Source organism: Pseudomonas sp. MF6776 (genome assembly GCF_016613125.1).
In the GTDB taxonomy this organism is placed as follows: Bacteria; Pseudomonadota; Gammaproteobacteria; order Pseudomonadales; family Pseudomonadaceae; genus Aquipseudomonas; species Aquipseudomonas iridis.
Window position 1 is genome coordinate 1 of sequence record NZ_JAENSQ010000018.1, and the last position, 56,497, is coordinate 56,497.

Sequence of the window (56,497 nt, forward strand, 5' to 3'; positions counted from 1 at the left end):
TAAGCGCTTCGACTTCAAGTGTCCGATCGAGGTTATGGACGAGGTGATGCAGGAAGCTATGGCTATGCGGCATGATGCTCCAGCTTCAATTCAATAACCGTGTTGCACTCAGCTCCTGTAACCGCCGAGTCATTACTGACTTTCCCGGAAACGGCATTGTTTGCCAAAGCTATATACCTGGCCTTGAACGCTTTAACATTATAAGAAATGGATGCCTGGTAGCACCACAAACCATCTTGCGTCAATTACCCGCAAAATAATGTTAGCGCTACACCACAGAAGACATTCAATGCAGACGCTCATCAGAACCGCTTGCAAAAAACACGCATGGCTATTGATCTCAACCATCACCACAGTAATAGCGCTGAAAGTCCTTGCACTAGCACCGCCACTGCTCCTAGGCAAAGTAATTGACGCACTAAACAGTCAAACCCCAACAGCGCTCAACCCACTGTTGTTATTGACGGTGGCGATAACCCTAGCCGGATGCATTCAAGCTGCAATCAATCCGTTGCAAATCTATTTCCTTTCCAAGTTGGTGCAACAGGTAGTGATGGATGCCTCAATCGACTGGATGGCACAGTTGATGCGCAAAGAGTTCCAGCAATTCAACACTTGGCGTATTGGCCATTTCATTAAGTCAGTAGAGCGTGGAATTACCGCTCATGAGCAATTGCTGACGTTTTTCATCACCACCGGTTTGCCGCTGTGTCTGGAGTTCATCATCGTCGGGCTGGCTTTTTATTACATGGGTGGGGCAGGTATTTTTCTGTCAATGACTGGCATGGCGATCCTTTACTTGCTTGCCGCCCACCGAATCATCAAATGGCGCAGAAAGCACATTGATGCAGTTAATGAGCAGGAGGACGAACTAAGTGCGCTGCTTTTCAGCACCCTGAATACCGGCAAATCGATAAAGCTGGAAAGCGCCGAACACACGGCAACTCAACCCTTGAACCATGCCTTCCGGCAGTACGCCAAAGCGGCAGTGACGGTGGCCAGTTCCGGAGGGTTCTTGAGTGGAGCGAAAACCCTCTTTGTCAGCTTGTCTACTGGAGGGTTGCTGGGTTGGGGAGTCATTGACCAGTTGTCAGGTGAGCCAAGTATTAGCGTTGGCCAACTGGTAGCCGTATTCGCCATTGCCGGAAGCTTTTTGCTCAACATCTCAGCGCTGACTGAAGGTTATCGAGTGCTCGATCAGTTTCTGGCGGATCAGCGAAGACTACGCAACCTGCTGTCACTGCCAGACTTTGATGATGACAGTCGACAAGCCGATATCACGTCGCAGAATGAGTCGACGCTCGTCCTTCAGCCCTGCACCGTCAGCGTTAACAACGCTGTTCAGTTGACCATCAGCCAAACCATGACGTTTTACCAAGGGCAGTCGGTTGCGATTACTGGCCCCAGTGGGGCCGGCAAATCCACCTTGCTCGAAACGCTGGCCGGGCTCAACGCCTCAGTGAGAGCTCACGTGAGTATCGATGAGGTGCAACTCTGCGATCTGAACGCCCAGACACATCTGCAGGTGTTGAGGTATTGCCCTCAGTCGCCGCAGTTTCTAGAGGGCAGTTTTGCCAAGTCAGTTCTGTTTGGCATGGATCGATCGCCAGACCTGCACCTGGCGATTAAACGTTTAAATCTTGAGGACATTGTTTCGCAACGCAAACTCACCGAGAACGCCTCAAATATTTCCGGTGGGGAGGCGAAACGCCTGTCTTTGCTTCGCCTGATAAACAGGCCGGGGCGGTTCAATCTGTTCGACGAACCCAGCGCCTCCATTGAACCGAAGTTGGCCGCACCGGTTTGGGATCTTTTGTTCGATACGTTTGCGACTCGCGGATTGATCTGTGTCACCCATGATGTCGACCACCTGTACCGCTTTGATCGGGTCATCGTCATGCAGAACGGCGCGATTGTTGAAGATGGCCCCTGGCAGGAACTGGTCGATACAGTCGCAATTAAACTTCTGTTAACTGATCTTCAGATGGTTGAGGAGTAAAAAGGTCAAAAGATCGCAGCCTTCGGCAGCTCCTACACGGGATCGCATTCCAATGCAGGAGCCGCCGCAGGCTGCGATCTTTTGCTCTTTTCTACAAAATGCCGTTAGTCGCCACCCCCCGCGATGGATTAAAGTAACGCCCCCAGCCCCGGCGTTATCCTTGCGCCTGTGGCCACCCCTTTCCAGGAACAGTCACCGATGGAACATCGTGAAGCGCTGCTGGCGCTGCGAACCTTTCTTTCAACGCAGATTCTCGGCCAGGAAAAACTCATCGAGCGTTTGCTCATCGCCCTGCTCGCTGACGGCCACATGCTGGTCGAGGGCGCTCCGGGTCTGGCCAAGACCAAAGCGATCAAAGAACTCGCCGAGGGCATCGAAGCCCAGTTCCATCGCATCCAGTTCACCCCCGACCTGTTGCCTGCCGACATCACCGGCACCGAGATCTATCGTCCGGAAACCGGCAGTTTCGTGTTTCAGCAGGGGCCGATCTTCCACAACCTGGTGCTGGCGGACGAAATCAACCGGGCCCCGGCCAAGGTGCAATCGGCGCTGCTTGAAGCGATGGCCGAGCGCCAGGTCAGCGTCGGGCGCAGCACCTATGAGCTATCGCCGCTGTTTCTGGTGATGGCGACGCAGAACCCGATCGAGCAGGAAGGCACCTATCCATTGCCCGAAGCGCAACTAGACCGCTTCCTGATGCATGTCAAAATCGGCTTCCCCGACGCCGCCGTCGAACGGCGCATCCTCCAGCAAGCCCGTGGCGAAGCGCTGAACGGCGAGACCAAACCCGAGCGCCGGGTCAGCCAGCAGGCGATCTTCGCCGCCCGTAAGGAAATCCTTGGCCTGTACATGGCTGACGCCGTGGAGGAATACCTCGTGCAACTGGTCATGGCCACGCGCACACCGGCCAAGTTCGACCCGGAAATGGCCGAGTGGATCGCCTATGGCGCCAGCCCGCGGGGTTCGATCGCCCTCGACCGCTGCGCCCGGGCCCACGCTTGGCTGGCCGGACGCGACTTCGTCAGCCCCGAAGACATTCAAGCCGTACTGTTCGACGTGTTGCGTCATCGCATCATTCTGTCGTTTGAGGCCGAAGCCGCCGGCATCGATCAGGATCGGGTGGTGCAGCGGATTCTCGACGTCGTAGCCGTCGCTTGACCCCCATGAACGCCCCTCTGCCGTCCGAACCGGGCATCCGCGTCAGCCTCGCCGAGCTGATCGAGATGCGCCACCGTGTGCGCGAAGTGCAGCTGTTTTCCACGCCGAGCCAGCGCAGCCCGCTGATCGGCTTGCATCACTCGAAATTCCGCGGGCGTGGCGTCGACTTCGATCAAGTGCGGGTTTATCAGGCCGGCGACGACGTGCGCACCATCGACTGGCGCGTTACAGCTCGCACCCAGGAGCCGCACACCAAGCTGTTCCATGAAGAACGCGAACGGCCGATCTTCATCATGGTCGAGCAAAGCACGCGGCTGTTTTTCGGCTCGGGGCTGATGTTCAAGTCGGTGCTGGCGGCGCAAGTGGCGGCGTTGATCGGCTGGGCCGCGCTGGGCCATAACGACCGGGTCGGCGGCCTGGTGTTCGGCGACAACGAGCACTACGAAATCAAGCCACGGCGCAGCAAACAGAGCCTGCTGCAATTGCTCAACCGTCTGGTGAAGGTCAACCAGTCGCTGCACACCGAGCGCGAACCGGATCGCGACACGCTCGGCGTGGCCCTGCGCCGCGCCCGTGAGGTATTGCGCCCGGGCAGTCTGGTGATCGTGATTTGCGATGAGCGTGCGCTCTCCGACAGCGCCGAGCAGCAACTGAGTCTGCTCTCGCGGCATTGCGACCTGCTGATGCTGCCGCTGTCCGACCCGCTCGATCACGCCCTGCCCGCCGCCGGACTTTTGCGCTTCGCCGAACGAGGCGCGCAACTGGAACTCGACACGCTCAATTTTGACTTGCGCCAGACCTATCGCGCCCAGGCCGAAGCACGCATCGCCCGTTGGGAATTGCTCGCGCAAAAGCTGCGGGTGTTGCTGATGCCGCTGAGCACCCAAAGCGAGATGGTCGAGCAGATGCGCGAGTTCCTCAATCCGCAGCGACCGGGGAAAGGTCGATGAACGGCCTCGAACAACTGCAACCGCTGATCTCCCCGCCCCCGATTGCCTTCTGGCCGCCGGCGCCGGGCTGGTGGTTGCTGCTTTTGTTGTTGCCGCTGCTCGGTTTTGCCGTGTGGCGTCTGCGCCGTTTCATCCCGATGAAAAAACGTCCGGTCGTGCGCGCCGAACAGCCGCTCGACCCGGTGCGCATCGCCGCCCTCGCCGAACTGGCACAAATGCCCAAGCCCTACGACGGCGCCCCGGCCGGGGCCTGGCTGCAACAGCTCAACGGCCTGCTCAAACGCCTGTGTCGCAACCATTACCCTTATAGCCAGAGCCACACGCTCAATGGCCGCAAATGGCTGGCCTTTCTCGACAACCGTTGCCCGGCCGCCGGGCTGACGCGCTGGATGGTGCTGGTTGAAGGTGCCTACAAACCGGAATGCAAACTCGACGACAAAGCCATCGCCGGACTGACCCAAGCGGTCGACACCTGGATTCGCAAGCATGTTTGAATTCGCCTGGCCGTGGATCTTCGTCCTGTTGCCGCTGCCTTGGCTGATGCGTCTTGTGCTGCCGGTGGCCGACAGTGGCGAGCCGGCGTTGAAAGTCAGCTTCCTCTCCGACCTTGAAGGCCTTGCGCGTCGTCGCGCTCGGGCCAATCTGCCAGCGTGGCGCCAACAGGCACCGTTCATTTTGCTGTGGCTGCTGCTGTTGAGCGCCGCTGCACGCCCGCAATGGCTTGGCGAACCACTCCCGATTGCTGCCAGCGGTCGTGATCTGCTGGTCGCGGTGGACGTGTCCGGATCAATGGACTTCCCCGACATGCAATGGCAGGACGAGGACGTCAGCCGCCTGACTCTGGTGCAACACTTGCTGGGTGACTTCCTCGAAAGCCGCGACGGCGATCGCGTTGGCCTGATCCTGTTCGGCAGCCAGGCCTATCTGCAAGCACCGCTGACCTTCGATCGCCACACCGTGCGTGTCTGGCTCGACGAAGCGCGGATCGGCATCGCTGGCAAGAACACCGCCATCGGCGACGCCATCGGTCTGGCCTTGAAACGCCTGCGCCTGCGTCCGGCGCAAAGTCGCGTGCTGATTCTGGTCACGGACGGCGCCAACAATGGCGGCGAAATCGACCCGCTGACCGCGGCGAAACTGGCGGCCAGCGAAGGCGTGAAGATCTACCCGATCGGCATCGGCGCCAATCCGGAAGACAGCGGATCCACCGCGTTGCTCGGGGTCAATCCGAGCCTGGACCTTGATGAGCCGGCGCTCAAAGCCATCGCTGAAGTCACCGGCGGCCAGTATTTCCGCGCCCACGACGGCAAAGAACTGCAAGCAATCAAGGACACCCTCGACCAACTCGAGCCGGTGACCCAGCAACCGACCCAGGCACGACCGGCGCAAGCCTTGTATCACTGGCCTCTGGCATTGACCTTGTGGCTGAGCCTGCTGTTAGTCGCGCGTGAATTGTGGCCGGACAACCCGCTGCAACGCCTGTTCAACAAGGAACTGTATCTGCAAAGCCCCCTGCCTGACTGGCGCGAACGGCTCAAGCGCCTGCGTTTGCGGAGGCGCCGATGATCGCCCTCTGGCCGCACTGGTTCCGTCCGTGGTGGTTGCTGTTGCTGCCGCTGTTGGGCTGGCTGATCTGGCAACTCTGGCATCGGCAAAAACGCGCTGGCCGCTGGCAGATGATTTTGCCGCCGGCATTCCACGCCACCCTGCTCAGCGGCGGTAGTGGTCGCGACAGCAAACTGCCGTGGGTCGCCCTGGGCGTGGCATGGCTGCTGACGATTTTGGCGCTGCTCGGGCCGAGTTGGGAGCGCGTCGAACAGACCAGTCAGAAACCTGCCGATCCATTGGTGGTGGTGCTGGAACTGACCCCAGAAATGCTCGCCACCGAATCGCCGCCGACGCGACTGGAACAGGCGCGACGCAAACTCTTCGATCTGTTGCAGGCACGCAGCGATGCGCAGACCGCCATCGTCGTCTACGCCGGCAGTGCCCACACGCTGGTGCCGCTGTCGGATGATTTGGCCACCAGTCGTAACCTGCTCGACGCCCTCAAGCCTTCGCTGATGCCGCAAAGCGGTCATCGCGCAGACCTTGCGGTGAGCAAGGCGCTGGCATTGCTCAAACAAGGCGCGCTTGGCCAAGGCCGGATTCTGTTGATCGGCTCATCCCTGAATGAAGAAGAGCGCCAAGGCATTCGCCGTGCCCTGAGCGGTGAGTCGGCGCAACTGTTGATGCTCGGCGTCGGCACCGCAGAAGGCGCACCGATTGCCCAAGAGGACGGCAGTTTCCTCAAGGACGAACAAGGCGCGATCCGCGTGCCGCAACTCGACAGTCCGGGCCTCAGCGCTTTCCTCAACAGCGTCGGCGGCGACTATCACGTCGCACGGCTGGACGAAGGCGATCTGGGCGCCCTCGGTTTGCTCAATGGCCCGCGCAGTTTGCGCGACGACGGCCAGACCGTGCGCCTCGACACCTGGGCTGATCAGGGTTACTGGTTGCTGTTGCCGCTGTTATTGCTGGCGGCGTGTGCCGGGCGTCGCGGCTGGTTGTTCTGTCTGCCGCTGCTGTTCTGCCTGCCGCAGCCCAGCTACGCTTTTGACTTCGAAGACCTGTGGCTGCGCCCCGATCAGCGCGGACTGCACTTGCTCAAGCAGAAACGCCCCGCCGAAGCGGCGCAACATTTTGCCGATCATCAGTGGCAAGGGGTGGCGTTGTACGAGGCCGGCGACTACAGTGGCGCCGCCCAGCGTTTCGCCGAAGGCAGCGATGCCCGCGCCCACTACAATCGAGGCAACGCGCTGGCGAAAAGCGGTGAGCTGGACGCCGCCATCGATGCCTATGAACAGGCCCTGGAGTTGCAACCGGACTTGCGCCCGGCGCAGACCAACAAGGCGCTGGTGGAAAATCTGCTGAAGCTGCAAAAAACACCACCGCCCGCTGAACCGGAGCCCAAACCGACGGAGCAAAACCTGCCCGGCGATGAACCGCCGCCAGCGACCGCGCCGCCACCTGCGGTACAAAGTGAAACTCGCAGCGAGGCTCAACCCGCCGAGTCGGCCAGCGAACCACCACCGACCGCCCCGCCGCTGCCAGGGCCTGACGAATTGCCCGGCAGTGACGAGGAAGAAGAAACGAACACCGTGCCGACGCTGCGTCCCAGCGAGGACAACCTCGAAGGCGAGCAACGTCAGGCACTGGAACAATGGCTGGGCAAGATCCCGGATGACCCCGGCGAATTGCTGCGACGCAAATTCTGGTACGAACAGCAACAACATCAGGATCAGGAAAACATTCGATGACCCGCTTCACCGTTCTCTTGCTGCCCCTGCTGATCTGCACGGCCACCGCGCACGCGGCCGAGTTGATCGCCAGCGTGGATCGCAGTCGCCTGAATTCCGGCGAGACGGTCGAACTCACCCTCGAAACCAACGACGTCACCCAGTTCGGCAAACCCGACCTGACACCGCTGGAACCGCTGTTCGAAGTACGCGGCACGCGGCAGGTCAACCAGTTGAACACACTCAATGGCGACAACCGCGCCACCACGCGCTGGATCATCACCCTGTTGCCAAAGGAAAACGGCAGCGTGCTGATTCCGCCGCTGCAAGTGGGCGATGTCCAGAGCCAGCCGATCACCGTGCAAGTGGTCGAAAGTGATGTCCGCGAGGACAAGAACAGCCTCGATCCGGTGTTCATCGAGGCCAGTCTCGATCAGTCCAGCGTCTATGTGCAGGCCCAGGCGATCCTGACCCTGCGCATCTACCATTCGGTGTCGCTGTACGACGACAGCAGCCTGACCCCGCTGCAAATCGCCGACGCGCGCGTCGAGCAACTGGGTGACACGCGCACCTACGAGAAAGACATCAACGGCGTGCGCCATGGCGTGATCGAAATGCGCTATGCGATCTACCCGCAGCACAGCGGCTTGTTGACCATTGCGCCGCAGACGTTCAGCGCAACGCTGGTTGAGACTCAGCCTGCCCAGGACTCGACCGCACAAGGGCCGAAACCCGGCAAACTGATGCGAGTCAGCTCCGCGCAAATCCCCCTCACGGTCAAACCCAAGCCGCTGACCTACCCGATCGATGCGCCATGGCTGCCGGCCCGCAGCTTGAGCCTGAGCGAAAGCTGGAACCCTGAGCCAGAACACACTCAGGTCGGCGACTCGCTGACACGCAGCCTGACCCTGAAGGTCGAAGGCCTGGCCAGCTCTCAATTGCCCGCCATGCCTGCCACCGAAGTCAACGGCCTGCGGCGCTACCCGGATCAACCGGTGCTGAGCAACCAGAGCAGCGACCGTGGCCTGATCGGTAGCCGTGAAGAACGCGAAGCGCTGGTCCCGAGCCGCAGCGGTTTAATCGACCTGCCAACGGTGGACGTGGTGTGGTGGAACACCTTCGAGGATCACCTGGAACACACAAGCCTGCCGGCGCGCACCCTGCAAGTGGCCAACAACCCGAGCCTGCAAGTCGACACCCCGACCGGCGGCCTGCAACCGAGCGCGGTCGACAATGATGTGTTGTGGTGGTGGAAACTCAGCACCCTCATTCTGGCCTGCACCACCCTCCTCGGCTTCGGCCTGTGGTGGCGCGCACGCTGGCAACCGGCAATCCTGCGCGCCGCCCAAACCGGCCCGAGCCCGCGCACATTGATGGACGACATCAAGCGTGCGAGCCAGGCCAACGATCCGCACGCAACCCGCCAGGCACTGGATGCCTGGGCGCGTCAGCAACCAGAGACGCTGGCGGATATGGCGGCGCGGTTTGTGCCGCTGTCGGATGCGCTGGATGGACTCAACGGTGCGCTGTACAGCGAGACGGGGCAGTACTGGCAGGGTGAGGATTTGTGGCGGGCGATTCGTACTATTCCTGCGGCGGAACGGGTGCAGGATCCGGTGGGTGATAGTGGGTTGCCGCCGCTTTATCCAAAGTAGGCTTGATTTCGTTCTCCGCTCTACAATGAAACGGGGCGCCTCGAGGGTGCCCGCTACATTTTCAATAGTTAAAATCTGTAGAAACCTTGAGGTTGCTGTCGAACTTCAAAACAAAAGATCGCCATCTGCCTCCCGTATACGCAAACATGACCTCATTTAATTTCGATACCAGCTCCGACGCTTCTGATTCACAAGCGTCAGTCAAAAAAACGGAATGCCGCTCACCATCTTTATGGTAGAAAAAGCTTGATTCAACCCAGCCTTCATCGGGATCAGTTTTGGCTTTATAGACTATCTCGTCACAAGAACCCGGGGCTTGCTCGTAAATCAGCGAAGCCAACGTGTTTAGAATATCCAGCTGTTCTTTCATAACGCTACCAATCGTGCTTGTTATGGAAACGGAGGGCGGTAGCCGTCCGTTGCTCCAGACATTAAGTGATGCGCCAATAACTCCATAATCAATAGCTGAACTTCATCTTCACTTCCCCACCCTCTCGGTAGGACATGACAAACGATTTCCATGGTTCACCGCGCTGCACGGCATTAGCCTTTAATTCTTTTGCCAAAAAATACACGTCGGAGATATCAAAATCGATTTCGGCATCAGTTACCTCAACACCGTTTTTTTCAACGGTCAATTCGGCTTCCATAAACCCCTGACTTACCTCTATTTCGTATCGAAAGGCGTCGTACCCGTGAACAATACCCCCTTCGACCATGTGAAAAATTTTTTTGACGATTTCTAGATCTTCTGTGATCACTCGATTATCTCCGGTATTTTTCGGGCTTCGTTTTCGAACACTACGGACTTGGTTTTACCGTCAATCGTGTAAAACACTTGCGGTGATGCCGTCGGCCTGAGCCCACATCGGTTGCCAGAACATGACGTTCGCCAGCAGAAACGCCAACCCGCGCTTGGGCATGCCCAGAAACGATTCACGGGGTTTCACGGCAGCAGCAGGCTGACGAGCGAGCAAGGCGAAGTGGCGAACGTCCATGTTTAAAATCTCATTACAGCAGGCAGGAATACGGGATTGACGACAAGCACAGTTGCTCCAACAGGCCCGCACTTGGGCGCCGATGAGAGCAAACAAGGGTAAAGCGAGACTACTAGCGCTTTGATGTCAATTTAGCGGCGCGATATTAGATGGCCACTATTTTGGCGTCAATTAATGAATGCCTCCCCGATGGGCTGCCAAGCGCCCCAAAACCCGCAATCTGCATATTTCTGAAACACCGCGCAGGCTGAGTTTGCGGCTGCTGCGCAGTCGATCGGGGATTAATCCCCTCGCCACAAGCGTCCGCGCCGAGACTGCCATGCGCAATAATCTGTAAACTCTCCCCACTTCCGCCGCCCATTCATTACCCCGCGGCCATCACCTCTTTATCTGTTGCGGAGTCCACCTTGCGTCTGTTTCACACCTCCGACTGGCACCTTGGGCAAAACCTGCACGGCCAGGAGCGCGATTTCGAGCATGCGTGCTTCCTCGAATGGCTGCTGCTCCAACTGAAACTGGCGCAGCCGGATGTGCTGTTGATTGCCGGTGACATCTTCGACACGGTCAATCCACCGGTCAAAGCCCAGGAACGCCTCTACGATTTCATCGTCAGCGCCCACGAGCAGCAACCGTTGCTGACCATCGTGATGATCGCCGGCAACCACGATTCCGGCTCACGAATCGAACTGCCCGCGCCGTTGATGCGCCGTTTGCGCACCCACGCGTTAGGGCGGGTATTGTGGCTGGATGATGGGCAACTGGATGCCGAACGCCTGCTGCTGCCGTTGCCGGATAAAACCGGCGAAGTCGCCGCGTGGTGCCTGGCGCTGCCGTTCCTGCGCCCGGCGGAGGTGACCGGCGCGCATCTGGGTGACAACTATTTGCGTGGCATCGGCCAAGTGCATGAATGGCTGATCGAGGCGGCGAATGCCAAGCGCAAGCCGGGGCAGGCGCTGATCGCCATCAGTCATGCGCACATGGCCGGCGGTTCGGTGTCGGAGGATTCCGAGCGCAGTCTGATCATCGGCAATGCCGAAGCGCTGCCCGCCAGTCTGTTCGGGCCGAGCATCAGCTACGTCGCCCTCGGTCACTTGCACAAACCGCAGAAGGTCAACGGTGAAGAGCGCATTCGCTACAGCGGCTCGCCGATTCCGTTGTCGTTCTCGGAGATTGGTTATCAGCACCAGATTCTCGATATCACGCTGGATGGCGAAACGCTGGTCAGCGTCGAACCGAAACTGATCCCCCGCGCTGTCAACTTGCAGCGCATCGGTCCGGCGCCGTTGGCGGAAATCCTCGTGCAACTGGCGGACTTGCCAAACGTCGATCTTCTCGCTGAAACCCAGCGCCAACCGTGGCTGGAAGTGCGCGTGCGCCTCGACGAGCCGCAACCGGATCTGCGCCATCAGGTAGAAACCGCCCTGCAAGGCAAAGCCGTGCGTCTGGTGCGCATCGCCGCCGAATACGCTGGCAACCGGGGTGCCGATGGCGTGGAGGACGGCACCGCGTTGATCGAACTTGACCAACTCACGCCCCAGGAATTGTTCAGCCGCGCGTGGCTCGACAACTATGGCAACGAGGTCGATGAACAAACTCTCAAGGACTTCGCCGAACTGTTGCAAGACGTGCAAATGGAGGGCGAGCAGCCATGAAGATTCTCGCCATTCGTTTGAAGAACCTGGCCTCGCTCGCTGGACCGTTTGAAATCGACTTCACCGCCGAGCCGCTGGCCAGCGCGGGTCTGTTTGCGATCACTGGCCCGACTGGCGCCGGTAAAAGCACCCTGCTCGACGCCTTGTGCCTGGCGCTGTTCGGCGCCGTGCCGCGTTTGAACAACACCGGCCGTGACGCCAAAGTCCCGGACGCCGACGGCGAAATCGCCACCGGCGACCCGCGTACGTTGCTGCGTCGCGGCACCGGTGAAGGCTACGCCGAGGTGGATTTTGTCGGTATCGATGGCCGTCGCTACCGTGCGCGCTGGGAAGCCAATCGTGCACGGGAAAAGGCTGGCGGCAAGTTACAGGCCAGCCGCCAGAGCCTGCGCGACATCGATCAGGATCAACTGCTCGCCAGCCAGAAAGGCGAATACAAGACTCAACTGGAAGCCGCGCTGGGCCTGAACTTCGAACAGTTCACCCGCGCCGTGCTGCTAGCCCAGAGCGAATTCAGTGCCTTCCTCAAGGCTGACGACAACGATCGCAGCGAACTGCTGGAAAAACTAACCGACACCGCGCTGTACACCCAGCTCGGGCGCCGCGCCTTCGACAAGACCAAAGAGGCCCGCGAGGCGCACAAGCTGTTGCAGGATCAGGCCACCGGCGTCACCCCGCTTGCGCCCGAAGCGCGGGCGGAACTGGATGAGCGTTTCAATGCCGCACAGCAACAACTGAAAGTGCAGCAGACGCAGCTCAAGCAGCTTGAACAGCAGCACGGCTGGCTCAAGGAGTTGCGCCTGTTGCAGGAATCGCAGCAGGCCGCCACCGAGCAACTGCACAGCGCGCAACAACAATGGGAAAGTCTGGCCGGCGAGCGCGTGAAATTGACGCGCCTGGAGCAGCTCGGCCCGCAACGTCACCAGTTCGCGCGTAAAACCGAACTGGATGCGCTGCTGACACCGCTGGCTGGACAGATTGCCGCGCATACGCAGCAACACGCAAAACTGAGCAAGCAGCAGACGCTGCTGGAGCAAAATCTGGCGGCGGCGAAAGTCGCCCTGAGCGAGGCGCAACAGCGCCAAAGCGAGAACGCCCCGCTGTTGCGTCAGGCGTTTGAAGAGCAAAGCACCCTCACCCGTCTGGCCAAAGAAGCAGCCAGCAGCGCCGATGCCAAACAGCGTGCACAGCACGCCTGCACACAAGGCCAGAGTGACATACAAGCCTTGTTGGAAAAGCAGGGCCAGGTCACTGAACGCCTGCAACACATCGCCGCCGGGCTTGAGAAAAGCGCGCATCTGGCGCCATTGAGCGATGCGTGGAATGCCTACCGCGATCGCCTGCAACAACTGATGCTGATCGGCAACCGCTTGAACAAAGGTCAGGCCGAACTGGCCTCGCTCGAAGAGAGCGCCACGCGCAACGCTGAAGCATTTGCCGCACAAAAGCAGCAACTCGAAGTGCTGTTCAAGGAGGCCGGCGCCGAACCCGATGCCGTCGCCGAGCAGATCGGCATCCTCGGCAATCTGTTGCAGGACAATCGCAAGCAACTGCGCGCCTTTGAAGACCTGTCGCGCCTGTGGGCCAGCCAACAGGAGCTGCACAAGCGCAGCGGCGAGCTGCAACAACGCCAGCTCAGCGCCCAGCAGGAACGTGAGCGGCTGACCCAGGACGGCGTAAAAACCAAGGCTGAACTGACCGTCGCCGAACAAACCCTCAACGTCACCCGCGAACTGCTGGAGCGTCAGCGTCTGGCCCGCAGTGCCAGTGTCGAAGAGCTGCGCGCGCAGTTGCAGGACGATCAGCCCTGCCCGGTCTGCGGCAGCAACGAGCACCCGTATCATCAGCCCGAAGCGCTGCTGCAAAGCCTTGGTCGCCACGATGAAAGCGAACAGGCCAACGCCCAGCAAGTGGTCGATCAGCTCAAGGAAAAACTGGTTGAACTGCGCGCCGAAGTCGGTGGTGTCATTGCTCAGCAAAAAGAGCTGCTGCAACAACAGGAACAATTGGCCGCTCAGCAACAGGCGCTGGCGCCGAGCCTCGACGCTCATCCGCTGTCCGCGCAGTTGCATAATCAGGACGCCGAGAAACGCGACGCCTGGCTCACCCGCCAAAACGAGCAATTGAATCAGAGCATCGCTCAGGACGAACAACGCCAAGGCGCCCTGCTCACCCTGCAACAGGACGCCGCGCGCCTGACCCAGCAACTGCGTCAGGCCGAAACTGCGCATCAGCAAGCGGCGCAGCACTTGAGTAACCAGCAGCGCGAGTTGAGCAGCGATCGCCAGCGCCTTGATGAAGAACTCACCGCGTTTGGCAGCCTGCTGCCGGCGGACACTCTCGAAGCCTTGCGCCTGGAACCGGCCGCGACGTTCATGCAGCTCGACCAGCAGATTGCCGAGCGCCTGGCGCAAGTCGAGCAGCAGAAGGAAGAACTGGCCGAGCAGCAACAACGTCAGCAAACGCTGGAGAAAGAACAGGATCGCCAGCAGACCCGCCTGCAGCAATCGCAAGCCGCCGAACAGCAATTCAATGCGCTGGCCGAGCAACAACAGGCTTGCCAGCAAAAACTCACGCAACTGCTCGGTGAGCACAGCAGCGCCGAGCACTGGCAGCAGCAACTCGAACACGCCGTTGAACAGGCGCGCAACGCCGAAACCGGCACGGCTCAAGAACTGCAAAATATCAGCACGCAACTCGTGCAGATCGCCGCCGAACTCAAGGCCCAGCGTGAACGTTTGCAAGCGCTGGAAAGTGAAGACAAGGATCTCGCCGGCAAGATTGCCGACTGGCGCGCCCGCCATCCCGAGCTGGACGATGGCGGTCTCGAAGATCTACTGCGGGTCGATGACACGCAACTGGCTGAATTGCGCCAACACTTGCAGCGCAACGAAAAAGCCATCGAACAGGCCAAAGTGCTGTTGCAGGAACGCGATCAGCGTTTGCTCGATCATCAGGCGCAGCACAACGGCAATCTCGATGCCGAACAACTCGCCAGCGCCCTCGTTGACCTGCAGAACCAGTTCAACGTCAGCGAGCAGCAATGCGCCGAATTGCGCGCCGAACAGGCTGAAGACCAGCGCCGGCAGAACGCCAATCAGGCACTGGCGCAGCAAATCGCCGACGCCTACGCCGAGTACCAGCGCTGGGCACGTCTGAGTGCGCTGATCGGTTCGGCGACGGGCGACACTTTCCGCAAGATCGCCCAAGCCTACAACCTCGATTTGCTCGTGCACCACGCCAACGTGCAGTTGCGCCAACTGGTCAAACGCTATCGCCTGAAACGCGGCGGCAGCATGCTCGGCCTTCTGGTGATGGACACGGAGATGGGCGACGAATTGCGCTCGGTGCATTCGTTGTCCGGCGGCGAGACTTTCCTGGTCTCGCTGGCCCTTGCGCTGGGCCTGGCATCAATGGCGTCGAGTACGCTGAAAATCGAATCGCTGTTTATCGACGAAGGCTTTGGCAGTCTTGATCCGGAATCCCTGCAACTGGCGATGGATGCCCTCGACGGCTTGCAGGCGCAGGGCCGCAAGGTCGCGGTGATTTCCCACGTGCAGGAGATGCACGAGCGGATCCCGGTGCAGATTCAAGTCCTGCGTCAGGGCAACGGTTTGAGCACGCTGGAGGTGAAATGAATACGCTGTATTCATTCCGCCGCTGCCCCTACGCCATGCGCGCGCGGATGGCCCTGCGTTATTGCGGCGTGCCGGTGGAGATTATCGAGGTCAGCCTCAAGGCGAAACCCGCCGAGATGCTCGCGATCTCGCCAAAAGGCACGGTGCCGGTGCTGGATGCGGACGGTCGGGTGATCGATGAAAGCCTGGAAATCATGCGCTGGGCGCTGGCACAGAATGATCCGCAGGATTGGTTGCTCAGCGGTGATGCTCGGGTTGCCGAGTTGATCGAAGCCAATGATCAGGTGTTCAAGGTCCATTTGAATCGCTACAAATATGCCGAGCGCTATCCCGAGCAGCCGATGGAAGTTTATCGGGCCGAGGGTGAGATGTTTTTGCGCAGGCTCGAAGAGTTGCTTGAAGGGCGCGATTACTTGCTGACGGATCATCCGAGCCTGGCGGATGTGGCGTTAATGCCGTTCGTACGCCAGTTCGCTCATGTCGATCGCGAGTGGTTCGCGCAGACGCCATACGTTCGTTTGCAGGCGTGGCTTCAGCGATTCCTCGAATCCGAGCTCTTTACCTCGATCATGAAGAAATAACCACGGGGTCAGGCCAAAACCTGGCACATGCCGAGGGCCGAGCAATCCACTTCGAACGGCCCGAGGAAATTCGCCGCGGCCTTGCTCGGCGGATTGCCGGCCAGCAGCCCCAGCGTATTCGCCCGCTCAATGTCGTGGGCGATGTTGTGATTGGCCTCGATGGCCCGCGCCAGCGCTCCCACCGAGCCTTGACCAATACCCAGCAACGATGCGCCGTTAGTCATCAATGCGAGACTGGCGATAACCCAAAGCCTGTAGCCTTTCATGCGCCGCCGACTCCTGCGAGTTCCGCCGGGTCGACCACCACGCTTTGCGAGCGGTGTTCGAACTGAATACCGGGACTTGCGACCTGAATCGGTGCGTCGAAGCTGTGTTCCATCTGCGATGAGATGCTGACGATCAGCACCAGCGCCAGGTAAAGGCCGATGGCCAGGTAGGCGCCGAATTTGGCAGAAGAGATGATTGTGCTGGCCATGGTGTTCTCCCGTGGGCATGTTTCGATGCCCACAGAATCGATCAAAAAAGCTGTGGCAACCACTCAGGGTTTCCCATAGTGAACATCAGCTTCGTTGATCATTAAGCCAGTCTATTTCGGTGTTGAATAAAACCTATTACACGAGGATTTTTCGCACCCACAAACGTGCAGGAGCTGCCGAAGGCTGCGATCTTTTGACGTTGAGGATCAAAAGATCGCAGCCTTCGGCAGCTCCTACAAGAGATCGTATATCTCTCGGGAACGGGGAATTTCAATGCTGGGCTTTGTGATCCAGCGCGGCGTAGAAGTTGGCGCTCTGTTGCAGATATTTCTGGGTGTAGCTCTGGGCGTGGGATTTTTTGCCGTTGATCTCGACGTTGGCACTGGCTGGCAGAACCACGGTGGCGGAGATGGCGGAAGCGGCGATGACGGAGAAGAGATTGAAGTTCATGGTGGTAACCCTCGTGTTCGGTTGGCTTGCTTGCCCGGTTGGGCTGTGGAGCCAACTTAACGCTCGAGGGTTGATCGCTTGAAATGCTTTGTAACAGTAGCAGTTATCAGCGCGATTAATACATAGAGACAGGCCCCGTGAATCGGGGCCTGTGGCTTATTGTCGCACTACAAACTTGAGATCGCTGGGCGCATCCATCGGCAGTTTCTGCACGGTTTTACCGAGCAGGCCGGTCTTGCCATCGCGTTCAACGACGACGATCTCGTTGCTCTTCTGGTTGGCAATCAGCAGGAATTTGCCACTCGGGTCGAGACTGAATTCGCGCGGGTGATCACCGTCCACCGAGCGTTTTTGCAGTTCCTTGAGCTGGCCGGTGGCCGGATCAATGCTGAACACGACCAACTGATTGGCGGTGCCACGGTTGCTGACGTAGAGGAATTTACCGTCAGCGCTGGCATGCAAAGCAGCGGCAGCCTTGTCCGAGGTCGGCTGGCCAGCCGCCAGATCAACCAATTGCGTCTGGGTCAGCACGCCATCGTTGTAATCGAATACGGCGACTTGAGCGCTCATTTCCATGGTCAGCCAGGCGTGTTTGCCATCGGCGCTGAACAGCAGGTGACGCGGACCACTGCCCGCTGGCATAGGCACGGCAGCGGTTTTCGCCGGTGTCAGCGGCAGCTCCGCGTTGGCCTTCGGATCGAACTGGTAGATGAAGACTTTGTCCGCGCCCAGATCATTGGAGAACACGTAACGGCCGTCCGGCGAAGAGACCGTCGAGTGCACATGGTTCGACGCTTGACGCTCGGGATTGACCCGGCTCGCCGGGTGCGCGCTCATCTGCACCACCGGTTTGAGTTTGCCGTCTGCGCCTACCGGCAACACCGCCAGGGTGCCGCCCGGGTCTTCCATCACCGAATAGTTGCTGACGAACAAATGGCTGGCGTCATGGCTGAGGCTTGAATGGGTCGGCTCGTTGCCCAGGCTTTGGACTTGATTGATCAGGCTAAGCGCATGGGTTTTCGGATCAATCGCATAACTGCTGACGCGACCGACCGGATCAGTCTGGCCTGGACCATTTTCGTTGACCACGAACAAGCGTTTCTGGTCTTTGGAAAGAGTGAGCCACGACGGGTTTTCGCTTTTCACCACTTGCAGTGGTTTGGCTTCGATCTGACCGGTGGCGCTATCGAAGCTCATCCGATAGATGCCTTGGCTGGCGCCGGCAGTGTAAGAGCCGACCAGCAGCTGGAAGCTTTCAGCGGATGCGCTGGAAAGGCCCATTGCACCGACGCTGCCGGCCATCAGCAACGGCCAGAATTTACGCATTTTCATCAGTTTCATCCTCGTCGTCGCTGCTGCTGACGACGTCGCCGTGGCAGACCAGGCGGTGTTCGCCGATAGCTTTGGTCTCATTGAAATAACCGACGATCAACCAGCTCTGCAGAGAATCATCGAAGGTGGCTGCAGCGACCTGCGCCGGCGTGAATTCCCAATGCTTGGCCGCTCGGCCATCAATGCATTCGATGTGCAGATTGTCGTCTTCATCGAGGGCGAATTCGAAAGCGTGCAGGCCGTCGATTTCGACCATACCGCAGTGTTCGAGGGCGTTGAGAAGGGTTTGGGCAGTCATGGTGAACAGTCTTTCTAGGGGGGAAAGAGCGAATGATAGCTTATTGTCGATGCAGATCCCTGTGGGAGCTGGCTTGCCAGCGATAGCAATCTGTCTGACACATCAATGTTGGATGTGCCGCAGTCATCGCTGGCAAGCCAGCTCCCACAGGTTATGCGTGTTGCCTTACAACGCTTCGCGCGAAGGCTTGCCATCCACCAGGCGCTGGATACGCAACGGGTTGGAGTTTTTCAGCGGTTCCGGCAGCAAGCTGTCCGGGTAATTCTGGAAACACACCGGACGCAGGAAGCGATCAATGGCCAGTGTGCCGACCGAAGTGCCACGGGCATCGGACGTCGCAGGGTACGGGCCGCCATGGACCATCGAATCACACACCTCGACACCGGTCGGATAGCCGTTGAGCAGGATGCGCCCGACCTTCTGTTCCAGCAGCGGCGTCAACTCCGCGAACGCTTGGAAGTCCGCCGGCTCGCCGATGATCGTCGCCGTGAGCTGCCCGTGCAAACCGTTCAATGCGGCACTGAGTTGCGCCTGATCGGCCACCTCGACAATCACCGTGGTTGGGCCGAAGACTTCTTCCTGCAGCACTTCATCGCCGTTGATCAACAGGCTGACATCCGCTTTGAACAGCTGCGGCTGCGCTTGATTACCCTGCTGCGGGTTGCCGGCCAGATGTTCGATGCCCTGGTGCGCGAGCAGCTTCTGCAAGCCGTTGCCGTAACTGCCAAGGGTGCCGGCATTGAGCATGGTTTGCGCCGGTTGGTCGCCGATCAAACCTGCAACCTGCTGCACGAATGCGCTGAACTCAGGCGAGCGAATACCGATGACCAAACCCGGATTGGTGCAGAACTGACCGCAGCCCTGCACGACCGACGCGGTGAGGTCGCGAGCGACGCTTTCCGAGCGAGCGGCCAGCGCCTGCGGCAAGACGATGACCGGGTTGATGCTCGACATCTCGGCAAACACCGGGATTGGTTGCGGGCGTGCCGCAGCCATGTCGCACAACGCACGTCCGCCCTTGAGCGAACCGGTGAAACCGACAGCCTGAATCGCCGGATGCTTGACCAGCCACTCGCCGACGCCACCGCCATAGATCATGTTGAAAACACCCGCTGGCATCTCGGTTTTTTCCGCCGCGCGAATCAGTGCATCAGCCACCAGTTCGGCCGTGGCCATGTGACCGCTGTGCGCCTTGAACACCACCGGGCAACCGGCAGCGAGTGCCGATGCGGTGTCGCCACCAGCAGTCGAAAATGCCAGTGGAAAATTGCTCGCGCCGAACACGGCGACTGGACCGAGGCCGATGCGGTACTGACGCAGATCCGGACGTGGCAATGGCTGGCGATCCGGCAACGGCAGGTCGATCCGCGCGCCATAGAAATCGCCACGGCGCAGCACTTTGGCGAACAAACGCATCTGGCCGCTGGTGCGACCGCGTTCGCCCTGAATGCGCCCAGCCGGCAACGCGGTTTCACTGCAGACCACGGCGACGAAATCATCACCGAGCGCATCCAGTTCATCGGCAATCGCGTCGAGAAACTGCGCACGACGCTCAGCGCTGAGGCTGCGATAGGCCGGGTAGGCGGCAGCGGCGGCTTTGGCGGCGGCGTCAACTTCTTCGGCCGTGGCCTGGATGAAGTCGTGAGGCAGTTGTTCGCCCGTCGTCGCGTCAACGCTTTGCAGTTTGACGTTGCCGGCAGCGCTACGCTGACCGCCGATGTAGTTGTGACCGAGAATCTGAGTCATGGGATCTCCTTAAAGGGTGCCGATGCTGTCCGGTTCGAAAACGGCCTGAACCGGGGCGATGCCATTGATCAGCGGTGCGCCGAATTCGGCCTGGCTGATTTCGAAAACGTCACCCGGTTGGGTGCGAATGCCATCGGCGAACGACAAGGTCGCGGTGCCGAAAAAGTGAATGTGCACGTCGCCCGGGCGCAGAAACTGGCTGTACTTGAAGTGGTGGTATTCGAGGTTCGCCAGGCTGTGGCACATGTTGGCCTCGCCACTGAGGAACTCGTTCTGCCACAGCACTTCACCGTCACGCAGGATGCGGCTGGTGCCCGCAAGGTGTTGGGGTAGCTCACCGACGCGAAGTTCCGGACCATAACTGCAACTGCGCAATTTCGAGTGGGCCAGGTACAGGTAGTTCTTGCGCTCCATGACGTGATCGGAGAACTCGTTGCCTACGGCGAACCCCAGGCGATACGGCTTGCCGTCGTGGCCGATGATGTACAGGCCGGCCATTTCCGGCTCTTCACCAGCGTCTTCGGCAAACGGCGGCAACGGGAACGCTTCGCCGGGACGCACGACGATGCTGCCGTCGCCCTTGTAGAACCACTCCGGCTGAACACCGGCCTGCCCCGCCGCCGGCTTACCGCCCTCGACACCCCATTTGAAGATTTTCATGGTGTCGGTCATCGCGGTTTCGTCACCGGCCTGCTGGTGCATCTTGTCGCGGGCCGAGGCGCTGCCCAGATGCGTCAGACCGGTGCCGCTGACCAGCATGTGCGCCGGGTCCGGGTGATCGAGCGGCGGCAGAATGCGCAGGTCTTTGAGCAATTGCGCATAGTCGTGGCTGCTGCCCAGGCCGAGGGTTTTGACTTGCTGCTCCAGAGTGCCGCCGGCTTCGATGGCGGCCAGGGCCAGATCACGCACGCTGCGGGCGGCCTGCACTTCGCGCACCACAGCGCCTTCGACCACGCCGACGCGGCGTTCGCCGTTACTCAATTCGAATTGAACCAGATGCATGTTTTTCTCCTATTCCTTCAAAAACACCGCAGATCCCTGTGGGAGCTGGCTTGCCAGCGATAGCAATCTGTCAGACACATCAATGTTGGATGTGCCGCCGCCATCGCTGGCAAGCCAGCTCCCACAGGGACGTGTCAGGTGCGCGTAGCCCCGCGGGCGCTCGCGGCAAACTGGTCAGCCGGCAACACGTGTTTACGCTCCAGCACGCGATACACCACACCAGTCAAAATCAAACCAAACACCATTACCCCCGACAGGAAGTACAACCCCGAAGCCAGAGTGCCCGTGTGTTCCTTCAGCGCCCCGATCACGAACGGCCCGATGTAGCCGCCGAGGTTGCCCACCGAGTTGATCAGCGCGATCCCCGCCGCCGCACTTGCGCCAGCAAAGAACCGCCCCGGCAAGGTCCAGAACACCGCCGTGCAGGAAAACAGCGCAAACGCCACCAGGCAAAGCGCCGCCAGTTGCGCCACCGGCAACGAGAGCCAGGCACTGAGGAACAAGCCAATCGCGCCCAGCACATACAACACCGCCAAATGTCCGTAGCGGTCGTTCATGCGATCGGAACTGCGCGGGATGATAAGCAGGCCGATGATCCCGAAGATGTACGGCACCGACGATACGAATCCGGTCACCAGATCACTGCCACCGAACTGTTTGATCAACGTCGGCAGCCACAAACCGAGGCCGTAGATGCTCAGGGTCACCGGCAGATAGAACAGCGCCAGCAGCAACACGCGTTTGTCTTTCAGCGCATGCAAAGGATTGCCGTGACGGGTCTGGCCGTACGCTTGCAGATCCTTTTTCAGCTCACCGGTCAGCCAGTCTTTCTCGGCCTGATCCATCCACTTCACCTGTTGCGGACCGTCAGGCAACCAGCGCAGCACCGGCCAGGTCAACAGGATCGCCGGGGTGCCGATGACGATGAATAGCCACTGCCAGCCGTGCAGGCCGAGAATGCCGTCCATGCCCAGTAAACCGCCGGACACGGGACCGGTGATCATCATGGCGATCGGTTGCGAAAGAATGAACAGCCCGAGGATCTTGCCGCGATGGCGCACCGGGAACCATTGGGTGATGTAGTAGAGAACCCCGGGGAAGAACCCCGCCTCTGCCGCGCCGAGCAAAAAGCGCATGACATAGAAGCTGTGCGGGCCCTGGACGAAAGCCATGCCGATGGTGATCGCGCCCCAGGTGATCATGATCCGCGCGAACCAGCGCCGTGCGCCGAAGCGTTCGAGCATCAGGTTGCTGGGAATTTCGAACAGGAAATAACCAATGAAGAACAGCCCGGCACCGAGGCCATAGGCTGCATCGCCGATGCCGATGTCGGCGCCCATGTGCAGCTTGGCGAAGCCGACGGCGGAGCGATCCACATAGGCGATCAGGTACAGCAGGATCAGGAAGGGAATCAGTTTCAGTGTGATGCGCCGTATCAGGCGCAATTCCTGGCTCATGAGATCGGTCTCCGATTGTTGTTTTTATAGAACCTCGGGGGACGCCTCTCGCGGAAAACCGCCAGGGCCATCCCTCCGTCGAAAACGACTATATAGTATTACTAATTACCCAACAACACTTCCAAACCGCCGAATTTGAGCTTATGTTAGGCCATCGCTGGAACACTATAGTCATACAATAAGAGAATCGATCATGTCTGATAAGAAACCCACCCTGCGCTCCGCCCAATGGTTTGGCACGGCCGACAAGAACGGCTTCATGTACCGCAGCTGGATGAAGAATCAGGGCATCGCCGACCACCAGTTTCATGGCAAGCCGATCATCGGCATCTGCAACACCTGGTCGGAATTGACCCCGTGCAACGCGCATTTCCGCCAGATCGCGGAGCACGTCAAACGCGGGGTGATCGAGGCCGGTGGCTTCCCGGTGGAATTCCCGGTGTTCTCCAACGGCGAATCCAACCTGCGCCCGACCGCCATGCTCACCCGCAACCTGGCGAGCATGGACGTTGAGGAAGCGATCCGCGGTAACCCGATTGACGGCGTGGTGCTGCTGACCGGTTGCGACAAAACCACTCCGGCGCTGCTCATGGGTGCAGCGAGTTGCGACGTGCCGGCCATCGTCGTCACTGGCGGGCCGATGCTCAACGGCAAGCACAAGGGCAAGGACATTGGCTCCGGCACCGTCGTCTGGCAACTCAGCGAACAGGTCAAGGCTGGCACCATCACCATTGACGACTTCCTCGCGGCCGAGGGCGGAATGTCGCGTTCGGCGGGCACCTGCAACACCATGGGCACGGCGTCGACCATGGCGTGCATGGCCGAAGCACTGGGCACTTCGCTGCCGCACAACGCAGCAATTCCAGCGGTGGATGCGCGGCGTTATGTGCTGGCGCACATGTCCGGCATGCGGGCGGTGGAGATGGTTCGGGAGGATTTGAAACTGTCGAAGATCCTGACCAAGGAAGCCTTCGAAAACGCGATTCGCGTCAACGCTGCCATCGGTGGTTCGACCAACGCTGTGATTCACTTGAAAGCCATCGCCGGGCGCATTGGCGTCGAGCTGGATCTGGATGACTGGACGCGCATCGGCCGCGGCATGCCGACCATCGTCGATCTGCAACCGTCCGGGCGTTTCCTGATGGAAGAGTTTTACTACGCCGGTGGCTTGCCAGCCGTACTGCGTCGCCTGGGTGAAGCCAACCTGATTCCGCATCCGAATGCCCTGACCGTCAACGGCAAGTCCATCGGCGAGAACACCAAGGACGCGCCGATCTATGGCGAAGACGAAGTGATCCGCACGCTCGACAATCCGATTCGTGCCGACGGCGGTATCTGCGTGCTGCGCGGTAATCTCGCGCCACTGGGCGCGGTGCTCAAGCCGTCCGCCGCCAGCGCCGAACTGATGCAGCATCGTGGTCGTGCAGTGGTGTTCGAGAACTTCGACATGTACAAAGCGCGAATCAATGATCCGGAACTGGATGTTGATGCCAACTCGATTCTGGTGATGAAGAACTGCGGGCCGAAGGGTTATCCGGGCATGGCCGAAGTCGGCAACATGGGCCTACCGGCCAAGCTGCTGGCACAAGGCGTGACCGACATGGTGCGCATTTCCGATGCGCGGATGAGCGGCACGGCGTACGGCACGGTGGTTTTGCACGTGGCGCCGGAAGCGGCAGCCGGTGGGCCGTTGGCCACGGTGAAGGAAGGCGACTGGATCGAGCTCGATTGCGCCACTGGCCGTTTGCACCTGGACATTCCAGATGCCGAACTGGCGGCGCGCATGGCCGATCTGCAACCACCGCAACAATTGCTGGTGGGCGGTTATCGTCAGCTGTACATCGACCATGTGCTGCAGGCGGATCAGGGCTGTGACTTTGACTTCCTGGTCGGTTGCCGTGGGGCGGAAGTACCCCGCCACTCTCACTAACACCGCCGTCCCCTGTGGGAGCCAGCCTGCTCGCGAAGAGGGAGTGTCAGTCGACATCTATTTGACTGATATGCCGCCTTCGCGAGCAGGCTCGCTCCCACATTTGGTTTCTGTGTCTGCCTCAAGATTGTGCCGTGCCTGCTATGATGCGCGGCATCTCCATCGCTCAGGATCGCGCCGCCCCCCATGGATTACCGTAAACCTTCCGACCGCAAAAGCATGCACTCGCGCATTGTCCAGGAATTGGGCAAGCAGATCGTCTCCGGACGCTTTTTGCCCGATGACAAACTGCCCGCCGAAGCCTTGTTGTGCGAGGAGTACGCGGTCAGCCGGCCGGTGTTGCGCGAAGCCACGCGGGTGTTGGTGGCCAAGGGTCTGGTGTATTCGAAGCCGCGCGTCGGCACGGTGGTCAAGGCGCGCCGCGAATGGCACATGCTCGACCCGGACGTGCTGCACTGGCTGATGCAAAGCAGCCCGCAGAATGAGTTTTTCAACGTGCTGACCAGCGTGCGCAGCATCATCGAACCTGCCGCCGCCGCCCTCGCCGCCCAGCATGCGACCGATGCCGACATTGCCGCAATCGGCGAAGCCTACCAACGCATGGAAGCGGCGCCGACGCCGGAAGCACTGCTGCAACCGGACCTGGACTTTCACAGCCGGATTGCCGATGCGACGCACAATGATTTGTTGGCAAACCTTTGCAACATGCTGTCGGTGGCGATTGCCGAGGCGCTGAAGCATTCGAATCAGCGGCCGAACCTGCATGAATTCGCGTTGCCGCGGCACAAGGCGATTTTGACGGCCATTGAAAATCGCGATGCGCTGGGTGCTCGGCATGCAACGTTGGTGCAGCTGGATGATGCGCGCAGTGCGTTGAGTGTTGTGTTGGGGGCTGAGCTTTCTTGAAGCAAAGTCAAAAGATCCTGATCCACAAAAAAAGCCGCAACCCTAAGGTTGCGGCTTTTTCATTTCAGCCCTTCAGATCAATGCGCAAACAGCGAGTTGCCCTTCTGCCCCGCCAGTTTCTCTGGCTTGATCAGGAACTTCGCCAGTGCCGGCAGCAGCCACAGCGCACCGAACATGTTCCACAGCAGCATGAAGGTCAGCATCAGGCCCATGTCGGCCTGGAACTTGATCGCCGAGAAGATCCAGGTGCACACGCCGATGGCCAGGCACAGACCGGTGAACAGCACCGCTTTACCGGTGGATTTCAGGGTCTGGTAATAGGCTTCCTGCAACGGCAGACCGGCACGCAGGAAACTTTCCAGACGACTGTAGATGTAGATCCCGTAGTCGACGCCGATACCCACGCCCAGCGCCACCACCGGCAACGTCGCCACTTTCACACCGATGCCCATGAACGCCATCAGCGCGTTGCCGAGTACCGAAGTCAGCACCAGCGGCAGCACGATGCACAAGGTCGCCGCCCATGAACGGAAGGTGATCATGCACATCACCGCCACACAGATGTACACCAGGATCAGGATGGTCAACTCGGCCTGTTTGATCACTTCGTTGGTGGCCGCTTCGATGCCGGCGTTACCCGCAGCAAGGATGAATTCCAGGCCGTCCTTGTTGTTGTCCTTGGCGAATTCCTGCACCGCATGTACCGCACGATCAAGGGTTTCCGCCTTGTGGTCGTTGAGGAACACCAGCACCGGCGCAAGCGAGCAACTGTTGTTGTACAAACCATCAGCACGGGCAATCGAGTTGTTCAGCACGTCCGGGTTGCGCGACAGGGTTTCCCATTTCAGGTTGCCCTCGTTCATGCCTTTGATCATCTGCTTGGACACAGTCACCAACGAGATCGCCGACTGCACGCCCTCGGTGTTCTGCATCTTCCACATCAACTCATCTATCGGCGCCATGGCTTCAATGCGTGAGCAGCCTTCAGCCTTGGTCTTGACCATCACCACCAGCACGTCGGAACTGGTCGAATAGTTGCTGATGATGAAGTTGTTGTCCTTGTTGTAGCGCGAATCAGGACGCAACTCCGGCGCGCCTTGGTCGAGGTCGCCGATTTTCAGGTTCTGGCTGTACCAGAGGCCACCACCGAAGGCGACCAGCGCCAGGGCTACGGAGATCGGTGCAACTTTCGGGCTGGCAAAGTTCGACAGCAGGCGCCAGAACGGATGTTCGCGGTTCGCGTCCTTTTTGCTCTTGGCGATAGCGCGTTTGCTGATGCCGACATAGGAGATGGCGACCGGCAACAGGATCAGGTTGGTAAACACGATCACCGCCACACCGATGGACGCACCGATGGCCAGTTCACGGATAACACCGATGTCGATGATCAGCAGCGTGATGAAGCCCACCGCATCCGCGAGAATCGCGATCATCCCCGGCAGGAACAGTTGCCGGAAGGTGCGTCGTGCAGCCGTAAGCGCGTTGTCCGCCTCACTGGATTGCAGAGCGATACCGTTGATCTTCTGCACGCCATGAGAGATGCCGATGGCGAAAATCAGGAACGGCACCAGCATCGAATACGGATCGAGTCCGAAGCCGAAGAAGTGCATCAAGCCGAGTTGCCAGACCACCGCCACCAGCGTCGTGCTCAATACGGCGATGGTGCTGCGCACGCAGTTGGTGAACCACAGCAGCAGAATCAGGGTGATCACGAAGGCGATGCCGAAGAACAGCACCACCATCACCAGACCGTCAATCAGGTCGCCGACCTTCTTGGCGAAACCGACGATGTGGATCTTGATGTTCGGGTTCTGTGCTTCGAACTTGTTGCGGATCTTGTCTTCGAGCTCATGGGAGAACTTGCGGTAATCCAGCGCCAGCAACTTGCCCTGATCCTGTGGGTCCGGGTAGGACTCCAGCAGCGGGATGTCGACGATGCTCGACTTGAAGTCGTTGGCCACCAGACGGCCGACCTGACCGGACTTGAGCACGTTGTTGCGCAGCAGATCGAGGCTGTCCTGCGAGCCGTTGTAGCTCTGCGGAATCACCTCACCGCCGGCGAAACCCTCCTCGGTCACTTCGGTCCAGCGCACGCTGGGGCTCCACAGCGACTTCAGCCCAGAGCGGTCAACGCCCGAGATGTAAAACACCTCGTCGTTGATCTGGCGCAGGGTCTCCATGTACTCCTTGGAGAAGATGTCGCCATCGGTGGCTTCCACCGAAATCCGCACGGTGTTGCCCAGGTTCGCCAGATCGTTGCGGTGCTCCATCATCTTCTCGATGAACGGATGCTGCAGCGGGATCATTTTTTCGAAACTGGTGGACGGCCGGATCAACGTGGCCTGCCAGAACAGGAAAATGCTCACCACCAGGCAGATAAGGATCACAGCCGGGCGGTTGTTGAAAATCAGGCGTTCGAGGACCGTCGCCTTTTCCTGGTTTTGTGTGTTCAAGGAAGTCATAGCCCCGCCTTCTTATTATTGATCTCGGCGCCGTTCGGCAGCGTGGTGTGGACGCCACCCTGCCCGGTCAGAATCAGGTTGCCATTGCCGGCGGCGGTGACCGACGACAGGGATATGCGATCCGGGCGGTTGAACACGCTGAAGGTTTCGCCGTTATCGCTGCTGCTGATCACCGAACCGCCGTTGCCGACGATGACAATGGAGCCGTCGTCGAGCAAGGCAGCGCCGGAAAGGCCGAATTCCAGTGTTCCGCGCGCGGCTTTGAGCTCGATCTGTTCCCAGTTGCTGCCGAAATCGCTCGAGCGGTAGAGGTTGCCGCGCAAGCCGTAAGCCAGCAGCGTCTGCGGTTGAGCAGTGCCGATCACGCCGAAGAGCGAGCCTTCGTATGGGCCTTCGAGTTTTTCCCAGGTCTGGCCCTCGTCGGCGGAGCGAAACATGCTGCCCGACTCGCCGACGATAAACAGCCCGGCGTCTTTCACTGCAGCGATAGCGTTGAGGTGAAACTGGTCTTCGTTGTCGAGGCGGTCACTGACGTCTTCCCAGTTTTTGCCGCCATCGGTGGTTTCCAGCAGCGCGCCGTAAGCGCCCACGGCAAAGCCGCTGTTGGCGTCCTTGAACCAGACGTCGAGCAGCGGCGATTCGCGTTTGAGGTCTTCGAATTGTTTGGTCCAGGTCAGGCCGCCGTCCTCGCTGGCGAGAATCTGCGCGTCATGGCCGACCGCCCAGCCGTGCTTGTCGTCGACAAAATACACGGCCGTCAGCAACTGCCGGCTCGGCACCTTGGCCTGCGTCCAGGTCTTGCCCTGGTCATCGGAATACAGAATGTGCCCGCGATCCCCGACGGCGACCAAACGGGCGCCAGCGTGGACGACGTCAAGAATGAGGCTTTTCGCGGCTTTGGCTGATTCGGTGGCATAAACCACATCGGCTGGAGCCTGGGCGGCAATCACAGGTGCCGACAATATGGCAAAGCCCAGCATCGAGAGTGCTGTGGCCAGCAACGCGGTGTTGCGTAACGCCGGCGGGCGGCAACGACTCATAGACCTTCCCCTATTTATTATTGTTAGGCCATTTGGCCTTAAAGGGCGCCGCAAGGGTGTTCGAGCGAGCGCTGGTCAGAAGCATAGTCCTGAAACCCGCAATCCAGAGCCCCTTCGGAAGCTGGCTCATCCTATCGGGCTTTGGAAACGTCTGACAATCGGCGCCACGTTATCTTTTGTTAACCGCACACAGGCTTCTGCTGCCAGTGATTTCCATTGTGGGAGCGAGCCTGCTCGCGAATGCGGGGTGACAGGCACCCTCTTTATTGGCTGACCCACCGCTTTCGCGAGCAGGCTCGCTCCCACAGGGGCCTGAGGAGAATTGGGGATGTGGGGCGGCGGCTGAATGCACCGCCATTCGCCGGATAGATGATTCAAAACTCGCAAGGAGGACTTGCACGACAGATATTATGGTATACCATCAGACGGGAAGACACTCTCAATCCCCCACCGGAGCAGCTCATGAGTTTCGAAATTCGCAAGATCGTCAGCTATGTCGAAGAAACCTTCATCGAAGGCGGCAAAGCCACCGACAAGCCAGTGACCATGGTTGGCCTCGCCGTGGTGATGAAAAACCCTTGGGTGGGCAACGGCTTTGTGGAAGACCTCAAGCCGCAGATCCGCGCCAACTGCTCCGATCTCGGCGCGTTGATGGTCGAGCGTCTGGTCGGGATCATTGGCGGCGCAGAAAAAATCGAGGCCTACGGCAAAGCCGCTGTGGTCGGCGCTGATGGCGAGATCGAGCACGCCTCCGCCGTGATCCACACCCTGCGCTTCGGCAACCACTACCGCGAAGCGGTCAAGGCCAAGAGCTACCTGAGCTTCACCAACAAGCGCGGCGGCCCGGGTACCTCGATTCAGATCCCGATGATGCACAAGGACGACGAAGGCCTGCGTTCGCACTACATCACCCTGGAAATGCAGATCGAAGACGCGCCGCGTGCCGATGAAATCGTCGTCGTGCTGGGTTGCGCCGACGGTGGTCGTCTGCACCCGCGCATCGGTAACCGTTACATCGATCTGGAAGAACTGGCCGCCGAAAAAGCCCAGTAATCACAATAAAAAAGGCAAGCAGGAGCGCTCCATGATTCGGCTCACCGCTGAACTCACCCCGGCTGGCACCAGTTACCTGGCGACCGGCCAAGGCCAGCCCGTGGTTTTGATCCACGGCGTGGGCCTGAACAAAGAAATGTGGGGCGGCCAGATTGTCGGCCTCGCCAGCCAATATCAGGTGATCGCCTACGACATGCTTGGCCATGGCGCGAGTCCGCGACCGGCCAGCGGCACCAACCTGCTCGGTTATGCCGACCAGTTGCTGGAGCTGCTCGATCACCTGAACTTGCCTGAGGCGGCGGTGATCGGTTTTTCCATGGGCGGACTGGTGGCGCGGGCATTTGCCCTGCATTACCCACAGCGCCTGCAAAGCCTGGTGGTGCTCAACAGCGTGTTCAACCGCAGCGAAGAGCAGCGCGCCGGCGTCATCGCTCGCACTGCGCAAGCCGCCGAACACGGGCCCGACGCGAATGCCGAAGCGGCGCTTTCACGCTGGTTCAGCCGTGAATATCAGGCGGCGAATCCGGCGCAGATCGCCGCGTTGCGGCAAACCCTGGCCAACAATGATCCGCAGGGTTACCTGACCACTTACGAGCTGTTCGCCACGCAAGACATGTATCGCGCCGACGACCTGGGCAGCATTCAGGCGCCGACGCTGATTGCCACCGGTGAGCTCGATCCGGGCTCGACCCCGGAGATGGCCGAACAACTGGCCCTGCGCATCCCCGGTGCCAAGGTTGCCGTGCTGCCCGAGCAACGGCATATGATGCCCGTAGAGTCGCCGCGTCTGGTCAACCAGACATTGCTGGAATTTCTCGAATTCGCGCACTCCCGACAAAATCAAATAAAGGGGATCGTTGCATGACGCTCGCACGCTTCCAGATGTGCATCGGCGGAGAATGGGTCGATGCCCTCTCCGGCAAGACTTTCGAAAGCCTCAACCCGGCCACGGCCCAAGCCTGGGCCGAGCTGCCCGACGCCGATGAAGCGGATGTCGAGCGCGCCGTGCAATCGGCGCAAACCGCTTTCGACAGCCCGGCATGGCGTGGCCTGACCGCCACGGCGCGCGGCAAATTGCTGCGTCGTCTCGGTGACTTGATCGCTGAGAACAAGGAGCACCTGGCGCAACTGGAAAGCCGCGACAACGGCAAACTGATCCGCGAAACCCGTGGTCAGGTCAGCTATCTGCCAGAATTTTTCCATTACACCGCAGGGCTTGCCGACAAGCTCGAAGGCGGCACCTTGCCGCTGGATAAGCCGGAACTGTTCGCCTACACGGTTCACGAAGCCATGGGTGTGGTCGCCGCGATCATTCCCTGGAACAGCCCGCTTTATCTGACTGCGATCAAACTCGCCCCGGCCCTCGCCGCCGGCAACACGATTGTGATCAAGCCGTCCGAACATGCTTCGGCGACCATCCTTGAGTTGGCGCGCCTGGCCCTCGAAGCCGGGATCCCGCCGGGCGTGGTCAACGTCGTCACCGGTTACGGCCCGAGCACCGGCGCCGCCCTCACCCGTCATCCGCTGATCCGCAAGATCGCCTTCACCGGCGGCGCGGCCACGGCACGACATGTGGTGCGCAGCAGTGCCGAGAACTTCGCCAAGCTGTCGCTGGAACTGGGCGGCAAATCGCCGAACATCATCTTCGCCGACGCCGATCTCGACAGCGCGATCAACGGGGCGATTGCCGGGATTTACGCGGCATCCGGTCAGAGTTGTGTGTCCGGCTCGCGACTGTTGGTGCAGGACGAAATCTACGACGAGTTCGTCAGTCGACTGGTGGAGCGCGCCCAGCGCATTCGCATTGGCAATCCGCAGGAAGACTGCAGTGAAATGGGCCCGATGGCCACCGCGCAGCAGCTCGCGGTGGTTGAAGGTCTGGTCGCCGATGCCCTCGCCGAAGGTGCGATTTTGCGTACCGGTGGCAAGCGCCCAACAGGGCTCGGTGACGGCTGGTTCTATGAGCCGACACTATTCGAGTGCGACAGCAATTCGATGAAGATCATGCAGGAAGAAGTCTTCGGCCCTGTCGCATCGGTCATTCGCTTTAAAGATGAAGCCCAAGCGCTGGCGATTGCCAACGACTCACAGTTCGGTCTCGCCGCCGGCATCTGGACCCGTGACCTGGGCCGTGCCCATCGTCTGGCCCGGGATGTGCGATCGGGGATCATCTGGGTCAACACCTACCGTGCGGTGTCGGCGATGGCACCGATCGGCGGCTTCAAGAACAGTGGCTATGGACGCGAAAGCGGTATCGATTCGGTGCTGGCCTACACCGAACTGAAAACGGTGTGGATCAACCTTTCTCAGGCGCCAATGCCTGATCCGTTTGTGATGCGCTAGGAGACCTGCGACATGATCGAACCCGGCATATATAAAGACGTGATGAGCTCGTTTCCGTCCGGCGTCACGGTGGTCACCGCCCTCGACCCGAATGGCGGCATCGTCGGCATCACCGCGAGCGCCTTCAGCGCCCTGTCGATTGATCCGGCGTTGGTGCTGTTCTGCCCCAACTACGCCTCCGACACCTACCCGATCTTGCGCGACAGCAAGCGCTTCGCCATTCACCTGCTCTCAGCCGAGCAGACTGCCGAGGCCTACGCCTTTGCCGGTAAAGGCAAGGACAAGGCCAAAGACATCGAGTGGCATTTGAGCGAACTGGGCAACCCGATTCTGGCCAAGGCTACGGCGATCATCGAGTGCGAGTTGTGGCGCGAATACGATGGTGGCGATCACGCGATCATCGTTGGCGCGGTGAAGAATCTGATTCTGCCGGCACAACCGGTGACGCCGATGATTTATCACAAGGGCAAGCTGGGTCCCCTACCAACCTTGGCCTGACGGATTCACACAATCCCCTGTAGGAGCTGCCGAAGGCTGCGATCTTTTGACTTTGATTTTTAAGAGCAAGATCAAAAGATCGCAGCCTTCGGCAGCTCCTACACAAGGGATCTGTGGTGATTGGAGGATTTATGAGTAACGAAAAATATGAAAAAGGCCTGAAGATCCGCACTCAGGTATTGGGCGAAGCCTATGTGCAACGCTCAATAGAGAACGCCGACGACTTCACCCGCCCCTTGCAGGAAATGGTCACCGAATACTGCTGGGGCCATGTCTGGGGTCGCGAGGGTTTGTCGCTCAAGGAACGCAGCATGATCAACCTGGCGATGATCTCGGCGCTCAACCGCCCGCACGAACTCAAGCTGCATGTGCGTGGCGCCTTGCGTAACGGCCTGAGTCGTGAGCAAATACGCGAAATTCTGCTTCAAGTCGGCATTTATTGCGGCGTCCCGGCGGCCGTGGACAGTTTCCGGCTGGCCCGCGAAGCCTTTGCCGACGCCGACGCCGAGGCCTCCAGTTAACCCCTCGGCTGTTTTGATGCCCGTCTGGCATGGACAGCCATAGTAAAGAGCGGACCCCATGAAACGCCTGCCACTCGACGACAGCTTCAAGGTCAATCGCAACCCCGTTACCCTGCGCGAAATCGTGCTGGATAAACTGCGAAGCGCCATCATGAACTTCCAGCTTCTGCCGGGCGACCGCCTGGTCGAACGCGATCTGTGCGATCGCCTGGGCGTCAGCCGCACGTCGGTACGCGAGGCCTTGCGTCACCTCGAATCCGAAGGCCTGGTGGAGTTCGCCGATGCCAAGGGCCCACGCGTCGCCATCATCACCCTCGCCGATGCCGTCGATATCTACGAACTGCGTTGCGTGCTGGAAGGCCTGATCGTGCAGCTGTTCACCTTGCGCGCCAAAGCCAAGGACATCAAAGCGCTGGAGAAAGCCCTCGATGAGAACCGCAAGGCGCTCAAGGACGGCGAATTGCAGCAAGTGATCGACTCGGTACAAGGTTTCTACGATGTGCTGCTGGAAGGTTCAGGCAACCACGTCGCGGCCACACAATTGCGTCAGTTGCAGGCACGCATCAGTTACCTGCGCGCGACCTCGGTGTCTCAGGAAAACCGTCGCGGCGCGAGTAACCAGGAAATGGAAAAAATGGTCGAGGCGATCAAGAGCGGCGATCCGCTGCTGGCGCATCAGGCTTGCGTGGACCACGTTCGCGCTGCCGCTGCCGTTGCGCTCGACTACCTCAAGCGCAAGCAGGAAGAAACCGGCATCGCTGTCAAAGGCACGCCACCGATCACCCTGCCCATCCCGCTCAAAGAACCCCGTATAGGTCACTGACATGTTCAGCCCGAGCTTTTGCCCAAAGTGCGGTGGACCTGATCTCGGTCAGCAGGTACCGCCGGGCGATACGCACGAGCGCCTGATGTGCCGCGGTTGCGGCTTCATCCACTACGTCAATCCGAAGATCATTGCCGGCTGCATCATTGAGCAAGACGGCAAATACCTCTTGTGCCAACGGGCAATTCCCCCGCGCCCGGGCACCTGGACGCTGCCCGCAGGCTTCATGGAAAGCGGCGAAACCACCGAGCAGGCCGCGCTGCGTGAAGTCTGGGAAGAAAGCGGCGTGCGCGCGGAAATCCTCTCGCCCTACTCGATTTTCAGCGTGCCGAAGATCAGCGAGGTGTACATCATTTTCCGCGCCATCGCGCTGGAGATCACCGGCGAGTTCGGGCCGGAAACCCTCGACTATAAATTCTTCGCCCCCGAGGACATCCCGTGGGAGCAGATCTATTACCCGGCGATCCGGCAGATCCTCGAACGCTATATCGAGGAACGCCAGGCCGGGGTTTACGGGATCTATGTGGGCAATGATGACAGCGGCAAGATCCATTTCATCCGCTAATCCCCAGACAACGTAGTCCCTGTAGGAGCTGCCGAAGGCTGCGATCTTTTGATCTTTTTTTGAAAAACAACATCAAAAGATCGCAGCCTTCGGCAGCTCCTACATAGTTGTGTGGTGTGATTTAGATTGGGGCAACGCCTTCGACAATGATGATTTCCGCCCTCGCCCATTCCTCGCGGTAACTTTTCGCTTCCTGATACGCCGCTGAGTGGTAGCACGCCACAGCCTTCTCAAAGCTATCGAACTCGATCACCACGCTGCGCTGCGGTGCCTTGCGTCCTTCCATCGCCTCGCTGCGACCACCTCTGGCCAGGAACCGCCCGCCAAACTCGGCGAATGCCTTCGGCGCGCGCTGGGTGTATTGGCTGTAGTGGTCGGGATCGGCAATGTCTACGTGAGCAATCCAGTACGCCTTCATAGTGACCTCTTTGTCGATTATGTATTATGGTATACCAATAATATTTCCAACAAACACTGAGAGTCCAGCATGGCCTTCAACAGCATCGAAGAAATCATCGCAGATTATCGCCTCGGCAAAATGGTCTTGCTGGTCGATGACGAAGATCGGGAAAACGAAGGCGACCTGTTGCTGGCCGCCGACTGTTGCACGCCCGAGGCGATCAGCTTCATGGCCCGTGAAGCACGCGGTCTGATCTGCCTGACGTTGACCGACGAACATTGCCAGCGGCTAGGGCTTGAACAAATGGTGCCGAGCAATGGCAGCGTGTTCAGCACCGCGTTTACCGTGTCGATTGAAGCGGCGGTGGGCGTGACCACCGGTATTTCCGCCGCTGACCGCGCCTGCACGGTTGCCGCTGCCGTGGCCAAGGACGCCCGCGCCGAAGACCTGGTGCAGCCCGGCCACATCTTTCCACTGCGCGCCAAGGAAGGTGGCGTGCTGACCCGTGCAGGCCATACAGAGGCGGGGTGCGATCTGGCCAGACTGGCCGGTTTTACTCCGGCCTCGGTCATTGTCGAAGTGATGAACGACGACGGCACCATGGCACGTCGCCCGGATCTGGAGGTGTTTGCGCGCCAGCACGGGATCAAGATCGGCACCATTGCCGACCTGATCCACCATCGTTTGAGCACCGAGCACACCATCGAACGTATTGGCGAACGCGATTTACCGACGGTGCATGGCACGTTCCGCCTGATCACGTTTGAGGACCGCATCGAGGGCGGCGTGCATATGGCGATGGTCATGGGGGATTTGCGCCGGGAAGAACCGACGCTGGTGCGCGTGCATGTGATCGATCCGCTGCGCGATCTGGTCGGCGCCGACTACAGCGGGCCAAGCAACTGGACGCTGTGGGCGGCGCTGCAACGGGTCGCGGCAGAGGGGCATGGTGTTGTGGTGGTGCTGGCCAATCATGAGTCTTCGCAGGCGTTGCTGGAGCGGGTTCCACAACTGACTCAACCGCCACGACAGTTCAGCCGCTCGCAATCGCGGATCTATTCTGAAGTGGGAACCGGAGCGCAGATTTTGCAGAACCTTGGGGTTGGCAAACTGCGGCATCTGGGGCCGCCACTGAAATACGCCGGCCTGACCGGCTATGACCTCGAAGTGGTAGAGAGCATCCCCTTCACCGAATAACCTGAAACCACTACAAACCCAATGTGGGAGCGAGCCTGCTCGCGAAGGCGTCTTGTCGGTGAACTAAAATGTTGAATGGTTGACCGCTTTCGCGAGCAGGCTCGCTCCCACAAGGATTTTGCATTTCAAATCCATTCCCCCTGAACTCAACAAAAACGGATTCGCAAGATAACCGGTCAGGCAAAGTGCTTGCACAAAACTTGGAATACCATAATATGATATTCCATAGACCGGACACTTCCACGAACGTCCATCTACTGCTCCCGACAGGCGGGCAACAACGCAAGCCCGCTCAAAAACACAACAATGAGGGCGTGAAAATGGTGTTGAACAAAGCTGCAACCGCGATCTTTTTTGCGGGACTGCTCAGCGTTACCGGCCAGGCCGCGATGGCCGCCGAGAGCGTGAATTTTGTCAGTTGGGGCGGAAGCACCCAGGATGCGCAAAAACAGGCCTGGGCTGATCCGTTCAGCAAAGCCAGCGGCATCACCGTCGTACAGGATGGCCCGACCGACTACGGCAAACTCAAAGCCATGGTTGAAAGCGGCAACGTGCAATGGGACGTGGTCGATGTTGAAGCCGATTTCGCCCTGCGCGCCGCAGCTGAAGGCCTGCTCGAACCCCTCGATTTCAACGTTATCCAGCGCGACAAAATCGACCCGCGTTTCGTCAGCGATCACGGCGTGGGCTCGTTCTTCTTCTCCTTCGTTCTCGGCTACAACGAGAGCAAACTCGGCGCCAACAAGCCGCAGGACTGGAGCGCCCTGTTCGACACCAAGACCTACCCCGGCAAACGCGCCCTGTACAAATGGCCAAGCCCCGGCGTACTCGAACTGGCGCTGCTGGCCGATGGCGTAGCTGCCGACAAGCTCTATCCGCTGGATCTGGATCGCGCCTTCAAAAAACTCGACACCATCAAGAAAAACATCGTCTGGTGGGGCGGCGGCGCGCAGTCGCAGCAACTGCTGGCGTCCGGTGAAGCGAGCATGGGCCAGTTCTGGAACGGCCGCGTTCATGCTCTGCAAGAGGACGGCGCCCCGGTTGGCGTGAGCTGGAAACAGAACCTGGTCATGGCCGACATTCTGGTCATTCCCAAAGGCTCGAAAAACAAAGACGCGGCGATGAAGTTTCTGGCCAACGCCAGCAGCGCCAAGGGCCAGGCCGACTTCTCCAACCTGACTGCCTACGCCCCGGTCAACCTCGACAGTGTGGAGCGTCTGGATTCGACGCTGGCCCCCAACCTGCCGACTGCCTACGCTAAGGATCAGATCACTCTTGATTTCGCGTACTGGGCCAAGAACGGTCCGGCCATCGCGACACGGTGGAACGAATGGCTGGTCAAATGAAAATGGCGGCCACTGCGTCCCGTCCCTCCACTGCCACCGGGAGCGCCGCCCGCGCTGCCGGCTCGGCCGAAGGCAAAAAGGCGATTGCGATGCCGCAAGCCGAGTCCCTCAAACAACGCTGGCGCGGTGCCGGCAACCTACTCCCGGCGCTGCTGTTCCTCGGCCTGTTCTTTCTTGCGCCGCTGATTGGCCTGCTGTTGCGCGGCGTTCTGGAACCTGTGCCTGGCCTGGGCAACTATGAACAACTGTTCGCCAACTCGGCGTACGCCCGCGTGCTGCTCAACACCTTTTCGGTGGCCGGGCTGGTAACGGTGTTCAGTCTGCTGCTGGGCTTCCCGCTGGCCTGGGCGATCACGTTGGTGCCGCGCGGCTGGGGGCGCTGGATTCTCAACATCGTGCTGCTCTCGATGTGGACCAGCCTCCTCGCTCGCACCTATTCATGGCTGGTGCTGCTGCAAGCTTCGGGGGTGATCAACAAAGCCTTGATGGCGATGGGCATCATCGATCAGCCGCTGGAAATGGTGCATAACCTCACCGGCGTAGTGATCGGCATGAGCTACATCATGATCCCGTTCATCGTGCTGCCGTTGCAGGCGACCATGCAGGCCATTGATCCGATGATCCTGCAGGCCGGCTCGATCTGCGGCGCCAGTCCCTGGACCAACTTCTTCCGGGTATTCCTGCCCCTGTGCCGGCCAGGTCTGGCGTCCGGCGGCTTGATGGTGTTTGTGATGTCGCTCGGTTACTACGTCACCCCGGCGCTGCTCGGCGGGGCGCAAAACATGATGCTGCCGGAGTTCATCATTCAGCAGGTGCAATCGTTCCTCAATTGGGGCCTGGCCAGTGCCGGCGCCGCGTTGCTGATCGCGATCACGCTGGTGCTGTTCTACTTCTACCTGAAGCTTCAGCCGGAATCCCCGGTTGGCGCCAGTAACGCGAGGTAAGCCGACATGCTCCTGACTCCCAACGCAATGAGCCGGCGCATGCGTTTCGGCCTCTACGCCACCACCGGGCTGATCGGTTTGTTTCTGCTGTTGCCGATCGTCTTTATCGTGCTGCTGTCGTTCGGTTCATCGCAGTGGCTGGTGTTCCCGCCACCGGGCTGGACGCTGAAATGGTACGGCCAGTTCTTTTCCAACCCCGACTGGATGAACGCCGCAGCGGCCAGCCTCAAGGTCGCGGTACTGACGACGATCTGCGCCGTGGCCCTAGGTTTGCCAACGGCGTTTGCCTTGGTGCGCGGGCGCTTCCCCGGCCGCGAGATGCTCTATGGCCTGTTCACCCTGCCGATGATCGTACCGTTGGTGATTATCGCTGTGGCGGTGTACGCGCTGTTTCTCAAGCTCGGTTACACCGGGACGATGTTCGCCTTCGTCGTCAGCCATGTGATCGTCGCGCTGCCGTTCACCATCATCTCGATCATCAACTCGTTGAAGCTGTTCGATCAGTCGATTGAAGACGCAGCGGTGATCTGTGGGGCCTCGCGCCTGCAAGCGGTGTTCAAGGTGACGTTCCCGGCGATTCGTCCGGGCATGGTCGCCGGCGCCCTCTTCGCCTTCCTGGTTTCGTGGGACGAAGTGGTGCTCAGCGTGATGATGGCCAGCCCGACGCTGCAAACCCTTCCCGTAAAAATGTGGACCACCCTGCGTCAAGACCTGACACCGGTGATCGCCGTCGCTTCGACGCTGCTGATCGGCCTGTCGGTATTGGTCATGGTGATCGCCGCCGCCCTGCGCCGGCGCAATCAAATCAGCGCCTGAGCGCCCAGGAGTACGACATGAGTGCCGTGATCAAAGACGCATCCCAGCAGAACGACAAACCCCTGGTCAGCCTGCGCAACCTGAACAAGCACTACGGCGACTTTGCTGCCGTGGACAACATCTCGCTGGACATCAAGGACGGTGAATTCCTCACCTTCCTCGGCTCCAGCGGCTCTGGCAAAAGCACCACGCTGTCGATGCTCGCGGGCTTCGAAACGCCGAGCAGCGGCGAGATCCTCGTCAACGGTCAGTCGCTGGTCAACGTGCCGCCGCACAAGCGCGACATCGGCATGGTGTTCCAGCGTTATTCGCTGTTCCCGCATCTGTCGGTGCGCGACAACATTGCGTTCCCGTTAGCGATTCGCAAACTCGCGACTGCCGAACGCGAACGGCGTGTCGATGCGATGTTGAAACTGGTGCAGCTCGAACAGTTCGCCCATCGCCGCCCTTCGCAACTGTCCGGTGGCCAGCAGCAAAGGGTCGCGATTGCTCGTGCACTGGTTTACGAGCCGCGCATTCTGCTGATGGACGAACCGCTGGGTGCGCTGGACAAAAAACTGCGTGAAGACTTGCAGGATGAACTGCGCCAGTTGCATCGGCGTCTGGGCATCACCATCGTCTACGTGACCCACGATCAGGAAGAGGCGATGCGTTTGTCGCAGCGCATCGCGATTTTCAGTCACGGCAAGATTGTCGGTTTGGGCAGCGGGTATGACCTCTACCAGAATCCGCCGAATGCGTTTGTTGCGTCGTTTCTTGGCAACTCGAACTTCCTCAAGCTCAAGGCGCAGGGCAATGCGGCGGCGAGTTTTGAGGGGCAATCGTTGTCGATTCGGCTGACGGCCGGTTTGCACACCGATCAGGATGTGTTGCTGATGGTGCGCCCGGAAAAAGCGCTGGCGCTGAGCGTGCAGCAGGCGAGCGATGAACCGTTGGCGGCGGGATGGAATGAAGTTTCAGCGAAGGTGGTGGAAGTGCTGTTCCTGGGCGAGAGCCAGACTTGCAGCGTGGTCACTTCGGGTGGCACATCGATGACGGTGAAGGCGTTGTCGGCGGCGGGTATGCCGCTCAAGGCCGGCGATGCGGTGCGGGTGCGTTGGGCCACCGCCGACGCCTGCGTCTACACCGAGTGGACCGAAGGCGACCTCAACAAAGCCGCCGGGGCCCACTGAGCCCCCCCACCTGCAGGAGCAGCCTCGTTTCACTCGACAGCTCCTACAAGAATGTATTGCGAATGTGGGAGCGAGCCTGCTCGCGAATGCGGTGTGTCATTCAATGTTGATGTTGACTGATACGGCCTCTTCGCGAGCAGGCTCGCTCCCAAAGTGATTTTGCGGTGCTCAGACGATCGGGGTAAAACCCTCAATCTGATCCGGCCACGCCGTCAGCACTTCAAACCCCGTTTCCGTCACCGCCACCATGTGTTCCCACTGTGCCGACAACGAGCCATCCTTGGTCAGCACGGTCCAGCCATCGGGCATGTTCTTCACATGGCGTTTACCGGCATTGAGCATCGGCTCAACCGTAAAAATCATCCCGGCCTTGAGCTTCATGCCCTGATTCGGGAAGCCGTAATGCAGGATCTGCGGCTCATCGTGATAAACCTTGCCAATGCCGTGGCCGCAATACTCACGCACCACACTGAAGCCTTCTTTCTCCGCCAGGCTCTGGATCGCATGGCCGATATCGCCCAAAGTCGCGCCCGGTTTTACAACGCGAATACCTGCGCACATGGCGTCGTACGTCGTTTTGATCAGGTGCTGCGCCTCAGGCGTCGCCTCCCCGACCACATACATGCGGCTGGTATCGCCAAACCAGCCATCCTTGATCACGGCGATGTCGAGGTTGACGATGTCGCCATCCTTGAGCGGCGTGCCCGACGGGATACCGTGGCACACCACATCGTTGACCGAGGCGCACACGGTTTTCGGGAAACCGTGATAGCCGACATTGGCGGGAATGGCTTTTTGCACATTGACGATGTAGTCGTTGCACAACCGATCCAGTTCATCGGTGGTGACGCCTGCCTTGACGTGCGGCACCAGCATCGCCAGCACTTGCGCGGCGAGTTTGCCGGCGGCGCGCGATTGAGCGATGTCGGTCGGGGTGTTGATCTTGATCTGGTTTCTCATGCCGTGACGTCTTCCTGAGTCAGTTGTTGCAGGTCCAGCCCGCCGTTTTGTTCAGCACGAATCAGCAAACGGCAGATCGCGCTGTGGTCGAGGTTGGGATGCAGTTCGGCGAGCATGCCGATGCGCATCCAGTGCTCGGCTTGCGCGTTGATCGAGCGGCTGAGTGCGTTACTGGAAATGCGCAGGTTCTCGTGCATGTCCTCTGAAATCTTTACGATGCCCATAGCGAAATCCGATACGAAGTGTATATGTTTCGTATATTAGCTAAGCATCAGCAAGAATTGCAAATCAAGCCAGCGCCGCGTCGAAAAACGAAGAGATCAGCCGACTCGAACGCCGCTCGGCCAGGCAATACAGATAGGTCTCGGTGTAGAGCGCCGCGCCTTCGATGCGAATCACGCGGATGTTCGGGTCGGCAATGAACTCCGCCTCCGACACCACCCCCAGGCCCAGGCCGCGTACCACGGCTTCACGCAGTGCTTCACGGCTGCCGATTTCCATGGCGATACGCGGTTTGACCTGCGCCGCGTGCAATGCCTGCTCCAGCACCAAACGGGTGGTCGAGCCCGGTTCGCGTTGCAGCAAGCGCTGACCTTCGAGCTCCTCCAGGCGCACGCTGCCACGGTTGGCCAACGGATGTTCGTGGTGCGCGAACAGAATGATCGCGTGCCGCGCGTAGTGCACCGCACACAACCCCGGGTCATCCTGACGCCCGGCCAACACCGCGATGTCGGTCACGTAGTTTTCCAGATCGGACAACACCTGCGCCGAGTTGCCCACGCGGATCGACACGTCGATGTTCGGGTGCTGTTGCAGGTAGGTGTCGACCATCTCGATCACATGAAACGGCCCCACTGCCCCCAGCTTGAGCTGGCCGCTGTCGAGCCGCCCCGAGTCGCGCATCAGGTTGTGCGCCTCCAGTTCCAGCAAGGCGATGCGCTGGGCAATCGGCAGCAATTGCCGGCCGACATCCGACAGCTCGATCCGCCGTCCGCGTCGATGAAAAAGCTCGACATTGTGCTGACGCTCCAGGCTTTGCACCTGAGTGGTCAAGGTCGGCTGAGTCAGCCCGCAAGCCCGCGCCCCGGCACTAAAACTGCCGTGACGGGCGACGGCCAGAAAAGCCCGCAGTTTGGCGCTCGACATCCATAGACTCCATCAATAGTTAGCTGCTGTTTCCCATATTGAATTGATTGAATGACTGTCACGTGACAGACCTAGCCTGTGGCAACTCCCAACCACACCGTGGAATGCCATGAAAACAATTAACCAGTTTCTGCGTGTCGTCAGCCTTACCGTACTCGCCCTGAGCGCCAGCCAGGTCTGGGCCAAGGACAAACTGACCATTGGCCTGATCCCGTCTGAAGATTCCCAGGCGATGATCGAGGCGAGCAAACAAGTGCTCGACGATCTGCAAAGCAAAATCGGCATGCCGGTGGTGCCGTTCGTAGCCACCGACTACAACGGCATCATCGAAGCGCTGCGCTCGGGCAAACTCGACGTTGCCTATCTCGGCCCGTTCTCGTATGTGCTGGCGACCTCGGTCGCGGATGTCGAAGCGTTCTCCGTGGCGGTCACCAAGAAGACCGGTCAGAGCGCTTACAAAAGCGTGATTCTGGCGCGCAAGGACAGCGGAATTCACTCGCTGGCTGATCTGCAAGGCCATACCTTCGCTTTCGTAGATCCAAGCTCCGCCTCTGGGCATCTGTTCCCCAAGGCCGGACTTGAGCAAGCCGGTTTTGTTCCGGACACCTTGTTCAAGCGAGTAATTTTCTCCGGCTCCCACGACGCCAGCATCCTCGCCGTCGAGAACAAAAAGGTGGATGCCGCCGCCGTCGCCGACCGCATCTTCGCCAGCGCTGTAGCCAAGGGTGTGGTGAAGCAGGATGACTTCGAAGTGGTCTGGAGTTCCAAGCCGATCCCGGAATCGCCGATGGTCTGGCGTAAGGCGCTCGACCCGCAATTGAAGAAGAAAATCGCCGACGCATTGGCATCGATCAAAGACGTACCGTGGGGTGATCAGGGCGTACTTAATGGCTTTCAGCCAACAACTGACGCGGCTTACGACGTGGTGCGCGACACCGCCAAGGTGCTCGATCTCGATTTGCGGAGCATGAAATGATCAGCATCCGCCAACTGACCAAACACTACGGCAGCAACCCGGTTTTGCGCGGAATTGATCTTGAGGTCGCTGCTGGTGAATTCGTCGTGGTACTCGGCCAGTCCGGTGCCGGGAAATCGACCTTGCTGCGATGCATCAACCGCTTGGCGCAGGCCGATAGCGGGACGCTGAGCGTGGCCGGTATCGACGCCCTCGGCTGCCCCGACACCAGCGTTTTGCGCCGAGAAGTGGCAATGATTTTCCAGCACCACAATGTCGTGCCGCGCCTGAGTGTCTTGAAGAACGTGCTGACCGGTCGCCTCGGATCGATCGGTACCCTTGCCTCGATTTTTCAGCTGTTTCGGCGTGACGACGTGGCGTTAGCCATGCAATGCCTGGAGCGCGTCGAACTGGCGCACAAGGCTGGCGAGCGCACCGATTCGCTGTCCGGCGGGCAGAAGCAACGAGTGGGGATTGCTCGTGCCCTGGCGCAACGACCGCAAGTGATCCTGGCCGATGAACCGATTGCCAGCCTCGACCCGAAAACTGCGCGACTGGTGCTGCAGTACCTGCGCGATGCCACTCGCGAGCTGGGCATCACCGTGCTGTGCAATCTGCATCAGATCGAATATGCCCGCGAATTCGGCGACCGCGTGGTCGGCCTCGCTCACGGCAATCTGGTGTTCGATGGCAAGGCTTCGAGCATGACCGATGCCGATCTGGCGCGGATCTGCCCGCAGCCATCCACGCAATTGTCCGCAGACACTGCGACCCCGAACCTGACCTACTGCGCCGCATCGAGGGCCTGAACATGCAATCGAACAACTATCAGTGGGTGGGCGACCGGCCCCGCAGTACACGCAGTTGGCTGACCGTCGGCGCCGTCGTCCTGATCGTGCTGTGGACCCTGAACTGGAGCGCCCAAGGCGCCCAACTCAGCCTGGGCGAACTGGCTGCGGGACTGCCGCAGATCGGCGACTTCCTCTCGCGAACCTTCCCGCCAGACCTGAGTATCCTGCCGCGCTTGTTGGCACCCGCTGTGGAAACCCTGCAGATCGCCATCTGGGGCACGTTGCTCGGTGTGCTGCTGGCGATTCCGCTGTCGTTTCTCGCAGCGCGCAACCTGAGCCGTAATCGGCTGGTGTTTCACGCCACCCGCCAAGCACTCAATTTTACCCGCAGCATCAACGAGTTGATCCTCGCCCTGATCTTCGTCTCGGCAGTGGGCCTTGGCCCGTTCCCGGGTGTGCTGGCGCTGGCGTTGCACGGTGTGGGCATGCTCGGCAAGTTCTTTGCCGAGAGCATCGAAGAGATCGATCAAGGCCCGATTGAAGCGTTGCAGGCAACCGGCGCCCGACCCTTGCAAGTGATCGTGTTTAGCGTCTTGCCGCAAGTCATTACCGCATGGATCGCGGTGATTCTCTACCGTTTCGAAGTCAACCTGCGCTCGGCCACGGTGCTCGGCATGGTCGGCGCCGGCGGCCTCGGATTCGAACTGGTGAGCAGCCTCAAGCTGTTCAAATATCAGGAAACCGCCACCTGCATCATCGTCATCACCTTCATGGTGATCGTCGCCGATGCGGTATCCAGTCGGCTGCGCGCCGCAATCCAGGGCGGTTCTAATCACTAGAGCCTGGCAACCATGAACGGTTGCGGACGCTGTTATCGCCTCAGCCGATTCAAACCTGCGAATTATCGATTTGAGCCGTTGCCGACGGGCGCTGAGTATGGCGCCACTACCGACAACAACAAGAAGGATTCACCATGACTGCCCGCTTCCAGAACCCAGTTGATACCCGTTTCGGCTGGGGCAGCCTGCAAGAACTTGACGCCCTCACCGAACAACAGACCGTCGCCCTCGTCACCTTCCCCGAAGCACGTGGACTGGGACTGGTCGATCGTCTGCAAAAGTTGCTCGGTGATCGTCTGGTCTACGTCTTCGAAGACGTGCAGCCCAACCCGGATGTCGCGCACCTGCGCAGCACTTACGAAGATTTTTGGCAGCGTGCCGACACCTGCGACGTAGTGCTGGCGGTTGGCGGCGGCAGTGCCATCGACACGGCCAAAGCGTTGATTGTCGGTACCGCCTCGGGACGTTTTGATGAATTACTGGCGCTGCTGGCGACCGGCAAACCATTCACCCCGCCGCGCTGCAAACAGTTGATCGCCGCACCAACCACAGCCGGTACCGGCAGTGAAGTCACGCCATGGGCGACGATTTGGGACAGCGCCAGCCAGAAAAAATATTCGTTGCACCTGGAATGCACCTGGCCGCGCGTGGCAATCATCGACCCGCAACTGATGCTCACCGTGCCGGCCGGCGTCACCGTTTCCACCGGGCTCGACGCACTGTCGCATGCGCTGGAATCAATCTGGAATGTCAACGCCAACCCGGTGTCCGACACCTTCGCAATCTCGGCCATTGAAGACATTCTCGAATGCCTGCCGCGCCTGCATAAGGACTTGTCCAGCCAGGAGCTGCGCACGCGCATGGCGCTGGCGGCGCTCAAGGCTGGCCTGGCGTTTTCCAACACCAAAACCGCGCTGGCGCATTCGATCTCCTACGAAATGACCCTGCGCCACGGCCTGCCCCACGGCATCGCCTGCTCCTTCACTCTGCCGCTGGTGCTGGGTTTGGCCTGGGGCCATGACGCTACCCGTGACCGCACCTTGCAACGCATCTTCGGCGAAGACCTGGCCAAAGCCCAACAGCAGTTGCGCGAGTTCCTGCACAGCCTCGGCGTGAAGACCGAGTTCGCCGATTATGGCGTCTCGGCCAAGGACGCCGAAGACATCATCCATCTCGCGATGCAGGGCGCGCGCGGCAAGAACTTCATCGGTTCACAGGCCGCCTGACGCGTCGCCCCGCCTAAATAACCCAAGCACAGCCAGCAGCCAAAAGCTGCGGTGATTTCCTGTCGCACCAAAAAAGAGTGCACCCGCTGCCGACATTCGGCGGGAACCCACAACAATAAGGAAAAGATCATGAATCGTGCCCAAACCCTGCCTGGTCTCGCCGTACGTTCTGCCTCGTTCAGGGTCGCCCAATGGCGCATGTTGCTGGCGGCGATGTTCTGTTACCTGTTTTTCTACACCGGTCGACAAACCTTCGGTTTCGCTATCCCGGGTATCCAGGCCGAATTCGGCTTGACCAAGGAAACCCTCGGCTGGGCATCCGCCGCGATGCTCTGGGCCTATGCCATCGGCCAGGCAATCAACGGCAACCTCGCCGACAAATTCGGTGGTCGGCGCATCATGACCCTCGGCGCAGTGCTGTCGTGCGGGGCGAATTGGGTGACCAGTTTTGCCGCTGGACTCACCAGCCTGATCCTGCCGTGGGGCGTTAACGGTTACTTTCAGGCGCTCGGCTGGGCGCCGGGAAGCCGTCTGCTTTCCAATTGGTGGGCGGCCGGCGAGCGCGGCAAGGTTTATGGCTTCTACACCTTCGCCGCAGGTTGCGCGTCGATTCTGTCGTACGTCACCTCCATCGTCATTCTGGAAGTGTTGCAACTGGAATGGCGCTGGATCTTCCGTTTGCCGGTGTTGTTGATGCTGGCCGGCGGGATCATTTTCTATCTGGTCGCTCGCGAACGGCCTCAGGATCTCGGCTTCGAGCCGCTGACTGATACTGGCGTCGCCAACACCGACGACAAACATCAGGAAGCAGCCCACGGCGAGGTCGAGTCCTCGGCGCAGCGCTACAAGGCTGTACTAAAGAATCCACGCTTGCTTATCGCCGCGCTGGCATTGGGTTTCCAGAACGCCGCGCGCTACGGATTGATCGTCTGGGTGCCGGTGCACTTCCTCGGCGCCAACTGGAAAAGCGGCGACAGCATGGTCGATCCGAAGTGGATCACCGTCGCCCTCCCCGTCGGCATGGCGGTCGGCGCCCTTAGCAACGGCTGGGTGTCGGACAAGCTGTTCGGCTCCAGGCGCTATCTTGCGATCATGCTTTATATGGTCCTCGGCGCTGCGACCAGTCTGTGGATGTGGAGCCTGCCGCCGCACAGTCTGGTCGGTCTGGTGGCGTTGTTCCTTTGCGGCTTCTTCGTCTATGGCCCGGCGTCGAGTTTCTGGGCACTGTGTCCTGACCTGGTCGGCGCCAAGCGTGCGGGCACGGCGACCGGGGTGATGAACTTCTCGTCCTATCTGTTCGCCGGACTGGCCGAACCGCTGATCGGCCGTTTGCTTGACTCCACGGCAAATACGTCTCTTATCTTCATCGTGGTCACCAGCGCCTGCCTTTGCAGCGCGGCGGTGGCAATGTTCATCCGACGCTGACGGGGCCTGCATGTACCAGTACCACAAGTGGTTGCGTTCATTTCATGCCGTGGCCAAGACCGGCAGTTTCACCCTCGCCGCCGAGTTTCTGTGCATCGGTCAGCCGACCGTCAGCGAGCAGGTCAACGCGCTGGAGAAAACCTTCTCGGTGGAACTGTTCCATCGTCGCGGGCGCTACATCGAGATGAGCGCGGCCGGGCACAAGCTGTACGCAATTACCCAGGGCCTATTTGGTCAGGAGGATGAGGCGGTGCAACTGCTGCAAAGCTTCAAGCAACGCAAATCCGGCATGCTGCGCCTCGGCGCCGTGTCGCCGCCGATCGCGATGAACCTGACTTACGAACTGATGCAGCGCCACCCTGATATCGAACTGGAGACCTCGTTCTCCTCGGAAAAGGAAACCCTGGCGCGACTGTTCAATTTTGATATCGATGTGGCGATTCTGGCGCTGTCGGAATTCGATCAGCGCTTCCACACGCGGTTGTATCACCGCTATCCGATCATTGCCGTGGTGCGTGATGACCATCCCTGGGCCAGCCAGGAGCAGGTTCACGTCAGCCAGATCAGCCATGAGAAATGGGTGCTGCGCGAGCAGAGTTCGCGCACCCGGCAACTGGTGGAAGAAAGCTGCACGCGGCTTAACGTCAGACTCGATTGCGTAATGCAGTTGAACAGCCGCGAGGCGATCGTCCATGCGATCGCCAAAGGCATCGGCATCGGCCTGGTGTCCGCCGTCGAGTATGCGCAGACCCCGGGCACCAAGCCGATCACCTTTGTCGACCATCCGTTCTTCATCGAATACCACTTGTGCTGCCTCGGCATCCGCAGGAACCGACCGGTGATCGCGGAGCTGTTCGACTCGAATTCACCGATGCTCTGATTCAACACTTATTCCAACCGGCCTACCTCCATATCGAGGGACGGCACACGCTCACCTGAAAACGGAGATTGATCATGCAGTACAAGCAACCTACTTACGTGCAAGCCGCGATTCTCGACTGGGCCGGCACCGTTGTTGATTTCGGCTCGTTCGCGCCGACGCAGATTTTCGTCGAAGCCTTCGCCGAGTTCGGTGTCGCCGTGTCGCTGGAGGAGGCTCGTGGCCCGATGGGCATGGGCAAATGGGACCATATCCGCACTTTGTGCAACCTTGATCAGATTGGCGAACGCTACCGCGCCGCGTTTGGTCGCTTGCCGACCGATGACGACGTGACGGCGATCTACGAGCGTTTCATGCCGCTGCAGATCGAGAAAATCGCCCTCCACTCTGCGTTGATCCCCGGCGCGCTTGAGGCCATTGCAGCGTTGCGTGACAAGGGTTTGAAGATCGGCTCGTGCTCAGGTTATCCGGCGGTGGTCATGGCCAGGGTCATCGAGCTGGCACGGAAAAACGGTTATGTCGCTGACCACGTCGTCGCTACCGATGAAGTGCCTAATGGTCGCCCTTATCCGGCACAGGCACTGGCTAACGTGATAGCGCTGGGCATCAATGACGTGGCTGCGTGCGTGAAGGTTGACGACACCTGGCCGGGAATTCTCGAGGGTCGCAGTGCGGGGATGTGGACGGTGGCGCTGACCTGCTCCGGTAACGCGCTGGGCTTGACCTACGAGCAGTACAAGGCGCTGCCGTCGGACAGACTCGCCGAGGAGCGCGCGCGCATCAGCACGATGTTTGCCCCTTCGCGCCCGCATTACCTGATCGACACCATTGCACAATTACCCGAGGTGATCGACGACATCAACGCGCGGCTGGCCCGAGGCGAAACCCCTCAAGGCTGCTAGGCCAATCCCCCGTAGGAGCTGCACAAGGCAGCCCCTACAGGGTTGTGTCTGTTGAATTTCGGGCAAAAAAAAGCTGCCAGAAATGGCAGCAAAAACTTTAAGAACACGCGATGTGTTGAGTTCAGTATGGGTATCGAATAATGACAGTGTCATGACAAACAACAATTCACTGAACGGCCCCTGACCCGTCATCAGGATGTCATCAAGATAACGGCAGAATCCTCGCAAACCGTCTTGAGCCTCGCGACGGATGCTTTGCAAGGACTGCCATGAAAGACGACGCCTCGCTGTTTGCCGCCATCGACCTGGGTTCGAATGCGTTTCGCTTGATGATCGGCCAGTCGGTCCGCAGTCGCAAAGGCCTGATGATTCAGGAAGTGAAAACCTTGCGCGAACCGGTGCGTCTGGCCGAGGGGCTCGACGGTGGTGCGCTTGACACCCTCGCCCTTGATCGAGGCTGGCAGGCATTGGCGCGGTTCGGCAAGAAACTGCGCGGATTCGAGCCGGGCCGCGTGCGGGCAGTGGCAACCAGTGCAGTGCGTGAGGCCGATAACGCGCAGCTGTTTCTGGCCAGTGCGGAGCGGCATCTGGGCTTTCGCATCGACGTCATCTCAGGGCATGAAGAAGCGCGATTGGTGTACGCGGGCGTAGCCCACGCGTTACCAGGCGTCGAAGACATGCGCCTGGTGGTCGACATCGGTGGCGGTTCTACCGAATTGATCCTCGGCCAGGGCTCACAACCACTGCTCACCGAAAGCATTGCCATCGGCAGCGGAACATTGAGTGCCCGATTCTTTCGCGGCGGCGAGATCTCCCCTGATGCGCTGCAAGAAGCCGAACGCGTCGCCATCCTCCAGTTTGAAACAGTCGCTCGACGCTATCGCGCTCAGGGTTGGCAGCAGACCATCGGCTCCTCGGGCACCGCACGGATGCTCGCCAAAGTGCTCAAGGCCAACCGATTGAACGACTTCGGCGAGGACGGCATCACCTACGCGGGGCTGTTGCGCCTGTCGCTGCTTCTGCTGGAGGTGACGAACGTCCGGCAGCTCAGGCTCCAGGGCCTGCAACCACACCGCCAAAGCATCCTGCCCGGCGGCCTGGTGCTGATGCTCGCCGCGTTCAAGGCGTTCGGCATCTCACAGATGGTGCCATCTGAACCAGGATTGCGCCTGGGTGTGCTGCACGGATTGATGAGCAAGCACTGACCTTGCCACAATTTGCCTGCATTCCCTCAGCAGGATCTGCATGGATCGAAAATCTGTGAACACCGCTGATCTCTGTGGGAGCTGGCTTGCCAGCGATGAGTTGCGCACATGAGGCACTGAAGCAAACTGACCCACCGCCATCGCTGGCAAGCCAGCACAGGGATCAGCGGTGGTGTCGGGGCCTTGTTGTATCCCCTCACGCCTACAGTTTTTTCTGTCCAGCGTTCAAATCCGCATAACCCTCCTCTCTCATAACGCCCGGCCTCTTGGCAAATTCAGTTCTATAGTTAGATCAAAATCGTTGAGCTTTTCAGCCCACCGAATGGTTGCGGGAGATCCCTTCACGGCCTATGTTGCAGGCGAGCTTTTCCCCGCGAATGGAACGCGATCAATCACCAACAAGAGGTGAAGAATGTCAAAGGAATCCCGCCCTGCCGTACTCGGGCTGATAGGAAATACGCCGCTGGTGCAAGTGACCCGCTTCGATACCGGCCCGTGCACACTCTTTCTCAAACTCGAATCACAAAACCCTGGCGGCTCGATCAAGGACCGAATCGGTCTGGCGATGATTGACGCCGCCGAACGTGACGGTCGCCTCACCCCCGGTGGCACCATCGTCGAGGCGACTGCCGGCAACACTGGCCTGGGCCTGGCACTGGTCGGGCGCGCCAAAGGTTATCGCGTGGTGCTGGTGGTCCCGGACAAAATGTCCACGGAAAAAGTCCTGCACTTGAAGGCCATGGGCGCCGAGGTGCACATCACCCGCTCCGACGTCGGCAAGGGTCATCCCGAGTATTACCAGGACGTCGCCGCGCGGTTGGCGAAAGACATTCCCGGCGCATTTTTTGCCGATCAGTTCAACAACCCGGCCAACCCATTGGCCCATGAATGCAGCACCGCGCCGGAAATCTGGGCGCAAACCGAACATGATCTGGATGCAATTGTGGTCGGCGTCGGCTCGGCCGGCACCCTGACCGGGCTGACCCGTTTTTTCAAACGGGTGCAACCGGATCTGGAAATGGTTCTGGCCGACCCGGTTGGCTCGGTGATGGCGCAATACAGCCGCGACGGCTCGCTGCCAACCCCCGGTTCATGGGCGGTTGAAGGCATTGGCGAGGACTTTATTCCGTCGATCACCGACCTCTCCAGCGTACGCCACGCCTATTCGATCAGCGATGAAGAAAGCTTCGACCATGCCCGTCAGTTGCTGCGTGCCGAGGGCATTCTCGGTGGGTCATCGACCGGCACCCTGCTCGCTGCCGCGCTGCGTTATTGCCGCGAACAGACCGAGCCCAAACGCGTGGTGAGTTTCGTCTGCGACACCGGCACGCGCTATTTGTCGAAGGTCTACAACGATCAGTGGATGACCGATCAGGGCCTGTTGCAGCGCAAAGGCTATGGCGACCTGCGGGACTTGATCGCCCGACGTTTTGAAGACGGTCGGGTCATCAGCGTCGGGCCCGATGACACGCTGCTAACCGCCTTCCAGCGCATGCGCCTGGCGGATGTCTCGCAGCTGCCCGTGCTGGTTGAAGGCAAACAACTGGTCGGGGTGATCGACGAATCGGACATTTTGCTGGGTGTGCACGAGGACGCTGCACGCTTCAGCCAATCGGTCTCCAGCGTGATGACCGACAAACTGCAAACCCTCGCGCCCGACGCCCCCCTCGCTGAGCTGGAATCGGTGCTCAGCCGTGGCCTTGTCGCCATCATCGCCGACGCATCGGGCTTCCATGGCCTGATCACCCGCGTCGACATGCTCAACCAATTACGGAGATCCCTCGCATGAGTCAGCAGGACAACAATTCCCAAGGTTTCGCGACCCGGGTAATCCATGCCGGGCAAGAGCCCGACCCGACCACCGGCGCGTTGATGCCGCCGATTTACGCCAACTCCACTTACCTGCAAGACAGCCCCGGCGTGCACAAGGGTTTTGACTACGGGCGCTCGCACAACCCGACGCGTTTTGCCCTTGAGCGCTGCGTGGCGGATCTGGAGGGAGGAACTCGAGCGTTTGCGTTCGCCTCCGGACTGGCGACGATTTCCACCGTTCTCGAGTTGATCGACGCGGGCTCGCACGTGATTTCCGGCAACGACTTGTACGGCGGCACCTTTCGCTTGTTCGACAAGGTGCGCCAACGCAGCGCCGGGCACCGCTTCAGCTACGTCGACCTGACCGACCTGTCCGCATTCGAAGCGTCGTTACAGGACGACACGCGCATGGTCATGGTCGAGACACCGACCAATCCGCTGCTGAGCCTGTCAGACCTGGCCGCCATCGCCCGCATCTGCCGCGCACGCGGGATCATCAGCGTGGCCGACAACACCTTTGCCAGCCCCTACATCCAGCGCCCGCTGGAGCTGGGTTTCGACATCGTGCTGCACTCGACCACAAAATATCTGAACGGTCACTCCGACGTGATCGGCGGAATCGCCGTGGTCGGGCAGAACACGGAACTGGCCGAGCGTCTGGGCTTTTTGCAGAACGCGGTGGGTGCGATATCCGGGCCGTTCGATGCGTTTCTTACCTTGCGTGGCGTGAAAACCCTGGCACTGCGCATGGAGCGTCATTGCAGCAACGCGCAGGATCTGGCGCAGTGGCTGGAACAGCAACCGCAGGTCAAACGCGTCTACTACCCCGGTCTTGAATCGCACCCGCAGCATGAATTGGCCAAACGGCAGATGCGCGGTTTCGGCGGGATGATTTCCGTGGACCTGAACAGTGATCTGGCCGGCGCACGGCGCTTTCTGGAGAACGTGAAAATCTTTGCCCTGGCGGAAAGTCTGGGCGGCGTTGAAAGCCTGATCGAGCACCCGGCGATCATGACGCACGCCACCATTCCACCCGAAACCCGCGCGAAACTGGGAATTGGCGATGGCTTGGTACGCTTGTCGGTGGGCGTCGAAGACGTCGAAGACCTGCGCGCCGATCTGGCGTATGCCCTGACGAAAATCTAGCGCTGCAAGAACGACAAAGCCCGCACGAGGCGGGCTTTGGTATTCGAGTAGGCGGCCAGTGCTGGTCTCTGGCTTACAAGGTTTATCAGGCTTCTCACAGTACCGGGCCAAATTGAAAAAGGTAGTGCCTCGGCTGCTTCACACGGCATAAGGGCTGGATCTCAGCGCGGAGATCTTTCTAACCGTGCACCCTTCGGAACGCGCCCCACGTCCCCTTGCTATCCGTTTGCGCATCAGTCTGCGTCTTCACCTACATCTTTGAGACTAGCAAAGGCTTACGGAGGCGGCGCAGGATTTTTAGACTAATTTGAGCTTTGCGCAGAACGTGCAGGAAGGGAAACGCCTAACCCCTGTATATCCACGCTGCGCACTAGCACATTTGTGCTAATCGACCGCTCCGCCACCCGGCGCTATATTCCTCGCACCCCCCGATGCTTCTCAACACTGCCACTTGGCGGTGTGCAGGATCATTGCGCGTGGAAATCAGAACAACACCAAGGAAGAAACACCATGAAACTGCATGCACACCTCAGCAAGTTCGGCGTTGTGGCCGTTGCCACACTTGTCCTCAGCGGCTGCGCCACCCCGAAACAATGGGAAGCCACCGGCGGCAGTAAAAACGATGGCGTCGTCCAGGTCTCCTATGAACTGGGCCAGTTCGAAAGCGGCCAGACCAGCGCCGAACAGGGTCTGACTGTCGCCTCGCAACGCTGCAAGACCTGGGGCTACAAAAACGCCGAGGTCACCGGCTCGGAGAAAAATATCTGCCGCACCATGGGTCAATACAACTGCCTGCAAACCACTATCACTCAGGATTATCTCTGCAAGCGCTGAGTCAAGCCTGCTCGAGCGACTCCGGTTGCCGGTCGCGCAGTGCCCGCAAGGTCGCGCGCAGCTCGGCCGGGCGCACGGGTTTGGACAGGATGGCAATTTGGCGGTCGTGCAGGGCCGCCTGTATTTTTTCGATGTCATGCCCGGTGATGATCATCGCCGGCACCGCCCAGCCGCGCTGACGTCGAATATCGTCGATGCACTCGATACCCGAGGCATGGGTTCCGAGATCGTAATCGGCAACAATGATGTCGCAATCGCTGATCACATCCCGCCCCGTCAGTTCGGCCTGTACTTCACAGCCCCAGCGCTTGAGCAATGCCGACGTGGCGATCAGCACGTTGCGATCGTCCTCCACCAGACACACTTTCAATCCGGTCAACAGGCCGACCTGGCGCGCTTCATCGCGGTTGATCGGTAACGGCGCGGCAACCGCCATTGGCAAACCCCACAATGTGACAGCAGTGCCGCGACCGGGTCGCGAACGCAACACGACCTCGACACCCATCAACTGGCCCAGTCGCTTGACGATCGACAGCCCCAACCCCACGCCTTCGACGTCTTTGTCGCGCACTTGCCGCACCCGATAGAACTCCTCGAACACCTTTGGCAAATGCTCCTCGGCGATACCATTGCCGCGGTCATAAATCACGATGGCCAGCCCTGCCCCGCGCCGACGCACGCCGATCAGGACCGGCCGATGCGCGCCATATTTGAAGCAATTGGAAAGCACGTTCTGCACCATGGTCGCCAGCAGTACCGGATCGGTGCGCACCCAGTATTTACAGGGGCGCAAGCGCAGGTCGACGCCAGCCCAGCGCGCAGCTTCGGCGTTCTGGTGAACCAGTTCAGTCAGCCATTCGTGCAAGTTGATGGTTTGCAGCTTCGGCAACACCCGTCCGTTATCAAGGGTGTACAGGTCGAGAATGGACCGAAACAGCTGCGACACGTTGAGCAGCGAACGGTCGATGTTGTCCACCAAGCGACGCTCCTCGTCACCCAGCCGCGACTCGCGCAGACACGCGGTAAACAGTCCAATGGAGTGAATCGGCTGACGCAAGTCATGACTGGCCTGCGCGAGAAACCGCGACTTCTCCAGATTGGCCGCGACCGCTTCTTCCGACGCCTTGCGCGTGCGCTCCAGCAACAGATGGGCGTAAAACGGGATCACCGTGCTGGTGATCATCAGCATCAACACCATGAACGGTTGCGCCTGCCACACCGGGGTCAGGCGATAGACACACAGCAGCGCCAGCAACGCCAGGGCCGTGGCAATCGCCAGATAGCGCGAGCCATAACGCATGCCGTTGCCGAGGTTGACCCAAATGATGACCGCATACAGCGGCAACGCCGCCTCGCCTCCCACCACCAGACCAAAGCAGGTGCCGGTGTAATCGTGGACCATGGCGAAAATCCGCCGTGCCGGGTAATGCCCCGGCCAGCGCACAATTGCCTGGCGTAACCCGATAGAAGCCAGCAGAAACACGATGATGTAGGTGATCACCGGTAGATACGTATCGAAGCGCTCGCCCGGCAAAAAACCCAATACGAGCATGTAAACCACGGCAATACTGGCAATGATGATGCGCAGATTGGCCTGGTCGAGTTCGGTATTTTTCTCGAACTTCATGGTAAACGTCCTTGTGCAGCAATCGTCAGATTCGGAAGCAGCCTACAGGCAACGATCGCGCCC

53 protein-coding genes are annotated in these 56,497 nt (G+C 59.9%); 35 read left to right on the forward strand and 18 right to left on the reverse strand.

Annotated elements, in window-relative coordinates:
* Positions 1-289 precede the first annotated feature (289 nt).
* From JJD74_RS19630 to JJD74_RS19660, 7 genes are all read left to right on the forward strand, one after another.
* On the forward strand, positions 290-1,999 hold the full coding sequence (locus JJD74_RS19630) for an ATP-binding cassette domain-containing protein (RefSeq protein ID WP_200616598.1): 1,710 nt from the start codon (positions 290-292) through the stop codon (positions 1,997-1,999).
* A gap of 198 nt (positions 2,000-2,197) precedes the next feature.
* On the forward strand, positions 2,198-3,157 hold the full coding sequence (locus tag JJD74_RS19635) for an AAA family ATPase (protein ID WP_003218556.1): 960 nt from the start codon (positions 2,198-2,200) through the stop codon (positions 3,155-3,157).
* Between the two features lie 5 nt (positions 3,158-3,162).
* On the forward strand, positions 3,163-4,107 hold the full coding sequence (locus JJD74_RS19640) for a DUF58 domain-containing protein (RefSeq protein ID WP_042559487.1): 945 nt from the start codon (positions 3,163-3,165) through the stop codon (positions 4,105-4,107).
* Positions 4,104-4,601, forward strand: coding sequence for a DUF4381 domain-containing protein (locus JJD74_RS19645; protein ID WP_042559488.1), 498 nt, complete (start codon positions 4,104-4,106; stop codon positions 4,599-4,601). The genes JJD74_RS19640 and JJD74_RS19645 overlap by 4 nt, the downstream gene beginning before the upstream one ends.
* Positions 4,594-5,673: a vWA domain-containing protein gene (locus tag JJD74_RS19650; RefSeq protein ID WP_042559489.1), complete on the forward strand. Its 1,080-nt coding sequence runs from the start codon at positions 4,594-4,596 to the stop codon at positions 5,671-5,673. Before JJD74_RS19645 ends, JJD74_RS19650 begins: the two co-directional genes overlap by 8 nt.
* Complete coding sequence (locus JJD74_RS19655) at positions 5,670-7,406, forward strand: tetratricopeptide repeat protein (RefSeq protein WP_200616599.1); 1,737 nt, start codon at positions 5,670-5,672, stop codon at positions 7,404-7,406. The genes JJD74_RS19650 and JJD74_RS19655 overlap by 4 nt, the downstream gene beginning before the upstream one ends.
* A complete protein-coding gene (locus JJD74_RS19660; protein WP_200616600.1) occupies positions 7,403-9,040 on the forward strand; it encodes a BatD family protein in 1,638 nt (545 codons plus the stop codon). Before JJD74_RS19655 ends, JJD74_RS19660 begins: the two co-directional genes overlap by 4 nt.
* A 61-nt stretch (positions 9,041-9,101) precedes the next feature.
* Here JJD74_RS19660 and JJD74_RS19665 read toward each other — a convergent pair whose 3' ends face one another.
* From JJD74_RS19665 to JJD74_RS19675, 3 genes are all read right to left on the reverse strand, one after another.
* Positions 9,102-9,410, reverse strand: a complete 309-nt coding sequence (locus JJD74_RS19665; protein WP_042559492.1) for a hypothetical protein — start codon at positions 9,408-9,410, stop codon at positions 9,102-9,104.
* A gap of 88 nt (positions 9,411-9,498) precedes the next feature.
* Entirely contained in the window at positions 9,499-9,801 is a 303-nt protein-coding gene (locus JJD74_RS19670) for a hypothetical protein (RefSeq protein WP_042559493.1), read from the reverse strand.
* Between the two features lie 60 nt (positions 9,802-9,861).
* On the reverse strand, positions 9,862-10,038 hold the full coding sequence (locus JJD74_RS19675) for a hypothetical protein (RefSeq protein ID WP_155418738.1): 177 nt from the start codon (positions 10,036-10,038) through the stop codon (positions 9,862-9,864).
* Between the two features lie 407 nt (positions 10,039-10,445).
* On the opposite strand from JJD74_RS19675, the gene JJD74_RS19680 reads away from it, so the two are divergent.
* From JJD74_RS19680 to JJD74_RS19690, 3 genes are read left to right on the forward strand one after another with little or no spacing between them, the layout of a single operon-like run.
* Positions 10,446-11,690, forward strand: coding sequence for an exonuclease SbcCD subunit D C-terminal domain-containing protein (locus JJD74_RS19680; RefSeq protein ID WP_200616601.1), 1,245 nt, complete (start codon positions 10,446-10,448; stop codon positions 11,688-11,690).
* A complete protein-coding gene (locus tag JJD74_RS19685; protein ID WP_200616602.1) occupies positions 11,687-15,328 on the forward strand; it encodes an AAA family ATPase in 3,642 nt (1,213 codons plus the stop codon). Before JJD74_RS19680 ends, JJD74_RS19685 begins: the two co-directional genes overlap by 4 nt.
* On the forward strand, positions 15,325-15,909 hold the full coding sequence (locus JJD74_RS19690; RefSeq protein WP_200616603.1) for a glutathione S-transferase: 585 nt from the start codon (positions 15,325-15,327) through the stop codon (positions 15,907-15,909). Before JJD74_RS19685 ends, JJD74_RS19690 begins: the two co-directional genes overlap by 4 nt.
* An 8-nt stretch (positions 15,910-15,917) precedes the next feature.
* Here the strand turns inward: JJD74_RS19690 and JJD74_RS19695 are convergent, their stop codons facing one another.
* From JJD74_RS19695 to JJD74_RS19730, 8 genes are all read right to left on the reverse strand, one after another.
* Complete coding sequence (locus JJD74_RS19695) at positions 15,918-16,175, reverse strand: hypothetical protein (RefSeq protein ID WP_042559497.1); 258 nt, start codon at positions 16,173-16,175, stop codon at positions 15,918-15,920.
* Positions 16,172-16,384 (reverse strand): hypothetical protein, encoded by a 213-nt coding sequence (locus JJD74_RS19700; protein ID WP_200616604.1) that lies wholly within the window; start codon positions 16,382-16,384, stop codon positions 16,172-16,174. Before JJD74_RS19700 ends, JJD74_RS19695 begins: the two co-directional genes overlap by 4 nt.
* Before the next feature lie 271 nt (positions 16,385-16,655).
* The gene (locus tag JJD74_RS19705; protein WP_042559499.1) at positions 16,656-16,835 is read right to left on the reverse strand and encodes a hypothetical protein; all 180 of its coding nucleotides are present in this window, start codon (positions 16,833-16,835) and stop codon (positions 16,656-16,658) included.
* A 156-nt stretch (positions 16,836-16,991) separates the two neighbouring features.
* Complete coding sequence (locus JJD74_RS19710; protein ID WP_042559500.1) at positions 16,992-18,167, reverse strand: lactonase family protein; 1,176 nt, start codon at positions 18,165-18,167, stop codon at positions 16,992-16,994.
* On the reverse strand, positions 18,154-18,465 hold the full coding sequence (locus JJD74_RS19715) for a DUF5629 family protein (protein ID WP_038368119.1): 312 nt from the start codon (positions 18,463-18,465) through the stop codon (positions 18,154-18,156). Before JJD74_RS19715 ends, JJD74_RS19710 begins: the two co-directional genes overlap by 14 nt.
* Positions 18,466-18,630: 165 nt before the next feature.
* A complete protein-coding gene (locus JJD74_RS19720; RefSeq protein ID WP_200616605.1) occupies positions 18,631-20,211 on the reverse strand; it encodes an aldehyde dehydrogenase (NADP(+)) in 1,581 nt (526 codons plus the stop codon).
* A 9-nt stretch (positions 20,212-20,220) separates the two neighbouring features.
* Positions 20,221-21,213: an AraD1 family protein gene (gene araD1, locus JJD74_RS19725; protein ID WP_042559502.1), complete on the reverse strand. Its 993-nt coding sequence runs from the start codon at positions 21,211-21,213 to the stop codon at positions 20,221-20,223.
* Between the two features lie 134 nt (positions 21,214-21,347).
* On the reverse strand, positions 21,348-22,670 hold the full coding sequence (locus tag JJD74_RS19730; RefSeq protein ID WP_200616606.1) for an MFS transporter: 1,323 nt from the start codon (positions 22,668-22,670) through the stop codon (positions 21,348-21,350).
* A 193-nt stretch (positions 22,671-22,863) separates the two neighbouring features.
* Between JJD74_RS19730 and JJD74_RS19735 the strand changes: the two genes are divergently transcribed.
* On the forward strand, positions 22,864-24,600 hold the full coding sequence (locus tag JJD74_RS19735) for an IlvD/Edd family dehydratase (RefSeq protein ID WP_042559504.1): 1,737 nt from the start codon (positions 22,864-22,866) through the stop codon (positions 24,598-24,600).
* Positions 24,601-24,786: 186 nt separating this feature from the next.
* Entirely contained in the window at positions 24,787-25,506 is a 720-nt protein-coding gene (locus JJD74_RS19740; protein ID WP_042559505.1) for a FadR/GntR family transcriptional regulator, read from the forward strand.
* Between the two features lie 77 nt (positions 25,507-25,583).
* Here the strand turns inward: JJD74_RS19740 and JJD74_RS19745 are convergent, their stop codons facing one another.
* The gene (locus JJD74_RS19745) at positions 25,584-27,968 is read right to left on the reverse strand and encodes an efflux RND transporter permease subunit (RefSeq protein ID WP_042559506.1); all 2,385 of its coding nucleotides are present in this window, start codon (positions 27,966-27,968) and stop codon (positions 25,584-25,586) included.
* Positions 27,965-29,008, reverse strand: a complete 1,044-nt coding sequence (locus tag JJD74_RS19750) for a WD40/YVTN/BNR-like repeat-containing protein (protein ID WP_042559507.1) — start codon at positions 29,006-29,008, stop codon at positions 27,965-27,967. Before JJD74_RS19750 ends, JJD74_RS19745 begins: the two co-directional genes overlap by 4 nt.
* Positions 29,009-29,470: 462 nt before the next feature.
* Here JJD74_RS19750 and JJD74_RS19755 point away from each other — a divergent pair, with 462 nt between their 5' ends.
* The 7 genes from JJD74_RS19755 (at position 29,471) to JJD74_RS19785 (ending at position 34,811) form a co-directional block, all read left to right on the forward strand.
* Positions 29,471-30,061, forward strand: a complete 591-nt coding sequence (locus JJD74_RS19755; protein ID WP_003225712.1) for an amino acid synthesis family protein — start codon at positions 29,471-29,473, stop codon at positions 30,059-30,061.
* Positions 30,062-30,092: 31 nt separating this feature from the next.
* The gene (locus tag JJD74_RS19760) at positions 30,093-30,926 is read left to right on the forward strand and encodes an alpha/beta fold hydrolase (protein WP_042559508.1); all 834 of its coding nucleotides are present in this window, start codon (positions 30,093-30,095) and stop codon (positions 30,924-30,926) included.
* A complete protein-coding gene (locus tag JJD74_RS19765; protein WP_200616607.1) occupies positions 30,923-32,404 on the forward strand; it encodes an aldehyde dehydrogenase in 1,482 nt (493 codons plus the stop codon). Before JJD74_RS19760 ends, JJD74_RS19765 begins: the two co-directional genes overlap by 4 nt.
* Positions 32,405-32,416: 12 nt before the next feature.
* Complete coding sequence (locus JJD74_RS19770) at positions 32,417-32,902, forward strand: flavin reductase family protein (protein ID WP_200616608.1); 486 nt, start codon at positions 32,417-32,419, stop codon at positions 32,900-32,902.
* Positions 32,903-33,033: 131 nt separating this feature from the next.
* Positions 33,034-33,423, forward strand: coding sequence for a carboxymuconolactone decarboxylase family protein (locus JJD74_RS19775; protein WP_150598183.1), 390 nt, complete (start codon positions 33,034-33,036; stop codon positions 33,421-33,423).
* Between the two features lie 58 nt (positions 33,424-33,481).
* Complete coding sequence (locus tag JJD74_RS19780; RefSeq protein WP_042559512.1) at positions 33,482-34,246, forward strand: GntR family transcriptional regulator; 765 nt, start codon at positions 33,482-33,484, stop codon at positions 34,244-34,246.
* Position 34,247: 1 nt separating this feature from the next.
* Complete coding sequence (locus JJD74_RS19785) at positions 34,248-34,811, forward strand: NUDIX hydrolase (protein WP_200616609.1); 564 nt, start codon at positions 34,248-34,250, stop codon at positions 34,809-34,811.
* 121 nt (positions 34,812-34,932) lie between these two features.
* Here the strand turns inward: JJD74_RS19785 and JJD74_RS19790 are convergent, their stop codons facing one another.
* Positions 34,933-35,229, reverse strand: a complete 297-nt coding sequence (locus tag JJD74_RS19790; protein ID WP_200616610.1) for a DUF1330 domain-containing protein — start codon at positions 35,227-35,229, stop codon at positions 34,933-34,935.
* Positions 35,230-35,298: 69 nt separating this feature from the next.
* Between JJD74_RS19790 and ribBA the strand changes: the two genes are divergently transcribed.
* From ribBA to JJD74_RS19815, 5 genes are all read left to right on the forward strand, one after another.
* Positions 35,299-36,408 (forward strand): bifunctional 3,4-dihydroxy-2-butanone-4-phosphate synthase/GTP cyclohydrolase II, encoded by a 1,110-nt coding sequence (gene ribBA, locus JJD74_RS19795; protein ID WP_115147072.1) that lies wholly within the window; start codon positions 35,299-35,301, stop codon positions 36,406-36,408.
* Between the two features lie 320 nt (positions 36,409-36,728).
* Positions 36,729-37,754, forward strand: coding sequence for an ABC transporter substrate-binding protein (locus JJD74_RS19800; RefSeq protein ID WP_042559516.1), 1,026 nt, complete (start codon positions 36,729-36,731; stop codon positions 37,752-37,754).
* The gene (locus tag JJD74_RS19805) at positions 37,751-38,698 is read left to right on the forward strand and encodes an ABC transporter permease (protein ID WP_042559517.1); all 948 of its coding nucleotides are present in this window, start codon (positions 37,751-37,753) and stop codon (positions 38,696-38,698) included. Before JJD74_RS19800 ends, JJD74_RS19805 begins: the two co-directional genes overlap by 4 nt.
* 6 nt (positions 38,699-38,704) lie before the next feature.
* On the forward strand, positions 38,705-39,514 hold the full coding sequence (locus tag JJD74_RS19810) for an ABC transporter permease (RefSeq protein WP_047301679.1): 810 nt from the start codon (positions 38,705-38,707) through the stop codon (positions 39,512-39,514).
* Positions 39,515-39,531: 17 nt separating this feature from the next.
* Entirely contained in the window at positions 39,532-40,686 is a 1,155-nt protein-coding gene (locus JJD74_RS19815; protein WP_042559519.1) for an ABC transporter ATP-binding protein, read from the forward strand.
* 168 nt (positions 40,687-40,854) lie between these two features.
* Here JJD74_RS19815 and map read toward each other — a convergent pair whose 3' ends face one another.
* The 3 genes from map to JJD74_RS19830 form a co-directional block, all read right to left on the reverse strand.
* Positions 40,855-41,646 carry a type I methionyl aminopeptidase gene (gene map, locus JJD74_RS19820; protein WP_047301681.1) on the reverse strand — a complete coding sequence of 264 codons (792 nt, stop codon included), beginning with the start codon at positions 41,644-41,646 and terminating at the stop codon, positions 40,855-40,857.
* Positions 41,643-41,870, reverse strand: a complete 228-nt coding sequence (locus JJD74_RS19825) for a ParD-like family protein (RefSeq protein ID WP_042559521.1) — start codon at positions 41,868-41,870, stop codon at positions 41,643-41,645. The genes map and JJD74_RS19825 overlap by 4 nt, the downstream gene beginning before the upstream one ends.
* 64 nt (positions 41,871-41,934) lie before the next feature.
* A complete protein-coding gene (locus JJD74_RS19830; RefSeq protein WP_042559522.1) occupies positions 41,935-42,792 on the reverse strand; it encodes a LysR substrate-binding domain-containing protein in 858 nt (285 codons plus the stop codon).
* Positions 42,793-42,901: 109 nt separating this feature from the next.
* Here JJD74_RS19830 and phnD point away from each other — a divergent pair, with 109 nt between their 5' ends.
* From phnD to yecR, 11 genes are all read left to right on the forward strand, one after another.
* Positions 42,902-43,768, forward strand: coding sequence for a phosphonate ABC transporter substrate-binding protein (gene phnD, locus JJD74_RS19835; protein ID WP_080963929.1), 867 nt, complete (start codon positions 42,902-42,904; stop codon positions 43,766-43,768).
* On the forward strand, positions 43,765-44,556 hold the full coding sequence (gene phnC / locus JJD74_RS19840) for a phosphonate ABC transporter ATP-binding protein (RefSeq protein WP_200616611.1): 792 nt from the start codon (positions 43,765-43,767) through the stop codon (positions 44,554-44,556). Before phnD ends, phnC begins: the two co-directional genes overlap by 4 nt.
* A 2-nt stretch (positions 44,557-44,558) precedes the next feature.
* Positions 44,559-45,377, forward strand: coding sequence for a phosphonate ABC transporter, permease protein PhnE (phnE, locus tag JJD74_RS19845; protein ID WP_200616612.1), 819 nt, complete (start codon positions 44,559-44,561; stop codon positions 45,375-45,377).
* Between the two features lie 134 nt (positions 45,378-45,511).
* Positions 45,512-46,603 (forward strand): iron-containing alcohol dehydrogenase PsrA, encoded by a 1,092-nt coding sequence (gene psrA, locus JJD74_RS19850; protein ID WP_047301686.1) that lies wholly within the window; start codon positions 45,512-45,514, stop codon positions 46,601-46,603.
* A 129-nt stretch (positions 46,604-46,732) separates the two neighbouring features.
* Positions 46,733-48,028 (forward strand): MFS transporter, encoded by a 1,296-nt coding sequence (locus JJD74_RS19855; protein WP_200616613.1) that lies wholly within the window; start codon positions 46,733-46,735, stop codon positions 48,026-48,028.
* Between the two features lie 10 nt (positions 48,029-48,038).
* Positions 48,039-48,908 (forward strand): LysR substrate-binding domain-containing protein, encoded by an 870-nt coding sequence (locus tag JJD74_RS19860; protein WP_047301690.1) that lies wholly within the window; start codon positions 48,039-48,041, stop codon positions 48,906-48,908.
* A gap of 74 nt (positions 48,909-48,982) precedes the next feature.
* On the forward strand, positions 48,983-49,810 hold the full coding sequence (gene phnX, locus JJD74_RS19865) for a phosphonoacetaldehyde hydrolase (protein WP_200616614.1): 828 nt from the start codon (positions 48,983-48,985) through the stop codon (positions 49,808-49,810).
* 269 nt (positions 49,811-50,079) lie between these two features.
* Positions 50,080-51,015 carry a Ppx/GppA family phosphatase gene (locus JJD74_RS19870; RefSeq protein ID WP_200616615.1) on the forward strand — a complete coding sequence of 312 codons (936 nt, stop codon included), beginning with the start codon at positions 50,080-50,082 and terminating at the stop codon, positions 51,013-51,015.
* Between the two features lie 412 nt (positions 51,016-51,427).
* Positions 51,428-52,804 carry a pyridoxal-phosphate dependent enzyme gene (locus tag JJD74_RS19875; RefSeq protein WP_115147322.1) on the forward strand — a complete coding sequence of 459 codons (1,377 nt, stop codon included), beginning with the start codon at positions 51,428-51,430 and terminating at the stop codon, positions 52,802-52,804.
* Positions 52,801-53,973: a cystathionine gamma-synthase gene (locus JJD74_RS19880; protein ID WP_200616616.1), complete on the forward strand. Its 1,173-nt coding sequence runs from the start codon at positions 52,801-52,803 to the stop codon at positions 53,971-53,973. Before JJD74_RS19875 ends, JJD74_RS19880 begins: the two co-directional genes overlap by 4 nt.
* 510 nt (positions 53,974-54,483) lie before the next feature.
* The gene (gene yecR, locus JJD74_RS19885; protein WP_200616617.1) at positions 54,484-54,807 is read left to right on the forward strand and encodes a YecR family lipoprotein; all 324 of its coding nucleotides are present in this window, start codon (positions 54,484-54,486) and stop codon (positions 54,805-54,807) included.
* Between the two features lies 1 nt (position 54,808).
* Here the strand turns inward: yecR and JJD74_RS19890 are convergent, their stop codons facing one another.
* The gene (locus JJD74_RS19890; protein ID WP_200616618.1) at positions 54,809-56,434 is read right to left on the reverse strand and encodes an ATP-binding response regulator; all 1,626 of its coding nucleotides are present in this window, start codon (positions 56,432-56,434) and stop codon (positions 54,809-54,811) included.
* Positions 56,435-56,497 lie beyond the last annotated feature (63 nt).

What these genes read in the sequence shown, in the direction of transcription:
- JJD74_RS19630 (WP_200616598.1), top strand. Translation starts at nt 290, where the DNA reads ATGCAGACGCTCATCAGAACCGCTTGCAAAAAACACGCATGGCTATTG.
- JJD74_RS19635 (WP_003218556.1), top strand. Translation starts at nt 2,198, where the DNA reads ATGGAACATCGTGAAGCGCTGCTGGCGCTGCGAACCTTTCTTTCAACG.
- JJD74_RS19640 (WP_042559487.1), top strand. Translation starts at nt 3,163, where the DNA reads ATGAACGCCCCTCTGCCGTCCGAACCGGGCATCCGCGTCAGCCTCGCC.
- JJD74_RS19645 (WP_042559488.1), top strand. Translation starts at nt 4,104, where the DNA reads ATGAACGGCCTCGAACAACTGCAACCGCTGATCTCCCCGCCCCCGATT.
- JJD74_RS19650 (WP_042559489.1), top strand. Translation starts at nt 4,594, where the DNA reads ATGTTTGAATTCGCCTGGCCGTGGATCTTCGTCCTGTTGCCGCTGCCT.
- JJD74_RS19655 (WP_200616599.1), top strand. Translation starts at nt 5,670, where the DNA reads ATGATCGCCCTCTGGCCGCACTGGTTCCGTCCGTGGTGGTTGCTGTTG.
- JJD74_RS19660 (WP_200616600.1), top strand. Translation starts at nt 7,403, where the DNA reads ATGACCCGCTTCACCGTTCTCTTGCTGCCCCTGCTGATCTGCACGGCC.
- JJD74_RS19665 (WP_042559492.1), bottom strand. Translation starts at nt 9,410, where the DNA reads ATGAAAGAACAGCTGGATATTCTAAACACGTTGGCTTCGCTGATTTAC.
- JJD74_RS19675 (WP_155418738.1), bottom strand. Translation starts at nt 10,038, where the DNA reads ATGGACGTTCGCCACTTCGCCTTGCTCGCTCGTCAGCCTGCTGCTGCC.
- JJD74_RS19685 (WP_200616602.1), top strand. Translation starts at nt 11,687, where the DNA reads ATGAAGATTCTCGCCATTCGTTTGAAGAACCTGGCCTCGCTCGCTGGA.
- JJD74_RS19690 (WP_200616603.1), top strand. Translation starts at nt 15,325, where the DNA reads ATGAATACGCTGTATTCATTCCGCCGCTGCCCCTACGCCATGCGCGCG.
- JJD74_RS19695 (WP_042559497.1), bottom strand. Translation starts at nt 16,175, where the DNA reads ATGAAAGGCTACAGGCTTTGGGTTATCGCCAGTCTCGCATTGATGACT.
- JJD74_RS19700 (WP_200616604.1), bottom strand. Translation starts at nt 16,384, where the DNA reads ATGGCCAGCACAATCATCTCTTCTGCCAAATTCGGCGCCTACCTGGCC.
- JJD74_RS19705 (WP_042559499.1), bottom strand. Translation starts at nt 16,835, where the DNA reads ATGAACTTCAATCTCTTCTCCGTCATCGCCGCTTCCGCCATCTCCGCC.
- JJD74_RS19710 (WP_042559500.1), bottom strand. Translation starts at nt 18,167, where the DNA reads ATGAAAATGCGTAAATTCTGGCCGTTGCTGATGGCCGGCAGCGTCGGT.
- JJD74_RS19715 (WP_038368119.1), bottom strand. Translation starts at nt 18,465, where the DNA reads ATGACTGCCCAAACCCTTCTCAACGCCCTCGAACACTGCGGTATGGTC.
- JJD74_RS19720 (WP_200616605.1), bottom strand. Translation starts at nt 20,211, where the DNA reads ATGACTCAGATTCTCGGTCACAACTACATCGGCGGTCAGCGTAGCGCT.
- araD1 (WP_042559502.1), bottom strand. Translation starts at nt 21,213, where the DNA reads ATGCATCTGGTTCAATTCGAATTGAGTAACGGCGAACGCCGCGTCGGC.
- JJD74_RS19730 (WP_200616606.1), bottom strand. Translation starts at nt 22,670, where the DNA reads ATGAGCCAGGAATTGCGCCTGATACGGCGCATCACACTGAAACTGATT.
- JJD74_RS19735 (WP_042559504.1), top strand. Translation starts at nt 22,864, where the DNA reads ATGTCTGATAAGAAACCCACCCTGCGCTCCGCCCAATGGTTTGGCACG.
- JJD74_RS19740 (WP_042559505.1), top strand. Translation starts at nt 24,787, where the DNA reads ATGGATTACCGTAAACCTTCCGACCGCAAAAGCATGCACTCGCGCATT.
- JJD74_RS19745 (WP_042559506.1), bottom strand. Translation starts at nt 27,968, where the DNA reads ATGACTTCCTTGAACACACAAAACCAGGAAAAGGCGACGGTCCTCGAA.
- JJD74_RS19750 (WP_042559507.1), bottom strand. Translation starts at nt 29,008, where the DNA reads ATGAGTCGTTGCCGCCCGCCGGCGTTACGCAACACCGCGTTGCTGGCC.
- JJD74_RS19755 (WP_003225712.1), top strand. Translation starts at nt 29,471, where the DNA reads ATGAGTTTCGAAATTCGCAAGATCGTCAGCTATGTCGAAGAAACCTTC.
- JJD74_RS19760 (WP_042559508.1), top strand. Translation starts at nt 30,093, where the DNA reads ATGATTCGGCTCACCGCTGAACTCACCCCGGCTGGCACCAGTTACCTG.
- JJD74_RS19765 (WP_200616607.1), top strand. Translation starts at nt 30,923, where the DNA reads ATGACGCTCGCACGCTTCCAGATGTGCATCGGCGGAGAATGGGTCGAT.
- JJD74_RS19770 (WP_200616608.1), top strand. Translation starts at nt 32,417, where the DNA reads ATGATCGAACCCGGCATATATAAAGACGTGATGAGCTCGTTTCCGTCC.
- JJD74_RS19775 (WP_150598183.1), top strand. Translation starts at nt 33,034, where the DNA reads ATGAGTAACGAAAAATATGAAAAAGGCCTGAAGATCCGCACTCAGGTA.
- JJD74_RS19780 (WP_042559512.1), top strand. Translation starts at nt 33,482, where the DNA reads ATGAAACGCCTGCCACTCGACGACAGCTTCAAGGTCAATCGCAACCCC.
- JJD74_RS19785 (WP_200616609.1), top strand. Translation starts at nt 34,248, where the DNA reads ATGTTCAGCCCGAGCTTTTGCCCAAAGTGCGGTGGACCTGATCTCGGT.
- JJD74_RS19790 (WP_200616610.1), bottom strand. Translation starts at nt 35,229, where the DNA reads ATGAAGGCGTACTGGATTGCTCACGTAGACATTGCCGATCCCGACCAC.
- ribBA (WP_115147072.1), top strand. Translation starts at nt 35,299, where the DNA reads ATGGCCTTCAACAGCATCGAAGAAATCATCGCAGATTATCGCCTCGGC.
- JJD74_RS19800 (WP_042559516.1), top strand. Translation starts at nt 36,729, where the DNA reads ATGGTGTTGAACAAAGCTGCAACCGCGATCTTTTTTGCGGGACTGCTC.
- JJD74_RS19805 (WP_042559517.1), top strand. Translation starts at nt 37,751, where the DNA reads ATGAAAATGGCGGCCACTGCGTCCCGTCCCTCCACTGCCACCGGGAGC.
- JJD74_RS19810 (WP_047301679.1), top strand. Translation starts at nt 38,705, where the DNA reads ATGCTCCTGACTCCCAACGCAATGAGCCGGCGCATGCGTTTCGGCCTC.
- JJD74_RS19815 (WP_042559519.1), top strand. Translation starts at nt 39,532, where the DNA reads ATGAGTGCCGTGATCAAAGACGCATCCCAGCAGAACGACAAACCCCTG.
- map (WP_047301681.1), bottom strand. Translation starts at nt 41,646, where the DNA reads ATGAGAAACCAGATCAAGATCAACACCCCGACCGACATCGCTCAATCG.
- JJD74_RS19825 (WP_042559521.1), bottom strand. Translation starts at nt 41,870, where the DNA reads ATGGGCATCGTAAAGATTTCAGAGGACATGCACGAGAACCTGCGCATT.
- JJD74_RS19830 (WP_042559522.1), bottom strand. Translation starts at nt 42,792, where the DNA reads ATGTCGAGCGCCAAACTGCGGGCTTTTCTGGCCGTCGCCCGTCACGGC.
- phnD (WP_080963929.1), top strand. Translation starts at nt 42,902, where the DNA reads ATGAAAACAATTAACCAGTTTCTGCGTGTCGTCAGCCTTACCGTACTC.
- phnC (WP_200616611.1), top strand. Translation starts at nt 43,765, where the DNA reads ATGATCAGCATCCGCCAACTGACCAAACACTACGGCAGCAACCCGGTT.
- phnE (WP_200616612.1), top strand. Translation starts at nt 44,559, where the DNA reads ATGCAATCGAACAACTATCAGTGGGTGGGCGACCGGCCCCGCAGTACA.
- psrA (WP_047301686.1), top strand. Translation starts at nt 45,512, where the DNA reads ATGACTGCCCGCTTCCAGAACCCAGTTGATACCCGTTTCGGCTGGGGC.
- JJD74_RS19855 (WP_200616613.1), top strand. Translation starts at nt 46,733, where the DNA reads ATGAATCGTGCCCAAACCCTGCCTGGTCTCGCCGTACGTTCTGCCTCG.
- JJD74_RS19860 (WP_047301690.1), top strand. Translation starts at nt 48,039, where the DNA reads ATGTACCAGTACCACAAGTGGTTGCGTTCATTTCATGCCGTGGCCAAG.
- phnX (WP_200616614.1), top strand. Translation starts at nt 48,983, where the DNA reads ATGCAGTACAAGCAACCTACTTACGTGCAAGCCGCGATTCTCGACTGG.
- JJD74_RS19870 (WP_200616615.1), top strand. Translation starts at nt 50,080, where the DNA reads ATGAAAGACGACGCCTCGCTGTTTGCCGCCATCGACCTGGGTTCGAAT.
- JJD74_RS19875 (WP_115147322.1), top strand. Translation starts at nt 51,428, where the DNA reads ATGTCAAAGGAATCCCGCCCTGCCGTACTCGGGCTGATAGGAAATACG.
- JJD74_RS19880 (WP_200616616.1), top strand. Translation starts at nt 52,801, where the DNA reads ATGAGTCAGCAGGACAACAATTCCCAAGGTTTCGCGACCCGGGTAATC.
- yecR (WP_200616617.1), top strand. Translation starts at nt 54,484, where the DNA reads ATGAAACTGCATGCACACCTCAGCAAGTTCGGCGTTGTGGCCGTTGCC.
- JJD74_RS19890 (WP_200616618.1), bottom strand. Translation starts at nt 56,434, where the DNA reads ATGAAGTTCGAGAAAAATACCGAACTCGACCAGGCCAATCTGCGCATC.